Origin of the sequence: Vulcanococcus limneticus LL (assembly GCF_943369875.1) — a bacterium.
Taxonomy (GTDB): Bacteria; Cyanobacteriota; Cyanobacteriia; order PCC-6307; family Cyanobiaceae; genus Vulcanococcus; species Vulcanococcus limneticus_A.
In genome coordinates, this window is the sequence record NZ_CALROT020000014.1 from 1 (window position 1) to 55255 (window position 55255).

Here is a 55255-nt window from a genome sequence, read left to right on the forward strand (position 1 = left end):
CAGAACTCGCAGGAGCGAACCAGCTGGTTGCCCCGCTACCTGGCGATCTATAACCGCCTCAGGAAGCACTCAGCCCTGGGCTGGCGCTCGCCTCAGCAGCGGCTCTGTGAGCTGCTCTGCTGACGAACCTGGTGAGACACAACACCTAGACGGTGGGATGGCAGTCTCGTCGTCGCCTAGTTCAAGGGTCAGGGCATCGGGTGCCGCCGGGTGATGAGCGGCAATGGCCCCGCCGACGTCTCCAAGCCGTTGTTGGCCCAGGCTTGGCGCGCCATTGGGCCACGGCATATCAGTACCAGGTCTTACACGCCTAGAACCAACAGCAAAGCCGAGCGGTAGGGCTTCAGGCCGACTTCGTCTACATCCAGACCCTCTGCAGCGAGTGGGCCTACGCGATGGCGTTCCAGAACTCCGAGTCAAGGAACAGCTGGAAAGCCTCGCGATCTGGCGATCGATGACAGGCTGAGGAAGCACTTGGCTTTCGGCTGGCGCTCGCCTCAGCATCAGCTCGCAAAGCTGCTCCCCCGCCGGGCTTGGTGAGACATAGATTTAGCAACTGTGCCGGCAATTCGCTGGCTAGATCTGTGTTGGCTTTTTTGCGTGGGCATTCGTGTTTCTTATTGCCAGGGTGTTGGCGTTTGTGCCTGCAGTGGGTCCTCTGACTGGTTGTGAATTGGCTTGTAGGCAAGAAGTCGGAGACTTCGTCGCTGCGAGCGTTAAGGAATGCGGAGGGACGCTCCACGATTTCTCACTTGTTCAGGTTGGGGCTAAGAGGCTATCGGGCTTGGCCTTAGTCCTCGTAGATGGAGAAGAATACAAGAGCCCCCTTATCATTAAGCAGGAGCTCGGGACTCCATCATAAAATGGAAAGCGATATCTGCGCGATGCATTCTCTGAAAAAAAGGGGGGATGCGATTCGGGATATGTTCGAGTAGTCAAACTATAGTCTATCTATTCTTTTTGACATTTGGCCATTCAAACAGTCAAAATGGTGTCGATGAATTACCAGAGTGGCTCGTCCCTTAACGGTGCGCTCTCTGCCTGAGGAGCAGGTGTATACGCTGGCTTGGGCGTAGCTATCGGTGGTGCAGGGGCCGGTGCTTTGGGGGCAGGGGGTGGCGCCAATCCTTCTGATTGAGGCTGCGGGGCACGAGACGGTGGCGACAACGCTTCTGGTGGAGGTTGCGGGGCGTTAGGCCGTGGTTGATCAGAGGAGTCCGATTTGTTCTCAATGTCGCCTGATCGAAGCCCCTTAGAATCTTTTGCCCCTGAATCCTCCCTTTTTGTGCACAAGCCAAAAGGTTCACAAATAGCGGGCACTTTGAAAATCGCAACCCCCAAAATACCCATAAGGACTGCAAATAATAGAGGCTTCAGATTGGTATTCTTGACAAATCTGGGACTTGCCCCTGCATATCCTTCTTGAGGGGCATGGGTGTTAGAACCCTCTTTGCAGGCCTCGTCATCAGCGAAAATTGTTGATTCTTCGGACGCCGTTGATTCATATGAGTTCGTATCTTGCTGAAAAGCAGACGGGCCTGTTGACTGCTGAGGGCTTGAGGGGGGGGGGGATGATGCAGGCGAAGATGACTGACAACTGGCTATACCAAAATAACCTCGTACAAACGTTTCAGCCCGCTTCGCAAGGGATGGCGAAAGGCTACTTTGTGCGATCGACGTAAGTGAAGTGACCTGAGCAAGGTTGATGGGAGGGCGTTCGAGAAATAGCGATATATAGAGTGGGTCTCCGAACAAAAGCCGAAAAGCAGAAATGATCTCGTGGTCAGAACCGGCGAAATCGTTAAGAATCGCAAGTAGTTTTTGCTGGGTATCAGGACGAATCTTTTGGATGCATTCAGAAAAGTCTTGCCCTAGTCGATAATCTTTGTCCATGTCAATGGCATTTAGAGGATCCTAGCAAGTGGCCGCATTCCCTTGGCTGCCCCCCTCGGGGCACGGAAGTCCAGTGTCCAGGCCCCCTCGCGCCTGAGGCAGAAAGGATAACGCAACGGTGTGGTAAGATAGATCAAGATTGATAGTCTGTTGTGATCAAATACTCTTCGGTTCTCGGTGTCGCCGTAGTCCTTGCTTCACTCCCCGCCTCAGCCCAGAGTCCATACATAATCGTGGCAAAAGGCACGGAAGGGCTGATTAGGGCTTATGACCGGAGGGTGCGTGATGTGACATCTGTCATCCCATCATCTCCAGGAAGCTCAACAGCTTGTGGGAAGGTTGGCGATGGCAACCTGACGGCATTCTATTGTCCGGAGTCTCGAAGTATACACATTTCGGATAAAACACTACAAGCCGTGGGAAGTACTTATGGGCCAGAAGGTGTCGCCGTTATGGTTGCGCATGAATATGCACATGCCAGGCAGCACGCTGTCCAAGGTTTTACGCGAAACGTCATTTGGTCATCTGTTATTGATGAGGTCCAGGCGGACTGCGTAGCTGGGGTCTACATGAAAACCGCTACGCCAATGCCAATCTCAGATAAAATGGTCGAAACAGCTGCCAGTTTTCTTGAGAACATTGGTGACTATTTGCCTCTAGAGAAAGATTGGCATGGAACTCCTCAAATGAGAAAGACTGCATTTCTTCATGGATACAGAGAGGGTGCCCTCAGTTCTTGCGTGGCTTCTGATGATACCAATATCAATAAAGTAATACAAAAATCTTCAGACGCGCTTCAAAATCAATTTGATAATCCCCAAAGCGAGCTTAACAGACTTCTGAGATGGGGGAATAACGTGCTCAACAACTGAGCGTGATGCCATGACGATTACTATTAACGCTAGATTCGAAAGCGAGAAAGTTACGTTCACTATTGAGCCTGGCGAGTGGTCACTTGGACGCTCGCAGCAAGCGCATCTTCAAGTCCCATCACACTGGTCAATCGTCTCAGGCATTCAGCTACGTATCAGGCTCAATCATGACGGTAGCCTGCTAATCTGTGATGGCAATGGTAAAAAGGATAGCACAAATGGAACTCGCCTGAATAACCGCTATATCAGTTCATCACAATGGCAAGACTGGGAGCAGCAATCCGAACTGCAGATTGGCAGCAATCTTAGGTCAGCTATTAGGATTGAATGGCTCAGTGTTTTCAGAACTGAGCCGCCTTCACAGCTAGGCGGCGGAGAAATCACTATCGGCCGCTCTGAACAGTGTAGCGTTAGAATAGAAGGCCCTACTATTTCAAGAGTCCACTGCATCATCAAGAAGGTTAGCGGTCTTGATGTCATTGAAGATAAAAGCATCAATGGCATATATCTTAATGACAAGAGAGTCAAAAAGGCAGCCTCGTTGAGAGAAGGCGATCAAATCAAGGTCGGCACTTATGTCTTTGGCTGGATTGGGGGAAAGCTTCAGAAAGAGACTTCAGGTGCCAACTATAGAATTGATGTTCGAGACCTTTGGCTTCCTGGGCGGATTGCAGGGAGCAGTCTGTCGATTGAGCCTGGTCAGCTTGTGGCTTTTGTCGGAGGTAGTGGTGCGGGTAAATCCAGTTTGCTGACGACAATCGTTGGCCAGAACATGGACTATAGAGGAAATATCTACGTAAATGGCGGCGAACTTCGAGACTGCTACTCTTCCATAAAACAAGAAGTCGGCTTTGTCCCTCAAGATGATATTGTACACAAAGATCTTACGGTTGAGGAAGTACTGCGCTATTCCGCACGCCTTAAACTGCCCGATCCAGAGCAACGACGCAAGGGCGTCGAGCGTGTACTTAGCCAGCTGGAGATGACTCATCGTCGGTCTGCACGCGTCAAGGAACTCAGCGGTGGACAGCGCAAAAGAGTCAGTATTGGCGTTGAGCTTATTGCAGACCCTAGGATCCTATTTCTTGATGAGCCAACCTCTGGTTTAGATCCAGGTCTAGATAAAAGGATGATGCAGCTCCTGCGTCACCTCGCGGATAGTGGTAAGACGGTTGCTCTCGTTACGCATGCCACAAATAATGTGATGCTGTGTGACCAAGTTGTCTTTCTAGGGCGAGGGGGACATCTCTGTTATGCAGGTGCACCCGAAGAGTGTGCAAACTACTTTGGAGTCAAAGGAGACTTTGCTGATATCTATCAGTACCTTGAAAAGGATGACAGCGAGATTGCGGATCTTGCATCAAGATATCGGTCTTCATCTTCTAGTCGCCTGCCCAATCTGTGTACAAGTGGCAAGCCCAAAGTAGAGAGTACTTCTGTTGACTTTCAGGCAAGACTTCAGGCCTTTCCCTCGCAACTGAAGACACTAGTCTCCCGTGATATTAGGCTTCAGTCTAGGGACGTGACGTCTTTGGTCTTGAATGCTGTCACGGCGCCACTTGCTACAGTAATGATAGCTATCGCGGCCAATAATCGATCTATTTTCGCTGACTATGATGAGCTGACGGTTGGCATTTATCCTGATGCTTTGCGAATTCTCTTTGTGGTCGTCTGCTCGACTATATGGGTTGGGCTCTCGACCTCTCTCCAAACAATAGTAAAAGAGCGTTCAATATTCATCCGAGAACGGGCTTTTAACCTCCTTCCTGAGGCCTACCTGTTCTCCAAAACTCTTGTCATGCTTGGTCAGGCACTAGCACAAGCATTTTTAGTGGCAGCATCGGTTGTCTTCCTTTTTGATGCGCCTCAGTCTGTTGATAATTGGTTCCTAAGTCTTTGGCTTATCTTCTTTGCGACATTATTCTCCATAGGCTCTCAAGCCCTGCTTGTCTCAAGCCTCGTTCAGAATAGTCAGCAAGCAAGCAGTATTGCTCCCCTGCTCCTTATTCCTCAGCTCGTCTTCGGCGGCGTTCTCTTTATTCTTGGCGATGGTGCCAAGGATCTTTATTCTATTGTTACCAGCCGCTGGTCAATGCGTGCTCTTGGTGCTGTGACAGAGATCACGAACCTAATCCCTGGTGGCAGAGATGCTATTGATCACGTTTCTGGTGCTATCGACTACGAGCCCATTCGGAAGACAATCGTAGAATCTATGTCAGTTTTATCTGTTCAGGCTCTAATCCTAATCATTGCCACATTGCTGTCCCTCCTCTTTTACCCTCGCAATCGATGATGGATTTCAACCTCTATGTGTCTTTATGCATGCGAATCTCGTCATTCCGCGAAGCTATCGAGATTCAGCTTGAGCCCAATTATTCTCTATAGTTAACTCTGCTCTCTCTGAATCGATAGGGTTAACTACTAGGAGCTGCCCGTCAAGCAATAGTATACCGTAAGCGCTGTTGGCGCTGTCATCTTCATGGATTTTTTGCCTTGAGGGGGCACGTCGCTGTCGCTGGCTTTGTAGTGCCCTTCCTTTTAATATGATTGAGCGCAGAGTAGATGTTCTCAATCGCAATGCCAACTGAAACAGAATCCAGCTTTCTGCCTAGGCCTCCTTTCAACCTCCTGCCGTTGGAGTCGTGCCAGTCACCAGGCCATAGAGGATCACTATGCAGTGCATTGATTCCAATAAGTCGGTCATTATCAGAGAAGATTCCACCTCCACTCATTCCCTTTTCCACTTGGTTGCTGTAAGTTAGTGAATATCCTGATCCAAGTATCTTGCCTTTGAGAATGGGAACTGTAACGCCAGGTGTCTCTAAATAGGCATCTGTATCTGCCCTGTATCCAGTTGCTACTACGGGATTCACTGATGCGCTGTCTAGTTGATAATCCGGCACGGCATAAGGCTCGTCTTTTCTCAGCTGAGCAACGGAAATAAATGCGATGTCATCGTCAGTATATTCTGACTGGAATACACTGCCAGTTGCATCTCTTCCGTCTGAAAAGGCAATGCACACATCGCTAGACTCTCCAACTACATGCCGATTGGTTATTATCCACAGCCTCTTCTGCTTGTCCCTGATGATAATACCTGATCCTTTCTGGTCCCCGTTGATCACTTGTACTGTAATGGCGACACGAATGCTGCCGTTATATCTGCTGATCCTGCTCTTGTGCGAGTCTCCCCCTTTGCTGGCTATTGGTTGCTGGTCTGATGCGGTCTGAGGCCATCTATTGATGGCTACTGGCTCAGTCTGCTGGGTGGGCATAGCCAAAGCCAAAGAAGACAGTTGTGATGCCCCAGTGATAACTATGCTAGCGCCTGTGGTCAGTCTTTTGATGATGGAGCCATTGTAAAAGTGGCTTTGGCTACTGGTTTTGCTGGCGTGATGCATACAAGATAAACTCTTATTCTGCCGGATGACGAGATTGGTTGATGCTCAATGCTGAGAGCACCTCTCAACCGCTAGACGGACTTCGTCCACGAGTCTTCTCTCGCTATACTGAAGATAGCTGCTATTCCCTGTCTGCTCTAGTATCCTATTGTAGGCAAGGGACTTTTTGAAGTCGGCGGCTTTTCTGCTGACTAGGCTTCCTAATGCGTAATAAGCTGGATCGACTCCTTCTGTTCTCTTGGTAATGGTCTGACTTGAGGATGCTTTGGATAGGTCGGGAAGAGAGCTGAAAAAAGTGTAATAGTATGCCTTGGACATCTCAATGCAATATTTCTGAATTCCACCTTTCTCTGCTCGCTCTAGCTCTTCTAGTAGCTGATCGCTTAGAGATGAGTTAGTCATGATCTCATGAACTCTTTTGATTGAAGCACGGCCAGCTTCTGCTGCCAATGCTTTCTCATCGATTTGTTGACCCATCTGACTGGGTCTCGATACGGCAGCAAGAATTGCTGCGATTGGGATGCCTAATGCCTTGCCAGTTCTTATCGACTGTCCTGCCGAAGACATTATGCTATCAGATCTTCCGTGCATCCCGACAACCATTCCGAGTTCATCGAGAATGGGACCTCCTGAAAATCCTATCTGCGTTTGTGCTCCGTAGAGCAGGCTATATCCATCCTGAATCGATGTAGGACTGCCTAGATAAGTTCCGCTCCTTGAGTCAAGTCGACTCGCTGTATTACCACTGGATACCGGAAATCCCCATACTCTCAGTATTTGGTTTGGATTGGGTGAACTGCCCGAAATCTCAAGAGGGAGTACGCTTTCTGGGGTTCTCTGGATAATGATAACAGCAGAATCGATCCCGCTAAGTGGGACTTGCTGCTTTAATGGAATCTCTAGTTTGCCCCCATCCGGTAGGTTGAGGATGACTTGCTCGCCAGATGCGCCTAAAACATGTTTGGCTGTGACGAATAAGATCTTATCTCCTATCTTCAGGAAAAAGCCGCTTCCGGGTTCTGCCTGGTTTTGTATCTGAACAACGGATCTAGACGGTTCTTGCGCATGCAGTCCTGGCGACAGCAGAAATAGAATGCCTGCCGCTCTGATTGCGTGAGAACAAATCTGTGACAGTCTTCTGATCATGTTAGAGTAAGAGAAGGCTCTGATCACCAGTCGTTTAGCTTGTCCCCGGTTGTCATTGCAGGCATATTCTCGGTCTTGCCTACGCCCAGGTATTCGTTGATGTCGATATATGTTCTGTCGCCCGTTTCATTGAGTGGGCCAGTCGCTTTTCTTTGGATGCCAAAGAGCCTATTGAGTGTCTGTGTCGGATTCTGACCCGGCTTCAGCGTGTAAACAAGGCCTGAGCAGCGATCCCCTTTATTTAAGGCAACGCAGATCACGTGCATGCCATTCATTTTGCCAGTCGTTAGGTAGCGGAGCTGATTTCTATTGTTGTATTCAGTAAACCTGCTGGAAACTTCCTGGCATCGTCTTTCAGGTGTCCAGCCATCATCGGTGAAAACGCTGGATGTCCAGCGAATCATTGCCACTTCTTTGCCGCTGGACATGTTGGCTACAGTTGTAGGCACTCCTGAGGCACTTGTGCACGTGAAGTACTGAGCTTTGGCTTGTGCTTGCTGGGGTGCGAATACTTGGCTGCAAAAAGCTGCGCAGACAGCTAGGCCTGTACTGCCTAGTGTCAGGAGGGACGCATTCAGGGGTGTTCTCATTCGATCTGATTGCTGAGTCGTGGCTGTGTGGGTCTATGTCTATTCTGTTTGCCGACCTTAGAAGGAGTCAATTTGCTTGGCAGTAGAGCCCTTCGTTGAGTCTACTCTGAGAGAGGCTCCGTTGTCGGCAATTGCATAGGTGAGTGGCTTGGGGCTGCGAGAAAGGTAAGTGTTTCCTTCCGCCTTGTACTTTGCGGCGGACGCTCTGTCGATAAAATCACGGTAGGATTGAATCCGTCCCGGAATCTGTGGGTTGCTGGGGTCGGGCTCAGCCTTTGGATCGCGACTGATGACGTCCAAGTAGCGAATGCAACCTTTAGGATCACGCCCTGCTCGCGCGAGGTAAACAAAGGCATCCTCATCCGCTTCCTTCTCGATGCGTGCAGCTGTTTCCGCTATCCGCTTGTTCAGTTCCGCTTCTTTCTCGGCGATCATCTTGGCTGTCGCTCTGTCTGTATTTGTATTGACTGCGCTCTGGATTCCACCGGTGTTGACGCCCAATACTCCTCCAAGGATTCCAAGGCCCATGCCCCATCCCCTTTTGCTGTTTTCATTGGATTGGGCGGCAGCAGTGGCTTCCTCCTGGATCTGTTTTCTCATGGCTGCTTGCTCGCCAGGGCCAATGGCATTGTGCTTGCGCACATGATGAGAAATCTCTCGACCCACCATGCAAGCCAAGGCGTCGGCGTCTCCCGAGAGTTGGCTCATTGCAGGCCTGGGAACAACAATCAGATTGGCCTCGTCTGCAAAGCCATTGAGGGCATATTCTTCTGAAACCTTGACTCTCCAGCTTCCGCTAGCGATGTCATTCGCGCGCGCGAGTTTGTCGACAATGCGGTAGAGGATATAGTAGTCAGGGGTTAGGGCTTGTTTCGCTGCTTCGAAAAACTTATCTGTTGGTTTCTGCTGCGCAAGGGCGCGCTCGCCGTAAAGGCCGGCGCCCACTGTGGCGCTTACGGTCATGGCAAACGCTACCCATTTCTTCATGGAAATATTTAGAAAAAAGGAAATCTACACATGTGGCTTTTATTGTGTCAACTGTTATGCGAAAGTCGCATAAGACTGTGTCGTCCTTCTCTCTCCCCGCTCATCCCGGGGTGTCTGGGGCGTTGAATGGGCATCTAGTCCCTGGAGTTTGGCGATCTCATGCTCCTAGCGGTTTCGATGCGGTGTTGTGCCTCGCACGCGTCTGATCGTCTCGAGTGGATGTGGTTTGTAAGCCTGGGGGCCAGTTGCCACGATTCTCCCGCCGACCTGAACCACGTCGGCCTTGTGGTCGCCCGCTCGCCCCAGTTGGCCAACGTGGCGGCCGCAGGACGTGTATCTGGACCACAGCAGCTGGGCGGGGCTGCCCCACAAGTTCGAGGCGGGCACACCGGCCATCGGCGAGGTGATCGATGGCCTGCGGTTCCTCGGCCCCACGCCGGAGCAGCAGCCCGACCGCGGTGCCCTGGCCGCCTTCACGGTGGAGGGTCTGCATGCCAACGACATGGCGGAGCTGCTCGATGCGGCCGGCATCTGCATCCGCAGCGGCCACCACTGCACCCAGCCCCTGCACCGCCACTACGGCCTGAGTGCCAGCGCCCGCGCCAGCCTCAGCTTCACCACCAGCTTCGAGGAGATCGACCGCTTCGCCGAGGAGCTGAAGGGCACGATCGGGTTCCTGCGGGAGCACAGCTGAGCGCTCTGCCGTGAAGCTGTTTCTGGTGGTGCTCGGCGGTCGCACCAGCCTCAGTACCATTGAGCTGCACGATGTGCGCTTCGTAGTGGGTGACTCGATCGAAGCCACCTTCCCCGAGCTGCGCCGCCAGTGGTTCGGCGAGCTCCGGGGCCTGCACCTCGACAGCTACCTGGAGGTGCGTTGCATCGACGGCTTCCAGGTGGCCCTGCGCCCCGAGCCGTTCGAGGGCCCCGAGCGCCTCTGGTTCGTGAATCTGGGGGCCTATGACCCCGAGCAACTGGCAGAGCTGCACCGCTTCGGCCTGGTGGTGGCCGCGACTCCCCAGGCCGCGAAGGCCCGCGCCAAGCGGCGCTGGCTGGTGGGGGCGGAGCAGCAGCACAAGGATGATCTCTGCGCCGTGGACGACTGCCTGGCCCTGGAGGCGGTGCAGCCGTGGCACGTGCACCTGATCCCCGAACCCGATGGACGCAGCCAGCCGATGCGACCGGACTGGTATGGCTACCGTCGCATCGACCGGCCCACCCCGTCTCCGGGGCCCAGCGTGGGCTGACTCCCCCCATGACCCTCGCGGCTTCAGAGGCCTGCTGCCACCGCCTGGCCGGCGTGCTCTTCCCCTGGGATGTGACCCGCGCCCTGGAGCTGGCCCTGCTGAAGACCTTCTGCGTTCCCGCGATCTCGGGCCTGCTGGCGCACACCGGGGAATTCGAGCAGCGGCCCCGCAAGCGCTACGACGACACGGGCCTGATGGTGGCCGAGCTGCTGCGCCACGGGCTGGACAGCGGAGCCGGGGCGGCGGTGATCGCGCGCATGAACCGGATCCACGGCCACTACGCCATCGACAACGAGGACTTCCTCTACGTGCTCTCCAGCTTCGTGGCCGAGCCGATCCGCTGGCTGGAGCGCTACGGCTGGCGTCCGCTGACGGCCGAGGAGCGGGAGCACCTGTTCCGCTTCTGGCGGGCCGTAGGCGAGCGGATGGGGATCACGGCGATCCCGGCCAGCCTGGCGGAGCTGCTGGCCCTCAACGCGCGGGTGGAGCGGGAGGTCTTCCGCTACGCGGAGACCAACCACCGGATTGCGGAGGCGACGCTGGCGATGCTGCTGGACGACTGGCCGGCGCCGCTGCGGCCGCTGCTGCGCCGATCCCTGCACTCCCTGCTGGCTGGCGACGGGGCCGGCTGCCTCGGCTGGCCCGCGGCGCCGGGCCTGCTGCAGGGTCTGGTGCTGGTGGCGCTGCGCACCCGCAGCCGGTTCGCCGGCAGCTGGCTGCAGCTGCGGCGGGCCCTGGTGGGCGAACCCACGCCATGCTTCTACTCCCAGCGCCCCACGCCGAGCTACGGCCACTCCTTCCGTCTGGACCAGCTGGGCCCACCGCCGCTGCTGGCGCACCTGAACCGGCCGGAGTGAGCCCCGAGCACCCCTGACCCAGCCCAGTCCCTGAGTTCCTGCCGATGGTTTCCGTTGCGACCCCTGCGAGGCGTCTCGCCCGGCTGATGGCCCCGATCACGCTGCTGCTGCCCCTGGCGAGCGGCTGCGGGCCGAAGCCCGGCTGGCCGGTGCAGGAGCTGCCCGAGGCGGGGCTGCCCCGGCTCACGGAGGCCGAGCTGGCGGATTGCGAGACCCGGCTCCGGGCCGAGCTGGGCCTGACCAAGGAGTTGCCCCGGCCCGCCGATCCCACGAACTTCGGTGAGCGGCAGCCCGAGGATGGGTTCGGTCGGCCCGTGCCCCACCAGCCGGCGCTGATCGTGCTGCACGAAACGGTGGTCTCGGCGCCGGCCACGGTGCGGCTGTTCCAGACGCCCCACCCGAAGGACGACGACCAGGTGAGCTACCACCTGCTGATCGACCGTGCGGGCCAGCGGCTGCGGATCGTTCCGGATGACCAGCGGGCCTATGGAGCTGGAATGTCGGCCTTCGGCGACTGGACGGTGCGGATCCGGCCGACGTCGCTGGGGTCGATCAACAACGTGGCGCTGCACCTCAGCCTGGAAACCCCCGCCGATGGCCGCGGCGACCAGGACGCCCACTCCGGCTACACGCCGGCCCAGTACGGCGCGGCGGCGGCCCAGGTGCTGCTCTGGCAGGCGCGCCACGGCATCCCGCTGAGCCGGCTCACCACCCATGCCGCCACCGACCGCAGCCACTCCCGCTACGACCCACGCAGCTTCCGCTGGGAGCGCTTCCTGCCGGCCTACCGCCAGGCGGCGACCCTGTGCAATCTCCGGGCCTACGACACCGGGCGGGCAACCTATTGAGCGGCATTGCCACCACCTCCAGTCGCAGGGTTGCACCATCAATTCTCTTCACGGTTGCGATCAGCAGTGGCAGTCAGGCGCTGAGGGAGGCGATGGCCGATCTGGTGCTGGAGGATGTCGCTGCCTCATCCGACTTCAAGGAGCAGATCAGGCTGAAGCTCGGCCGAATGCTCGCCATCGCCGTTGATGGGCCCGGCCTGCCTCCCGCCGAGGCGAGTGGCGCCTCGGTGGACGCGCGGGGCATGGCGTCGTCTGCATCCCCGGTGAGGGGCGGCGTGGTCACCCTGACCAGAGCCGTGGATCTGTGGGACTCGGCCCCGAACGGCCAGCGGCCAGGCCGCATGACCGGCCGTGTGGCCAAAGGGTCCAGGGTCGTGATCGATGACATCAGGAGCATTCCCCTCCAGGGTGCTGCCGATGCCGTGTGGGCCAGGATCAAGGTTCGCGGTGAATCGCCGCTGGCCCGTCGGGCTGGCCAGCTCCGTGTTCCGTCCCGCTGGGGATGCCGATGAGGGCCAGCGATGATGGGGGATTGGTCCCATCGCGTCCCATGAACATCGACGGCCAGGCCTGGCGCACCATCTGGCTGGAGGAGGGCGGCCGCTCGATCGGCGTGATCGACCAGACCCAGCTGCCCCACCGCTTCACCACCCGCTCGATCGCCACGCTTGATCAGGCGGCCGAGGCGATCCGCCCGATGGTGGTGCGCGGTGCCCCGCTGATCGGCGTCACCGGGGCCTACGGCCTGATGCTGGCCCTGCAGGCCGATCCCGGCGATGCCGCCCTGGCGGCGGCGTTTGAGCAGCTCAACGCCACCCGGCCCACGGCGGTGAACCTGCGCTGGGCCCTGGAGCGGGTGCGCGACCGGGTGGCGTCCCTGCCCCCGGCGGAGCGGGCCGAGGCGGCCAAGGCCGAAGCGGCCGCCATCGCCGATGAGGACGTGGCCATGTGCGAGGCCATCGGCGCGCACGGGCTGGCGCTGTTCCAGCAGCTGGCGGCGGCCCGCCCGGCCGAGTGCCAGGGGCAGCCGTTCAACGTGCTCACCCACTGCAATGCCGGCTGGCTGGCCACCGTCGACTGGGGCACGGCCCTGGCGCCCATCTACAAGGCCCACCGCGCCGGCCTCCCCATCCACGTGTGGGTGGATGAGACCCGGCCCCGCAACCAGGGCGCCAGCCTCACCGCCTACGAGCTGGGCCGCGAGGGGGTGCCCCACACCGTGATCGTCGACAACGCCGGTGGCCACCTGATGCAGCACGGCCAGGTGGATGCGGTGATCGTGGGCACCGACCGCACCACCCGCACGGGCGATGTGTGCAACAAGATCGGCACCTACTTGAAGGCCCTGGCCGCCCACGACAACGGCGTCCCCTTCTATGTGGCCCTGCCCGCCTCCACCATCGACTGGTCGATCGCCGACGGCGTGGCCGAGATCCCGATCGAGGCCCGCAGCGCCGAGGAGGTGACCGACCTCCAGGGCCGCAGCCCCGACGGCGCCATCACCACGGTGCAGCTCACCCCCGATGGCAGTCCCGGCTTCAACCCCGCCTTCGATGTGACCCCGGCCCGGCTGGTGACGGCGCTGATCACCGAGCGGGGTGTGGCTTCGGCCAGCGAGGCGGGGCTCCAGGCGCTCTACGCCGGGTGAGGGGAAGGGGGCTGCTCAGAGGGTCGGGCTGAGCAGATTGAGGCGCTCGCCGGAGTTGTCGGGCTGGAGGGTCAGGGTCGAGTAGGTCCAGCGGCGGCCGGTCTGGCGGGCCTCCACAAACAGGGTGCCGCGGCCCCTGGACCCCTGCAGGGGAATGGCCAGCCTGGCCTGGCCCGTGCCACCGGAGCGGTTGAGGCTGGCGGACATCAGCCAGCCGGCGCTGATCGGCCGGCCCAGCCGGCTGATCACCACGGGATCCGCCTGGGCCCGGGCCAGGGCCTGCCGGTAGGGCGTGGCCGATTGGAGCAGTCCGAACACGGCGCCCACGATCAGGGCGATGAGGCCCACCACCCCGCCCACCGCCGTGAGGCAGACAGCCGGCACCACCCAGCGCCAGTTGCGGCCCCACCAGTCGGGAGGTGGCTTGCTGTCCATGGCGTCACTCTCGCAGCGGCGTGGATCTGCCTGGAACCCGGCGCCCTCCGGCGGCAGCCACTGCCGGCGTGCCGCCACCGAGAACAGGCGCTGCCGGCTGTAGACCCGCAGGGGGAAGCCCACGTCGGCCAGGGGGGAGGCCAGCAGGGCCGCGGCCGCGGCCGGCCGTTGGCTGGGAGCCAGCGCCTGCAGCACCCCGAAGCCGCTCAGCTCGGCCTGGATCGCCTCGAGATAGAAGCGCGTGAGGGTCTCGTGGTACCCGCTGTGGTCGGTGTTGGCCACGCCCACGGCCGTGTTGTAGCGGCGGATCCGCTGGCGCAGCAGCTGCAGGGCCTGGTCGGCCGGATACCGCTGCAGGTGCCAGAGCCCCACGAGCAGGTGGGCCCGGTGGCTCCAGCGCGCGCGGGGCAACGTGCCGCGGAGGAAGCCCTGCACCCGCTCCTCGATGGCCTCGGCCGTGGTGTCGGGCGCCTCGGCTCCCGGACCGTGCGCCAGCGGATCGGCCATGGCGGCAGCCCTCAGCGCATCCGGAAGCGCTCGCGGTGCACCAGCTGCCCAGCGGCGGAGATCTCCAGCCGAACGAGGCCTGGCACCCAGTCGCCCTTCGACCGGCGCAGCGTGACCACCACCACCGGCAGGGCACCCGGTGCGATCGCGGCGCTGGCGATCACCGGCTCGCCCTTGATCCTGTCCATGGTCTCGGCGATCCACACGCCCCGGTTGCGGCTGGCGTGCACCCCACCGTCATTCCCCCTGTCCCTCCCGTCGGATCTCCTGCCTGAGCTGCTCCAGCTCCCGCCGCAGCTCCTCCAGGCCCTGGCGGGAATCCTCTGCCTCCCGCTCCCTCAGGACCCGCTCCTCGCGCTGGTAGCCCCCCAGGGCCTTGAACATCAGGCCGCCGCCGCCCGCCACCATCACCACCAGGGCCAGCAGGCTCCAGAGGCTGGTGGGGCGGAAGCTGAACAGCAGGCTCTGCAGCACCGCCACCGCCAGCGCCGCCGCCGACGCCCACAGCAGAAACCAGCCCAGCCGCCGGTAGACGTCCGCCAGCAGCAGCGCCACGCCGATCCCGAAGGGAAGCATCAGCAGGCCGAAGCCCGGGCCGGCGCCCCTGGTGAAGACGCCCCCGAACCAGCCGCCCAGGCCCCGACCGAAACCGCCGCCGGCGTAGCCGCCCCCCATCCCGAAGCCGCCCAGACCCGTGCCCACCATCACCTGGTTGGTGAACAGGAAGACGCCGGCGGCGAACAGGGCCCCGCCGATCAGGAACAAGAGGAAATCCTGGGCCGGTTGGCGGCTCATCGGCACTCCACTCCTTTGCGGATGCTGGGCAGAGGCGCGGCCCCTGTCAATCGCGTGGCCCCCGCCACTCCCGCACCAGCACCCGGGCGGTGGCAAACAGCAGCAGAGCCAGGGCGATCAGCAGCACCCGCAGGCCCAGGTAGGTCTCGGGCCGGATCCGGCAGGGCACCGTCACGCTCAGCAGCGTCACCACCCGCACCACGGTCTGGACCGTGAGACAGACGCCGTCCTCGACGATCTCGCCCAGGTGCAGACCCGTGGCCACCAGCCCGGCGATCACACCCAGGGCGCCGAGGCTCAGCAGCCCCACCAGCAGCCGGCGGGCCTGCCGGGGCCCCATCAGATCCGTGGGCAACAGCAGCGCCAGCCCCACCAGGATCAGTCCCCCCAGCAGCAGCGTCTCCAGCGGCGGCCCGCGGCTGCGCCGAGTCTGGGCGGCCCAGGGCGGCACGGCAGCCCTCGGCCCGTAGCCTCGCCGAACCCCCACCGCCCCGGCGCCGCCCATGCCCGCCCTGAACCGCTGGTCGGAGGCCGATGCCGCCGCCGCCATCGCCCACTACGGCGCCCAGGGCATCGGCGCCGACCTGGCCCTGCGCACCTACTCGGCCCGCCTGCTGGGCGCCGACCCGGAGCTGGTGCTGCACGGCGGCGGCAACACCTCGGTGAAGACCACCGTGACGGGTCTGCTGGGCGAGACGATCCCGGTGCTGTGCGTGAAGGGTTCCGGCTGGGACCTGGCCACGATCGAACCCCCGGGCCACCCGGCCGTGCGGCTCGAACCGCTGCAGGCCCTGCGCGCCCTGCCGGCCCTCAGCGATGAGGCGATGGTGGCGGCCCAGCGCCAGAACCTGATCGATCCGGCGGCCCCCAACCCCTCGGTGGAGGCACTGCTGCACGCCTTCCTGCCCCACAAGTTCGTCGACCACACCCACTCGATCGCCCTGCTGGCCCTGGCGGACCAGCCCGATGCCGAGGCCCTCTGCCGCGCCGTGTACGGCGAGCGGGTGGCGCTGGTGCCCTACGTGATGCCCGGCTTCGACCTGGCCCTGGCCGCCGCCTGCGCCTATGAGGAGGCCGAGGCGCGCGCCCGCGCCGCCGGCGTGGAACTCGAGGGCATGGTGCTTCTGCAGCACGGCCTGTTCTCCTTCGGCGCCACGGCGAAGCAGAGCTACGAGCGGATGATCGCCCTGGTGCGGCAGGCCGAGGAGCGCATTGCCCAGGCGCGCAGCGCGCAACCCCCGGGCCAGCCGGCGGCGGTGCCGGAGCCCGTCGCTGGGGCGGCGGCTGTGCTGCCGATCCTGCGGGGGGCCCTGGGCCGGGCCGCCGAGGCCGAGGCGGCCCCGGCCCGCTGGCTGCTGGCGCTGCGCGGCACCCCCCTGGCGCTCTCGGTGGTGAACGATCCGCGCCTGCCCGACTGGGCCCGCCGCGGCGTCGCCACCCCCGACCACGTGATCCGCACCAAGGCCTTCCCGCTGGTGCTGCCGCCCCCGCCGGCCGCCGCCGCGCCCGAGGCCCTGGCCGGCTGGGCCGCCGCCGTGGAGCAGGCCCTGGCGGCCTACATCGCTGCCTATCAGGCCTACTTCGCCCGCCAGAACGCCCGCGTGGGCGGGATCAAGAAGCCGCTCGATCCGCTGCCGCGGCTGGTGGCGATCCCGGGGCTGGGGCTGGTGGGCCTCGGCAAGTCGGCGGCCGAGGCGGCCGTGGTGGCGGATGTGGCCGAGGCCTGGGCCCAGACCCTGCTGGCCGCCGAGGCCGTGGGCCGCTTCGCGCCGGTGAACGAGCCCGACACCTTCGACATGGAGTACTGGAGCCTGGAGCAGGCCAAGCTCGGTAAAGGCGCGGAGAAGCCCCTGGCCCGCCAGGTGGTGCTCGTCACCGGCGGCGCCGGCGCCATCGGCGCCGCCACGGCCCGGGCCTTCGCGGCCCAGGGCGCCGAGGTGGCCGTGCTCGATCGCGATGGCGAAGCGGCGGCCGCGGTGGCCGCCGGCTGCGGCAAGCACGCCCTGGGCCTCGCCGGCGACGTGACCGATCCGGCCGCCGTGGGGGCCGCCGTCGCGGCCGTGACGGCCCGCTTCGGCGGCCTCGACATCGTGGTGAGCAACGCCGGCGCCGCCTGGACCGGCCCCATCGCCGAGCTGCCCGACGCCGAGCTGCGGGCCAGCTTCGAACTCAACCTGTTCGCCCACCAGGCGGTGGCCCAGGCGGCCGTGGCCGTGTTCCGGGCCCAGGATTCCGGCAACCCCGCCGCCGCCGCGGACCGGCCGCTGCTGGGCGGCCAGCTGCTGTTCAACGTCAGCAAGCAGGCCCTCAACCCCGGCCCCAACTTCGGCGCCTACGGCATCGCCAAGGCGGCCCTGCTGGCCCTGATGCGCCAGTACGCCCTGGAAGGGGGCGCCGAGGCCATCCGCGCCAACGGCATCAACGCCGATCGCATCCGCTCCGGCCTGCTCGACGACGCCATGATCCGCGAGCGCTCCGCCGCCCGCGGCGTCAGCGAGGCGGTGTACATGGCCGGCAACCTGCTGGGCCGGGAGGTGCGCGCCGCCGATGTGGCCGACGCCTTCGTGGCCCTGGCGACGCTGGAGCGCAGCACCGGCGCCCTGCTCACCGTGGATGGCGGCAACGTCGCCGGCATGGTGCGCTGAGCAGAGCGTTCGGGTCGCCGCCCCCTTTGCTCAGCGACGGCCCAGCCACAGCCCCAGGCTGATCCACACCAGCACCAGGCCGAAGCAGAGGCCCGTCCAGGCCGGCAGCCCCCAGCCGTCCACCACCAGGGGCGCTACCACGGTGATCACCCCCCCGGCCAGCAGGGGTTGCAGCAGCAGCTGCTTGATCGAGAAGGCCGTCACCGCCTCGCTGCGGTCGTCGGGATCGGCCATGCGCAGCAGCAGCAGGCCGCTGGCCGCCACGCCCGTGGCCTGGCCGAATTCCAGGATCGCCCGCTCGAACCAGTCCGCGGGCAGGATCCGCGGCGCGAGCAGCAGCACCACCGCCAGGTTCCACAGCAGGCCCGCCAGGGCCAGCACCGTGAGGGGGAGCCAGTCGGCGGCCAGCAGCCCCAGATCCAGGCAGGCCGTGGCCGCCGTGATCAGCAGGTCGGCCGAGATCGTGCCGACCATCGCCTGGATCGGCGTGGACACCCAGCGGGTCTGGCCGCTCTTTTCCAGCACCAGGCGCACCAGCAGCGAGCCCACCAGCGCCAGGGGGAACACCGGCAGCGCATCGATCACCAGGGCGAAGCCCCCGCCGCTGCCTGCGGATGCCCAGCGCAGCGCCTCCAGCAGGCCGCAGCCGATCAGCACCGCCACCCCGACCAGGGCCAGGTTCACGGCCCAGTCGGCGGCCTGGCGCCACGCGGCCGGCACCTCCACCGTGCCCTCCTCCAGGGGCGGGCCGGTGGGGATCGCCTCCAGGGGCGGGGTGACCTCGGCCACCGTCTCCATGGCCTCCGGCAGCGGGATCGCTGCGCCGAAGCTGAGCCAGCCCCGCCCGCGGGCCAGCACCACCACCAGGCCCCCCACCACGGTGGAGGCCAGCAGCCCCACGGTGGCCATCGCCAGCCCGAGGGCCTGGCCGCCCTCGAGGCCCAGGCGCTCGTAGGTGGGGCCCATGGCCGCAGCCGAGCCATGGCCGCCCTCGTAGGCCACTTCGATCAGCACCGCCAGCACCGGGCTCATCCCCAGCCAGGGCTGCAGCACCAGCAGCACCACCAGGCCGCCCACCAGGAACTGGCCGAAGGCGAGGGTGAGGGCCAGCAGCACCTGGGCCGAGAGGGGCCGCCACAGTCCGCCGAGCTTCGGCAGCGGCTTGCCCAGCAGCAGGGAGCCGAACACCAGGGTCAGCAGCGGCAGGGGCAGCTGGTCCCAGACGGCCATCACCGGTTCAGCCAGCAGGGGCAGCGGGCCCGCCGGGGCCAGCAACAGGCCGAGGGAGCCGGCGAGCAGGGCCTCCGGAATCCCCCACTGCTTCAGGCCCAGCGCGCCGCCGAGGCGGCGGCCCACCAGCACCAGCAGGGTCAGGGCGGCCAGGGCCAGCAGCAGGGTGACGGCGGGGGCGGCCCAGGCGGGGAGGGCGGCAAGGAGGTGGGTCAAAGCTGGAAGTGCCGGCGGAAGAAGGCCTCGGTGGCCTCGAGCACCTGGATCTGGGTGGCGCTGCTGCGAAAGCCGTGGCCCTCCTCGGCAAACAGGTGCACCTCCACCGGCACGCCGTTGCGGCGCAGGGCCTCCGCCATGCGCTCGGTCTGCTCCGGCGGCACCACCGTGTCCTCGAGGCCCTGGAAGAAGATCACGGGCGCCTGAATCCGCTCCGCATGCTGCAGGGGTGAGCGCTCCGCATAGGTGGCCGCCGCTGCGGGCCAGGGGCCCACCAGGCCGTCAAGGTAGCGGGCCTCGAAGCGGTGCTCATCGTGCTGGGCCAGGGCCGCCAGGTCGGTCACGGCGTAGCGGCACCCCCCGGCCCGGAACACGTCGGTGAAGCAGAGCGCCGCCAGCACCGTGAAGCCGGCGGCGCTGCCCCCCTCGATCGCGATCCGCCCCGCTGCGGCCCGGCCGGCCTCCACCAGGGCCCGGGCCGCGGCGGCGCAGTCGGCCACGTCCACCACGCCCCACTGGCCGTCGAGCCGCTCGCGGTAGGCGCGGCCGAAGCCGGTGGAGCCGCCGTAGTTCACATCCACCACGCCCCAGCCCCGGCTAGTCCAGAACTGGATCGCCGGGTTCAGGCCCGTGCGGGCCATGGCGGTGGGGCCGCTGTGGCCCTTCACCAGCAGCGGCGCCTGGGGGTTGGCGCCGCCGGCGGGGGGGTAAAACCAGGCGTGGGTGGGCCGGTCGCCGTGGCCCGGGAACCAGAGCGGCTGTGGCTGGCTGATGGCCTCCGGGGCCAGCGGGGCGGCGGCCGCGGGGGTGTGGGTCCAGGCGCCCGTGGTCAGCTCCAGCTCCAGCAGGCCCGGCGGGCTGGTGGGACCGCTGGCCACGCAGGCCAGCCGGCCGTTCTCCGCCGTCAGGTAGGCCAGATCGTCGAAGGGGATCGGGATCGGCTGCCAGCGGGTAGGAGGCGTGTCGGGAGCGGCCTGGATCGTCGCGGGGCCCGGCTGCTCCCGCTCCGTTGACGGGTCCAGGGCGATGCGCCCCAGCTGCCAGCGGCCCTCCTGGCAGGCGATGGCGAGCAGCTGCCGGCCGTCCCAGGCGTGGGTGGCCATGCCGAACACCCACTGGGGCATGGCGAAGTCCGCCGGCATCGGCAGCATCGGCCGCCAGGCGGGCCCGGGGGAGGCGGCATCGGCGGAGGCCCCGCTGGCTCCTGGGGCCTCGCTGGCGTCGCCGCCTGTGGCGCCGCGGGCCTCAGCGCCCGCCAGGCACTCCAGATTCCACCAGCCGCTGCGGTCGTTGGCCACCACCAGCGCGGCGGCGCCGTCGGTTTCGATCCAGAGGGGCTGAAACACCGAGAGGGCCTCGCCCTGGGCGCTGCCGGCGCCGGCCACCAGCTCCGGGCGCTCCAGGGCGCCGCCGGCTCCGAGCCGCGCCAGCCACAGCTGGCTGCGCTGCCAGGGCATCCAGGGCTGCTGCCACTCCAGCCAGGCCAGGTGTGTGCCGGAGGGACTCAGCGCCGGGTAGCCGCAGAAGTCGGCCGCGGCGTGCAGGGGCTCGGGCTGGCCTCCGGCGAGGGGCACCGCCACCAGCTGGTCACGCCCCTCCAGCTCCAGCACGCCGATCCAGCGCCGCCGGGGCCCGTCGATCAGGCCGCCGCCGAAGGCTGCGTCGTCCGTGCGGGGTTCGGTGAGGCGCCGGGGGGCGCCCGCCGCCCCGTCCGGCGCCAGGTCCAGGGCCCAGAGGCAGCGGTCGCCGTCGTGCACGAACACGGCGATGGTGGCGTCTGTTCTTTCAGCGCCTGTCTCGGGCTCCGCCGCCAGCCGGCCCAGGGCGCAGGCCCCGCCGCCGTAGCCGTGCACCCGGCTGCGCAGGTTCCAGTCGCCGGGGGTGAGTTCCTCGGCCGCGGCGTCCACCGGAGCGCCGGCCCGGCGCCGCTGCAGGGTGGTGCGGCCCTTCTCCTGGGGCCGTTGCTCCTGCCAGTAGAGGAAGCCCCCCAGCAGCTGGGGTTCCTTCAGGCTTGGCGTGCGGCCCACCACCGCGGCGGCCGGCAGCGGCGCAACTGGATGGGGAGCGGCGGATGGGGACGTGGGATCCGGCATGGCGGTGGGCGGACTCCCGGGGGCTGGGCTCACCGACTCTCCTGGGGGGTGACTTCTAGAATCGCTTCACGCCTGAACGATGAGGGTCCGTGGCCAGCAGCTTCGCCAAGTTGGCGCGTTCCGCCGAGCTCTCGGGGCGCCTGCAGGTGTCCAAGGACCCCGTCGACAACCCTCCCTACGACATTCACCAGCTGGGGGATGCCGTGCTGCGCACCCCGGCCCGGCGCATCGGCAAGGTGGATGAGGCCGTGCGCAGCCTCGCCCGCGACATGCTCGTGAGCATGTACGCCGCCCGTGGCATCGGCCTGGCCGCCCCCCAGATCGGCGTGCACCAGCAGCTGCTGGTGATCGACCTGGAGCTGGAGGACGCCGCCAGCCCGCCGCTGGTGCTGATCAACCCCGAGATCACCGGCGTGGGCGGCACGATCTGCACCTACGAGGAGGGCTGCCTCAGCATTCCCGGCGTCTACCTCGACGTGGTGCGTCCCAGCGTGGTGGAGGTGTCGTTCCGCGATGAGATGGGCCGGCCCAAGCGCCTCAAGGCCGATGGCCTGATGGCCCGCTGCATCCAGCACGAGATGGATCACCTCAACGGCGTGCTGTTCGTCGATCGCGTCACCGATGACGCGAAGCTGCGCGAGGGTCTGAGCGAGAAGGGCTTCGACCGCGCCGACGTCCGCCCCATCGCCTGAGCCGGAGACTTCCATGCCGATGAAACCCCTGGCGGGCCTGTTCCTCGCCCTGGCCTGCGTTCTGGGCATCGCCGCCACCGGCTCGGTGTTCGAGCTGGCCTATGGCGATCCCGAGCTCGGCCTGGCCACCACCCGCCTGATCCTGGCGGCGGCCCTGCCTGGCACCGTGCTGAGCCTGCTGGTGGCGATCCGGATCAACAAGCCGGCCTGAGCGGCTGGCGTTCGTCCATCGCCCTGCATACGATCGCCCCACTCCCGCCGCCCCCTGCCCCGATGCTCCCGATTCCCCCCCTGGCGTCAGCCCGCGTCCTGACGGGCTCGGCCCTGGCTGCCGCCGCCCTGCTGGCTTCGGCCCAGCCCGTGGGCGCCGCCGCCCTGTTCAACGCCGTGGACGTGGACCAGAGCAAGTTCGTGCTGGTGGCGGCACCGATCGGCGATGGCAGCCGCGCCCAGCTCAACATCTACGAGCAGCGCCGCGACACCCGTCCCTGCTACGCCGTGCAGCCGGGCTCCCCCGCCGTGGTGGATCCGCTGCTCGCCACCTTCGACTTCACCGGCATCTGCAACCGCTTCATCGACACCAACGGCTATTCGCTGCGGGTCGGTGGCACCGATCTGGCCACCGTGTATCGCCTCTCGGTGCTGCGCAGTGGCAACGACACCATCCTGCTGGCTGTGCCTGGCAAGGCCGGTGGTGGCCCCGAGATGGTGGTGGCCCGCACCGGCGGGACCACGGCCGGCTTCCTGCAGCTGGTGCCTGAGCCCGGCTGGCGGCTGATGCGCCGCCACTTCGGCAACCGGGCCCTGGGCCACGTGTACATCTACCGCGACGACTGGCCCGCCGGTACCCCGACCGCCACCGCCTCGCCGGCCCCCCAACCCGCAGCCTCGTCCGCTCCCATGCCAGCTGCAGCGTCAGGTCCGGCCCCAACGGCGCCCCCCGCCGCGGCGCTCCCCCCCCTGCCGGCGGCCAGTCCGGCGCCGGCGGATGCCGCCAAGCCCGGCCAGGCGACGACCCTGTAGGGCTGCGGAGCCCGGATCGGGCCCTTGCTACCATCCACTATCTGCAAAACCCATCAGCGGTCCATGACCCAGGTCACCGTCGGCGAGAACGAAGGAATCGAATCGGCCCTGCGCCGCTTCAAGCGTCAAGTGTCCAAGGCAGGGATCTTCGCCGACCTCAAGCGCCTGCGTCACCACGAGACCCCCACCGAGAAGTACAAGCGCAAGGCCCAGCAGCGCCGCCGCCGCCGCTGAAGCCCTCCGCGGCTTCAAGCTGAGAAGGGTCTGAGCCGCCACGGCTTGTCGCGAACCAGCTGCGCAGGTCTCGGATCTGCACCACGAGGGAATCGGTGTTTTCACCGGTTCCCTTTGTCGTGTCGGAGGCCAAGGATGGAACTGTCCCCCTGTGGCAGGTTCCCATGGCTTCGATGATGGCCTCCTTCGGGCGCTGGTTCGCGATCGGCGTGGGCCACGCCTTCGGCAATCCCCGTGAGGAGAAGCAGTTGCAGCCCCCCAGCGTGGGGGTGCAGCCCTACCGGGATCGGCCCTACCGCCCCTGAGGCCCGGCGGCGGGGCGGGTGTGGGGCCCACGGCGCCGCTCCGCCTCGGGTCGGCTCCAGAGAGCTGGCGCCCGCGTTCCCTTCGCTCCGCCAGCGGTTCGCGCCGCCCGTTCGTTCCGCCTCACGCCTTCGCCGCTTCGCTGTCGAAGCTGCGGTAGCTCAGGGCTTCGGCCACGGCGCCCGCGTCCACCTGCCCCTGGCCGGCCAGGTCGGCGATGGTGCGGGCCACCCGCAGCACCCGCTCCGCGGCCCGGGCGCTGAGGCCGCGCCGGTCCATCGCCAGCCGCCACAGCTCCAGGGCGTCGGGGGCTGCCTGCAGGTGCTGCCGGAGGGCCCGGCCCGAGAGCTGGCCGTTGCCGCAGCCCGCGGGATTGCGGGCGGCCATGCGCCGGCGGGCCGCCGTCACCCGCGTGGCCACCACCGCGCTCGATTCCGGCCGGGAGCTGGGGCCCCCGCTGCCGCCACGGCCATCCAGTTCGCCCGCCTCCAGCTCGCTCGCCTCAAGTCGCCGCACCACCACCTGCAGGTCGAGGCGATCCAGCAGGGGACCCGCCAGGCGTCCCCAGTACTGGCTCCGCAGCCGCTCGCCGCAGCGGCAGGCCCGCACGGGGTCGCCGAACCAGCCGCACGGGCAGGGGTTGGTGGCGGCCACCAGGGAGACCGTGCACGGAAAGCGGACCCGCTGGCGGGCGCGGCTGATCCACACCTCCCCCTCCTCCAGGGGTTGGCGCAGCTGGTTGAGCACATCGCGGCGGAACTCGGCGAGTTCATCGAGGAAGAGGACCCCCCGGTGGGCCAGGGCCAGTTCCCCCGGCCGCGGGATGCTGCCGCCCCCCACCAGGGCCGCGCTGGAGCAGCTGTGGTGGGGGGCCCGGAAGGGGCGGCGCCGCAGCGGTTCGCCGCCGGTCCCCAGCAGGCCCGCCACCGAGTAGAGGCAGCTGAGCTCCAGCACCTCGGCGTCCTCCAGGGGCGGCAGCAGGGCCGGCAGGCGCCGGGCCAGCATCGTCTTGCCGCTGCCGGGGGGACCCACCAGCAGCAGGTGGTGGCCGCCGGCCGCCGCGATCTCCAGGGCGCGGCGGCCATGCAGCTGGCCCTGCACGTCCGCCAGGTCCAGGTCGCTGGCGGCGGGGCCGGGGGCCGTGGCGGCAGCCGAGGGGGACCGGGACGCCGGATGGGCCCGTGCGGCTGGCTGGGCCTTGGGCCCCCGCGGGCCCGAATCCGGCCCCGCCTGGCACTGGCCGCCCTGTCGCTCGTGCCCCTGCCCGGCATCCGGTTCGGCCAGGAGGTGGAGCACCTCCAGCAGGCTGCCGGCCGGCACCAGGGACAGGCCCGCCACCAGGGCGGCCTCGGCCCCATTGGCCGCCGGCAGCACCAGGGCCCGGGCGCCGGCCTGGCGGGCGGCCATCGCCACGGCCATCGCCCCCCGCACCGGCCGCAGGCTGCCGTCCAGGCCCAGTTCGCCGGCGCACCAGATGCCCGCCAGCCGCTGCGGCTCCAGCTGACCGCTGGCCGCCAGCACCGCCAGGGCGATCGGCAGATCAAAGGCCGGCCCCTCCTTGCGCAGGTCCGCCGGCGCCAGGCTCACGATCACCCGGGTGAGCGGCATGCGCAGTCCGCTGTTGCGCAGCGCCGCCCGCACCCGCTCCCGCGACTCCTGCACCGCCGCATCGGCCAGGCCCACCATCAACAGCCCCGGCAGGCCCGGGGCGATATCCACTTCGACGGCCACCTCCACGGCCTCCAGACCCACGAGGGCCGCACCGCTGCAGCGTGCCAACATCGGGCCCATCCAGGGGGAACGGCTCACCAGTGCCACCCCCGTTCCAGCTCCCGTCCCTCCGCCCCCTGCCCGGCGACCATGGCCGATTCCGCTGCTCCCGGCTCCGCTCCCGATCCCGCGGAGGCGAATTCCACGATCTTCGGGCGCATCCTGCGGGGGGAGATCCCCTGCGATCAGGTGTACGCCGATGAGCACTGCCTCGCCTTCCGCGACGTGCACCCCCAGGCGCCGGTGCACATCCTGGTGATCCCCCGCGAGCACGTGGTGAACCTGGCCGAGGCGGGCTCCGACCACGCGGCGCTGCTGGGGCACCTGCTGCTGGTGGCGGCCCAGGTGGCGCGCCAGGAGGGGCTGGAGGGGTTCCGCACCGTGATCAACAGCGGCGCCGAGGCCGGCCAGACCGTGTTCCACCTGCATGTGCACGTGCTCGGCGGCCGCCCCCTGGCCTGGCCGCCGGGCTGAGCCGCGCGCCAAGGGCCGGGACTCAGGGGCCGGGGCCTGAGATCAGGGGCCAGAGGCCCAGGGCCGGGGATCAGCGCCGATCCCCGCAGGACCCACCTCGTCCGGTGAGAATGGCGCGATCCGCCCGCTCCCATGAGCCCCCTTTCGGCCTTTCGCAGCCAGCTCGGCAAGCTGCAGCGCCTGGCCCAGCCCTACTTCCTGCCGATCGAGGAGACCAGCGCCTGGCAGTTCCTGCTGCTGATCGGCGCCCTGCTGGCCGTGGTGGTGGGCTTCACGCTGCTGCTGCTCACCGGCACCGTGGCGCTGACCGGCGCCCTGATCCCCGAGCTGCAGGGCCGTTTCCTGCCCGGGGTGCCCCAGCAGGTATCCGCCATCTGGAACAGCCCGATCGGGGCGGTCGTGATGGTGCTGTTCATCGCGGGACTGGCCGGTTTTACGGCCCTGGCGCAGCAAGCTGCGCCAGGGGCGCTGGCTGCCCTGGCTGCTGATGGGCGTGATCACGCTGCTGATCCTGGTGATCAACGGCATCAACGTGGGCATCAGCTACATCGCCCGCAACGTTGACAACACGCTGGTGGCCTACAAGGCCGACGAGTTCTGGCAGGTGGTGGCGATCTACGCCTTCTGCCTGGTGCTGGCCCTGCCGATCCGCGCCCTGCAGAGCTACCTGATCCCCAAGCTGGGCCTGCTCTGGCGGGAGTGGCTGAGCGGCCGGCTGCTGGGGCGTTACCTCACCAATCGGGCCTACTACGTTCTCAACCCCAACGACGAATCCGCCGAGGAGATCGACAACCCCGACCAGCGGATCTCCCAGGACACGGCCAGCTTCACCACCACCAGCCTGAGCGTCACGGTGGAGATCGTGGCGGCCCTGCTCACCTTCGTGAGCTTCATTGTGGTGCTGTGGTCGATCAGCTCCAAGCTGGCCCTGTGGCTGCTGGCCTATGCGGTGTTCGGCACCGCCCTGATCGTGTTTGCCAGCCGCAAGCTGGTGCAGCTCAACTACCTGCAGCTCAAGCTCGAGGCCGATTTCCGCTACGGCCTGGTGCACATCCGTGATAACGCCGAATCGATCGCCTTCTACGGGGGTGAACAGCAGGAATCGCGCGAGGCCGAGCGGCGCCTGGGCGGGGCGATCCGCAACTACGACCGCCTGATCGTGTGGCAGGCGCTGATCAGCGTGATCCAGCGCTCCTACGACTACTTCTCCCGCTTCCTGCCCTGGTTGGTGATCGCGCCGATCTACTTCGCCAAGGAGGTGGATTTCGGCGTGTTCGGCCAGGCCAGCATCGCCTTCAGCCAGGTGCTGTTCTCGGTCAGCTACATCGTCAACAACATCGACCAGCTGGCCGCCTTCTCCGCTTCGATCAGCCGTCTGGAGGGCTTCCAGGGCAAGGTGGACAGCATCAGCCAGCAGGTGCAGGGCCGTGAGCTCAGCGCCGCTGCCCTCGTGCCCGCCGCCGACCGGGTTCTTGAGCGCAGCGGCGGCGCGATCCTGGTGCGCCATGTGGATCTGGTGCCCCCCGGCAGCGACCGCCGCCTGATCCACGACCTCAGCCTGGAGGTGGGCCCCAGCCAGCGGGTGCTGGTGGTGGGGCCGAGCGGCTGCGGCAAGACCTCCTTCCTGCGGCTGGTGAGCGGCCTGTGGGCGCCGGCCGCCGGTGCGGTGGAGCGCCCGCCGATCGCCGAGCTGCTGTTCATCCCCCAGAAGCCCTACATGATCCTGGGCAGCCTGCGGGAGCAGCTCTGCTACCCCCTGGATCCGGCCCGTTTCAGCGACGATCACCTGCGCAACGTGCTGGAGGAGGTGCGCCTGCCGGAGCTGGTGCACCGCTATCCCGATCTGGACATCAAGCAGGACTGGCCGCGGCTGCTCTCGCTCGGGGAGCAGCAGCGCCTGGCCTTCGCGCGGCTGCTGCTCAATTCGCCCCGCTTCGTGGTGCTCGACGAGGCCACCAGCGCCCTGGATGTGGCCACCGAGCGGCACCTCTACGCGCTGCTGACCCAGCGGGAGATGGCCTTCGTGAGCGTCGGGCACCGTCCCACGCTCAAGGCCTTCCACGACACCGTGCTGCAGCTCGATGGCCTGGGCGGCTGGAAGCTGATCCCCGCCGCCAGCTATGACTTCAACTCCGGAGCCTGACCTGCCGATGTCTTCCAGCCCGAATCAGCCCCCGGCCAGCAGCGCCCCCGGCGCCAGCACCACGCCCACCACGAGTGCCACCACCAACGACGTGCCCGACTTCGGCTGGAGCGCCTACGCCGAACGGGTCAACGGCCGCTTCGCCATGGTGGGTTTCGCCGCCGTGCTGGTGATCGAGGCCCTCAGCGGCGACAGCTTCCTGCACTGGGCGGGCCTGGTGCCCTGAATTTCAGGGCAGCTCCAGCAGGTCCACCTGCCAGCGGCCGTCGCGGCTCAGCTCCACCGCCAGCACGCGGCCATCGGCGCTGAGCTGCACCTGGCGGGGCACCCCGGCCGGCTGCATCGCGATCGGCTGCAGCGCCTGCAGCGAACGCCGGTAGAGCACCAGCTCGGTGCGCCCCTCCAGCTGGCGCACCACGGCCAGGTGCTCGCCGCGCTGATCCACGGCCACGCTCAGGGGCTGGGCGTCGGGTCGATTCAGGCCGGGCAGCGGCACGGGGGCGTTGCGATCCAGGGCGATCAGCTCCACCCGGCCCCGTCCCTCGCGGCTGCGGATCAGCGCCAGCCAGGGGCCGGCCAGGGAGGGCCCACGCACCTCGCCGCCGCGGGCCAGCTGCAGGTTCAGTCCGATCAGGGGGCGCAGTCCGCCGTCGCAGCCGGCCAGGGCCAGCGCTCCCGCGAGCCCGCTGGCGACGCCGACGCGCCGCAGGAGCCCCAGGGCTGCCGGCCGCTTCATCGCCACCCACCCAGGTGGCGCATTGCCGCACCACCCAGCATCACCCCGGCCGGCGCCGGACCGCTGAGGGGCTGGCCGGGGGGCAGATCCGGCTCCAGCAGCCCCCTCAGGTCGTAGAGCTCCACCCGGGTCTGGCCGCCCTCCACCAGCTGCAGCGCCAGCTGGCGGGCATCGGGGGCCAGGCTCAGCCGCTCCGGTTCCCGCCCTCCAGGCAGCGGCAGCGGGTGGAGCTGACCCGTGGCCCGGTCCTCCACCACCGCCAGGCGCTGACGGCCCTGCTGCACCAGCAGGGCGAGATAACGGCCGTTCCAGCTCAGGGAGGGGGAGCTGTGGGGCTGGCGGCCGCGCAGGTGCCGCAGGGGCAGCACGGCGCCGCTGCGGCGCTCCTGCAACAGCACGGTGCTGCGGCCCCCACGCTCCACCACCGAGGCCAGCAGGCGGCCATCGCCGCTCAGGGCCGGATCCTGGCGGCTCTCCTGGCCCAGGCCCAGGGGGGGAATGGGCTGGCGCCGCAGGCCCCATGGGGCCACGCAGCCTGCGAGCCCCAGCAGGAAGGGAAGCGCCCCCAGCAGGCGGAGGGGGCTGCGGCGCTGCACCCGCGGGCTCAGTCGTCGAAGCGGGAGCTGTTATCCCGCGGGCCCCCCGGGGCCTGGCCTCCGGCGGCGGGCCGGCCGCTGGCACTGGCCGCTCCACCGGCTGGGCTGCCCGCTGGACCGGTGCCGGGGCCGCCGGGTCGGATCGGACTGAAGTCGGCATCGCTCACCCCCGGCTGGCTGGGCCGGCCACCCGCGGCGGCACTGCGCTCGCCGCTGGGGCGGGCGCTGTAGGGCGCGCCCTGGGGAATCCCGGCCTGGCGGCCTGCCACGGCGGCGCCAGGGGACGCATCGGCTCCAGGGCCTGCGGGACCGCTGGCGGCGGGTCGGCGGCTGGAGCGGGGCAGGTCGTCGCTGGCGGCGGTGGGCCGGCTGCCGCGGCGCTGCTCCTCGCGGCCCTGGCGGCGGGCGCCGAAGTCACTGGCGGGGGCGCCTGCCGCGCCGCGGGGCCCGCCACCGGCGGTGTAGCGGCCGGCTCCCCGGGGGCTGAAGTCGTCGGGTTGGGATCCACGGGGCTCAGTGCCGCGGGGCTCGGAAGGGCCTCCGGGCTCCCGGTCGCTGCGATCCCAGAGATCGGAGGCGGGGCCGCGGCCGGTACGGGAGGCGGCCCGCTCGGGAATCGCCGCCCGGGCCGGTCGCCGGAGGCGATAGAAGTCGTCCTCCTCGGGGGCGTCGTAGCCGGCCTCATCGCGGGAGCGGATGCGACGGCGCAGCGGCTGCGGCTCGTCGAAGCGGTCCACGTCGTCGCCCCAGTCACGGCCGCCACCCATGCGGGGCCGGGCCGGGGGCTCGTCATCGTCGAAGTAGGAGGAGCGGCGCGCCTGCTCGGTGGTCACCCCCCGCAGCCGCACGCTCTCGTAGGCGAAGAACACCGTGGTGCCCGCCAGCAGGAACTGGCCGAACTGCAGGATCGGGTCCAGGCGCCAGCCCTGGAAAAACAGAATGCCGCCGCAGAGCAGGCCCACGGCGGCGAAGAAGACGTCGTAATCCCGGGCCAGGGCGGGCTTGAAGCTCCTCATGAAGTAAAGGAGAGCCCCACCCACCGCCAGCACGATGCCGACGATGCTGGCCCAGTTCAGACTGGCATTGACCACGGTTCAGGTGCCCGGTGGGGCCACAGTGTCGACGCCCCTGTGACGGCACTCTAGGGATTGCCGTGGACAAACCTCAGAGGCGGCGGTCCAGCTGGTCGTTCTGGCTGATCAGCACCAGGGCGATGCTGATGGGGATCACCACGATCACGGCGCCCCACACGAGGCTGCTCAGGAAGTTGGAGAGAGAAGCGGTCATGGCGGCTGCAGATCCGGCGGCGATCCTAGGCAGTGATGGCGGCTTCCTACGATCGGATGCCAGCCGCTTAGAGCTTTGTGACGGGACCCGCCGCCCTGCTGCCGATCGCCCACCTGGTGCTGGGGCTGCTGCTGGCCGCCTGGACCCTGCTGTTTCTGTTCCGGATCGTGCTCACCTGGTATCCCCAGGTGGACCTGAGCCAGGGGGTGATGCGGCTGCTGGCCCTGCCCACCGAGCCCTTCCTGGCGGCCACCCGCCGGCTGATCCAGCCCATCGGCGGCGTGGACGTGACCCCGGTGATCTGGGTGGGCCTGGTGAGCCTGCTGCGGGAGCTGGTGGTGGGCCAGCAGGGCCTGCTGACCCAGGTGATGCTCCAGGCCAGCGTGCGGCCCGCCTGAGCGGGTCGGCTCCGCTCAGAGCAGCCTCCGCCTGATCCGGGCCCCTACTTGCCGGTCTGGGGCAGCATCTCCTGCTCCACGAACTTGGTGTGCACGTCGCCCCGCTGGAACTCGGGCCGATCCAGCAGCTGCAGGTGGAACTCGATCGTGGTGGGGATGCCGGTCACGGCGCACTCCGAGAGGGCGCGGCGCAGGCGGCGCAGGGCGTGGTCCCGGTCGGTGCCCCACACGATCAGCTTGCCGATCAGCGAGTCGTAGAAGGGGGGGATCTCGTAGCCCGTGTACACGTGGCTGTCGAAGCGCACGCCCGGGCCCCCGGGGGGCAGCCAGCCGGTGATCTTGCCGGGGGCGGGGCGGAAGTTCTGGCGGGGATCCTCGGCGTTGATGCGCACCTCGATGGCGTGGCCGGTGAGCTTCACGTCCTCCTGGCGGAAGGAGATCGGCTCGCCACCGGCGATGCGCAGCTGCTCGGCGATCAGGTCCACCCCGGTGACCATCTCGGTGACGGGATGCTCCACCTGGATGCGGGTGTTCATCTCCATGAAATAGAAATGCCCGGCCCGGTCCACCAGGAACTCCACCGTGCCGGCGCCTTCGTAGCCGATCGTGCGGGCGGCGGCCACGGCCGCGTCGCCCATCTGGCGGCGCAGGTCGGCGTTGATGGCCACGCTGGGGGCCTCCTCCAGCAGCTTCTGGTGGCGGCGCTGGATCGAGCAGTCGCGCTCGCCCAGGTGCACCACGTTGCCGTGGCGATCGGCCAGCACCTGCACCTCCACGTGCCGGGGCCGGTCGATGAACTTCTCCATGTAAAGGCCGGGGTTGCCGAAGGCGGCCTCCGCCTCGCCCTGGGCGGCCTTGAACAGGCTCTCGAGCTGGTCGGGGCCGGGCACCAGGCGCATGCCGCGACCGCCGCCGCCGGCGGTGGCCTTGATCATCACCGGATAGCCCATGCCGTCGGCCAGGGTCCGGGCCTCCGCGACGCTCTCCAGCAGCCCCTCACTGCCGGGGATGGTGGGCACCCCCACCTGCTGCATGGTGGCCTTGGCCGTGGACTTGTCGCCCATCGAGCGGATCGCCTCGGGCGACGGACCCACGAAGGTCAGGCCGTGGGCGGCGCAGATCTCGGCGAACTTGTCGTTCTCGGCCAGGAAGCCGTAGCCGGGGTGGATGGCGTCCGCCCCCCGCGAGGTGGCGGCCGCCAGGATGTTGGGAATGTTGAGGTAGCTCTTGCTGCTGGGGGCGTCGCCCACGCACACGGCCTCATCGGCCAGCTGCACGTGCAGGGCGTTGCGGTCCACCGTGCTGTACACGGCGACGGTGGGAATCCCCAGTTCCCGGCAGCTGCGCAGGATTCGAAGAGCGATTTCGCCACGGTTGGCGATCAGCAGTTTGCCGATGGGCATCCGCGGGAGTCCGTCAGCGCAGGCCGCTGGGGACTGTATCAGCGCTCACCGGCAGGCCCCGGCGGCAGACCCCCTCGCCGCCGGGCGGGGCGCTGGCCGGGCGGGCGATGGGTATATTGCTCGGGCGGGTCGCCCCTGGCGGTTCCGCTCCCTCACCTGGATCAGCGATCACCCGCGGCTTCTGCCCAGGGTTCAGTCCAACGGCTTTCCCCCACGGGTTTGTCTGAGGCTGTGCTGTTCAGGACCACCCCAGATCCGACCTCCGGTCCGATCACTCAAACCACGCGGATGTGGTGGAATTGGTAGACACGCACGTTTGAGGGGCGTGTGACTTCGGTCTTGCGAGTTCAAGTCTCGCCATCCGCACTCTGAATACCGGGCCATCTGCGCTGGGGCCCTTCGCCTCCACGCCGTGCCCCATCAGCCTGTGAACCAGCCGGCTCCGCCGCAGGCCGCCATCGTGCTGGTGTGCAACGGGCCCGGGGAGCTGGCCACCTGGGTGCGCCCCCTGGCCCAGCGGCTGCACCGCGAGCTGGCCCTGCGGCCCCTGGACCCGACGGCGCCCCTCCGCCTGGAGCTGGTGCTGGTGCCCTGCCCCAATGCCACCGGCAGCGAGCACCGGGTGGCGGAGGCCATGGGGCTGTTCGCGCGGGTGCTGCCGGCCCGGCGTTTCTGGGGGATGCTGCTGCGCCCCCGCCGTTACGGCCCCTGGCCGCGCCAGGGGGTGGTGGTGTTCCTGGGGGGTGACCAGTTCTGGACGGTGCTGCTCTCGGCCCGGCTCGGCTACCGCCACCTCACCTACGCCGAGTGGGTGGCCCGCTGGCCCCGCTGGAACGACCGCATCGCCGCCATGGGCCCGGCGGCCGCGGATCGGCTCGCCCCCCGCTGGCGGCGGCGCTGCACGGTGGTGGGCGACCTGATGGCGGATCTCTCGGACGCGGCCCGCGGTGAGGCGCCCCTGCCGCCGGGTGAGTGGATCGCCCTGATGCCCGGCTCCAAGCGGGCCAAGCTGCAGGTGGGCGTGCCGCTTCTGCTCGACACCGCCGACCGGCTGGCGGCGCTGCGGCCCGGCTGCCGCTTCCTGCTGCCGGTGGCGCCCACCACCACGGTGGCCGAGCTGCTCGCCCATGCGGGGGCGGGCAATCCGATCGCCGCCCAGTACGGCTCCGGCCAGCCGCGCCTGCTGCAGGCCGAGCACCGTCAGGAGCTGGAGACGCCCGCCGGCACGCGCATCCGCCTGGTGCTGGAGCAGCCGGCCCACGGGCCCCTGAGCCAGTGCCGCCTGGCCCTCACCACGGTGGGCGCCAACACCGCCGAACTGGGGGCCCTGGGGGTGCCGATGATCGTGCTGGTGCCCACCCAGCACCTGCACGTGATGCAGGCCTGGGATGGCTGGCTGGGCCTGGTGGCCCGCCTGCCGCTGCTGCGCTGGCTGCTGGGGGTGGCGCTCACGGCCTGGCGCATGCGCCAGCGGGGCTTTCTGGCCTGGCCCAACATCTCCGCCGGCCGGGCCGTGGTGCCCGAGCGGGTGGGGGCGATCACCCCGGCGCAGATCGCCGCCGAGGCCGCCGACTGGCTGGCCCACCCCGAGCGCCTCGCTGGCCTGCAGGACGACCTGCGCAGCCTGCGGGGCCGGCCCGGGGCCGTGGCCGCCCTGGCGGGACTGGTGCGGGAGCTGCTGCCGCCCGCTGCTGGATCGGCCTAATCGAGCCGGATGTAGGTGATCGTTTCGCCCACCTGGAACCGCGGCACTGTGCTGTTGATCACGGTGTCGGTGGTCTGGCGACCATCGGGGCTCTCGCTGGTCTTCACCACCACCACGCCGGCCTCGGGCTTGGAATAGGTGTAGATGTTCGTGCCGGTGCTGGGTTCATAGCGGCCCTTGCCCACGGTGTGCACCACCTGGAAGGCCTTGTGGCCCTCATACCAGTTCTCCGTGAAGCTGAACTCGTTGGGGCCGGTGCTCACCTGGCGGACGTTGCTGTAGGTGCCATCTGAGGAGGTGCCCCGCCAGAGGGAGGTGCTGGCGTTGGCCGGTGTGTTCCGGGGATCGGACGGCAGCCTGTTGGGCAACTCATCGCAGCCGGACGATCCCATCAGCAGGGGAGCCAGCAGCAGGGGCAACAGGCGGGAAACCTTCGTCATCGTCGTGGCGGCAGGCCCTCAAGGGCGCCTGAGGGCCTGGGCTTGTGGCCCCTCTGTAGCGCCCCCGGCGGGTCCTGGCAGCGGCCTAGCGTGACCCGAATCGCAGGCCCCGGGGCCCATGTCCGAAACCGGCACCGACAAGCTCAGCTCCTCGGCGGAGGAGTGGCGCGGCAAGCTCACCCCCGAGCAGTTCCAGGTGGCCCGCCTCGGGGGCACCGAGCGCGCCTTCACCGGCGTCTACTGGGACCACAAGGCCCAGGGGATGTACCGCTGCGTGTGCTGCGGCAGCGAGCTGTTCAGCTCCGACACGAAGTTCGAGTCGGGCACCGGTTGGCCCAGCTTCTGGGATGGGGCCAAGCCCGGCGCTATCACCACCCACGAGGATCGCACCCACGGCATGGTGCGCACCGAGATCAAGTGCGCCAACTGCGATGCCCACCTGGGGCACGTGTTCCCGGATGGACCGACCCCCACGGGCCTGCGCTACTGCGTGAATTCGGCCTCGCTGAACTTTGAGCCCAAGGGCGACGCGGCCCAGGGCTGAGGGATCCAAGCGTCGGGGCTCCAGGACTGGCCTGGGGCCCCAGGTTCACCAGGGGTCGCCGAGGTCGCGGCGCTCGGGGTTGGATGGCGCGCTGAGATCCATGGGTTCCACATCCAGGGGGCCGTCGTCCCGGAGGCTGCGGCGGATTGGGGTGCGCGGACTATCGGCGGCCCGGGGAGCTGGTTCTGTCTGGCGCGACCACTCGTCGCGGTAGTCGGCGCTGCGATCGTCAGGCTCACGGCGCTCGGGTTCCCGGTAGGCCGGCTCGCGCGGCTCGGGTGCGCGGTAGGCCGGTTCGCGGCCGTAGGCCTCGGGCCAGTCGTTGCGTTCGCGTTCGCGTCCGTAGGGTCGCTCGTCATCCCGCAGGCGCTCGCTGCCCCGCTCCTCCTCCTCGTCGAGGTAGCGGCGCTGGCGCAGGGGTTCGCGCTGGCGCCGCTCCTCCAGCTCCACGTACTCGTAGTCGGGCTGGACCTCGACGCGGCGGCTGGCGGCCGGCTGGATGCGGCGCTGCTGCTGGGGCTCGACGGCGGGCTGGCCGGCCGCCAGCTGGTTCTCCACCGGCACCATGTTGAGGCGGTAGCGCTCGCGCTCCTCCTGCTCCCAGGAGGAGCCGCCGATCCCGAGCTTCTCCAACAGGCCGGTGCCCAGCTGCTTGAGCTTCTCCTCGGCGCCCTCGTACACGATGATCCGATCCGGACCGCTGCTGACGATCTCCTCCACCGCCAGCTCCCAGGTGCTCAGCACCCCCTCGCCCAGCAGCGGAATCCCCAGGGCGCCGAGCACCAGGGTGGTGAGTTCGCCGGTCTCGATGTCGAAGCTGAAGCCCAGCACCTTGCCCAGGGTCTCGCCCGCCTCGGTGACCACCTGGCAGTTGATCACCTTGCTGTAGCGCTCGGGGTTGAACCCCTCCGCCAGGGAGTCGGCCGAGTCGACGAGGATCACATCGCCCACCTGGCGGATGCTCTCCAGCGGCATCCAGCGGGGCAGGCCCGGCAGGAAGCGGGTCAGGGGGTTGTCCCGCAGCCCCAGGGCCACCACCTCGCGCCGGTCGATGTCCACCACCACCTCGCCCACCACGCCCAGGCGCCGGCCCGTGTCGCGGGTGATCACCTGGGTGCCCATCAGCTCCGAGCGCAGCCAGAGGCGATCGCTGGGGGTGCCGGCCGGTGTGGCGGTCGGGTCGCTGCCGGGAGTCGTTGTCATGGAGGGCATTGTGGCCGAGCGGGCGGGTCTATGCCGCCGGTGGTAACCCCACCACCTGGGTGTGGGCACCGCGGGCCTGGGTCACGCCGATGGTGCGGGTCGCCGCCGCGATCATCGGGCGGCGGTGGCTCACCACCATGAACTGGGCCTCCTCCGCCTGGCGGGCGATCAGGGCGGCGAGCCGCTCCACGTTCACGCCATCGAGGAAGCTGTCCACCTCATCGAGGGCGTAGAAGGGCGAGGGGCGGAAGCGCTGCAGGGCAAACAGGAAGCTCAGGGCCGTGAGCGACTTCTCGCCGCCGCTCATCGAGGCCAGCCGCCGCACCGCCTTGCCCTTGGGGTGGGCCACCAGGCTCAGGCCGCCATCGAGGGGCGACTCCGGGTTCTCCAGCTGCAGGTAGCCCTCGCCGTCGGAGAGGCCGGCGAAGATCGTGCGGAAGTGGCCATCCACGGCGGTGAAGGCCTCCATGAAGGCCTCCTGGCGCAGGGTGGCCACGGTCTCGATGCGCAGCAGCAGCTCCTCGCGCTCCTTGCACAGCACGTCGAGCCGGTCCTCCAGCTCCGCCAGCCGGGCCTCCAGCTGTTCCAGCTCCTCCAGGGCCAGCATGTTGACCGGCTCCAGGGCCTCCATGCGCTGCTGCAGGCTGCGCAGCTCCGCCTGCAGGGCCTCGAGGCCGTTCTCGCGCACCTCCTCGGGAACCTCCGGCAGCGGATCGGGCAGCTGCTGCTCCAGCTGCTGCAGCCGCAGCCCGGCGCTGCGCTCCTGCTCGGCCAGGGCCAGCAGCTCCTCGCCCAGGCGCTGCAGTTCCCACTCCTGCTGCTGCAGGGCCTGGCGCCGGTTGGAGAGCTGCAGTTCCGCCTCGTCGCGGGCGCGGCGGCGCTCGCCGAACTGGGCCTGCAGCTGCTGCTGGCGCTCCTCCAGGGCCGTGCGCTGCTCCCGGTCGGCCTGCTGCTGCTCCTTCCAGCGGCTGCGTTCGGCCACCAGCGCCTGCACCGCCTGAACCAGGCGCTGCTCCTCGCCGGCCAGGGCCTGCAGTTGGCTGGCCAGCCGCTCGGCGGCCAGGCCCCGCTCGCGGCGGGCCGCCAGCAGGCCGTCGCGGCGGGCGCGGGCTTCGGCCAGGCCCCGGTCGGCGGCCTCCAACTCCTGCTGCAGCCCCTGCCAGCGGCCGCTGTCGCCCGAGGCCTGGGCCCCGGCCTCGGCGGTCTCCAGGGCGGCCAGCTGCTCCAGCAGCGGGGCCAGCTCCGCCACCAGGGCCTCCAGGCGCTGCTGGTCGGCGGTCAGGGCGGTGTCGGTCTGGGCGAGGCGGGCCTGGAGCTGCTGCTGGCGTTCGAGCAGCGGGGCGTGGGCCCGCTGGGCGGCCTTGCGCTCGGCCTCCAGCGCCGCCTTGCGCTGCTCCTGGCGGGCCAGCAGCGGCCGCAGCTCCTCCAGCTGGCGGCCCAGCTCCGCCTCCTTGCGGCGGCTGGCCGCCAGGGTCTCGCCCAGCTCCAGCAGCCGGCGGCGCAGCGGTTCGGCCTCGTCGCTGTCGCTGGCGGCGCCGAAGCTGAGCTGGTTGCCCCGCTGCTGGAAGCTGCCGCCGGTCATGGCGCCGCTCTTCTCCAGCAGCTCGCCATCGAGGGTCACGGCGCGGCTGCGGCCCAGCTCGCGGCGGGCGCTGGCCAGGTCGCGGAACACCAGGGTGTCGCCGAAGACGTAGCGGAACACCTCGGCGTAGACCGCCTCGTGGCGCACCAGCTCCACGGCCCGGCCCACCAGCCCCTCGCCGCCGGTGCCCCGCCCGCCGCCCCGCTCGAAGGCGGCGCCCGATCCGCCGCCGCTGCCGCCGCGGATCTTGTTGAGGGGCAGGAAGGTGAGCCGGCCGGCGCGGCGGCTCTTGAGCAGCTCGATCGCCCGGGCGGCGATGCGGTCGTCGTCCACCACCACCTGGCCGAGGCGGGCGCCGGCGGCCACCTCCAGGGCCAGGCGGTGCCGCTCCTCCACCTCCCCCAGCTGGGCCACGGGGCCGTGGATGCCCTCCAGGCCCGCCTCCAGCAGCAGCCGCAGGGCGCCGGTGCCGCGGCTCTCCTGCAGGGTCTCCCGGCGCGATTCCAGCCGGGCGATCTCCCGCTCCAGCGTGGTCTGCTCCTGCTCCAGCCGGCTGCGGGTGCGCTGCTGCAGGGCGAGGGCCTCCACCAGCTGCTGGGCCCGGGCCTGCTCGCCGGCCAGGTCGGCCAGCAGCCGGTCCCACTCGGCCTCCAGGGCGGTGAGGCCGGTCTGCACCCCCTGGCTGCTGGCGGCCTCCTGCTCCAGCTGCTGCCGCAGCTCCACCAGCCGCTCCTGCTCCTGGCGCAGCCGTTCCCCCAGCTGCTGCTGCTCGGCCTGCAGCGGCCCGATCCGGCCCTGCAGCTCCTGGCGCCGGCGGCTGCGCTGCTGCTGTTCCTCCAGCCAGCTGCCACTGCGGCCGGCCACCTCCCCCAGGCGGCGGCGCGAGAGCTCCACGGCGGCCTCGGCGGCGCGGCAGTCGGCCTCGCTGCGCTCCAGCTCCGCCCCGTCGTCGCCGCTGGCCAGGCGGCCCTGCTCCTGGCGCAGCTCGCCCTGCTGGCGGGCCAGCTCCTGGCGCTGGCGCTGCAGGTCCTCGGCGCTCTGCTGGTGCTTCTCCGCCTGGCGGGTCAGTTCACGGCCGCTGGCCTCCAGCCCCGCCAGCTGGGCCTGCACCGCCAGCAGCTGGTCTTCGCCGAGGGCCTTCACCTCGGCCTGCAGGCTTTCCAGGGCCCTGGCGGCCTGGTCCACGGCGGCGCGACCCTCCGCCACCGCCTCGCGGCCCTGCTCCTGCTGGCGACCCAGCGCCTGCTGGCGCTGCTGCAGCTGGCGCAGCTCCTGGCCGGCCGCTTCGAATACCAGCACCTGCTCCTGCAGGCGGCCGGCGTGCTGGCGATCGCGAAGCCCCTGGTAGGTGCGGGCCTTGGCGCAGTCGCGCTCCAGCTTCTGGCGGCCCAGCAGCAGCTCCTGCTGCACGATCGCGCAGCGCTCCTCGCGCTCCTGCACCTCCTCGAGCTTGCTGCGGGTCTGCTCGATGCGGGAGTCGAACAGGGCCACCCCCGCCAGCTCGTCGATGAGCCCGCGGCGGTCCCGCGGGCTCATCGAGACGATGCGGGTCACATCGCCCTGCATCACCACGTTGCTGCCGTCGGGGTCGATGCGCAGGCGCCGCAGCTGGGTCTGCAGCTGCTGCAGGTTGCAGGCCACGCCGTCGGCGCTGTAGCTGCTGCTGTAGGTGCCGCCCGGCGCCACCCGCAGGCGCCGGGTCACGCTCCAGCGGGTCTGGCCCGGCTGGATCCAGGGGCCCTCGGCCGGGGCCTCCAGGCCTGCCTCCGCCTCGTCGGGCTGCCAGTCGCCCAGGTCGAAGTGCACCGTGACGATGGTCTCGGCGGCGCGGCCGCTCTTGAGCATCGCGCTGTTGACCAGATCCGGCAGCCGCTCGGCCCGCATGCCGCGGCTGTTGGCCAGGCCCAGGCAGAACAGCACCCCATCGAGGATGTTGCTCTTGCCGGAGCCGTTGGGGCCCGTGACCACGGTGAAACCCGGCTCGAGCGGGATCGCCATCGAGCCGCCGAACGACTTGAAGTGGGTGAGCTCGACCTGATTGATGTGAACCAACAGGCCCGATGCGCCGAGCCCACGCAAGGTAGCGGAGCTGCTGACGGCTTCAAGGGCTCCCCCTAGCGTTGGCGCACGTGCGGCCCCAGCGGCGGACCGCCCCACCTGCGGACCCATGGATCTGGACGCCCCCAGCGATCCCCTCGGCAACGGCACCGGGGCGGACCCGGGCCCGTCGCGCCGGTCGCCGGTGGAGGCGGCCGCTGACGGCGATCGCACCCTCGACGCCGGGCCCGAGCGTCCGTTGACGCCGGCGCTGCTGCTGGATCGCTTCGAGGCGCTGCTGCCGGCGATCCAGCGGGAGTGGCCGGAGGTGGCGCGCCACACCCTCGAGGCCAGCCGCGGCAGTGTCGATCGGCTGGTGGAGGTGATCGCCCGCCAGACCGGCCGCACCAGCGAGGGGATCAAGGCCCAGCTGAGTGAGCTGATCCAGGCCACGGGCGACTCGGCCCATCAGGTGTCGGACTCGCTGCGGCCCCTGGAGCAGCAGCTCGAGCACCTGCTCGATGAACTGCACACCACCCTGCGGCCCAAGATCGAGAAGCCGGTGCGGGAGCGGCCCCTGCTGGCCCTGGCGGTGGCCGCCGGGGTGGGCCTGCTCACGGGCCTGCTGCTCTCCTCGGCCCGGCGCCGCCCATGACCCGCAGCGACGACAGCCGCGCCGACAGCCGCGACGAGGGCGGCCGGCGTTCCCGGGGCCTGCCGCTGCAGGCGGCGTCGCGGATCACGGGCCTGGTGGGCTCGGTGATGGATCTGCACGTGCGCATCGCCCTGCAGGAGGCCGACCGCGAGAAGCGCCGCCTGATCGGTGGGGCCGTGCTGCTGGCCATCGGCCTCACCACCTTGATGCTGGCCCTGGTCAGCGCCCAGGTGGCCCTGGGCCTCTGGTTCCACCTGCGGCTCGGCTGGGGCTGGCTGGAGGCGGCCCTGGCCCTCAGCGGCCTCAACCTGCTGCTGGCGGGCGTGCTGATCCGGATCGGCGGTCGCCTCACCCGAGGCCCCTACCTGCCCGAAACCATGGCGGGCCTCAGCAAGACGACCCGGGCGGTGCTGGGGCGCTGAGGGTCTGCAGGGAGACGAAGCGGTAGCCCCGCCGCTGCAGCTCCGGCAGCACCGCCGCCAGGGTGGCGAGGGTCTGGCGGCTGAGCTCCGGCGTGTCGTGCAGCACCAGGATCCCGCCGGGGTGGGCGTTGGCGAGGATGAACCAGCGCTGGAACCAGGCCGGCGGGCGCAGCGTGTCCCAGGGAAAGATCGATCCCAGCACCAGGCGTTGCCGGCGGCTGGCGGCCCAGCGGACCAGCCCCGGATGCACCAGGCCGCGGCCCGGGCGCAGCCAGCGGAGCCGGGGGATTTGGGGTGCCGCGCAGCGGCGGATGCGGCGCTCGGTGGCGTCCAGCTGGCGCAGGAACTCCCGCTGCGGCAGCAGGGCCGAGCAGCTGTCCACCCACAGGTGGTTGCCCAGCTGGTGCCCCTTAACCAGCGCCCGCTGCGGGAAGCCGGGATGGCGGCGCAGGTGCGAGCCGATCAGAAAGAAGGTGGCGGGCACCTGCAGCTCCCGCAGCAGATCCAGCAGGGCGTCGGAGCCCTCGCCGCTGGGCCCGTCATCGATCGTGAGCGCCAGCCAGCGCCGCTGGCTGGGACCGCAGAACAGCACGCCGGGACACAGGCGGGCGATGCCATGGCGGATCAGCAGGGCGGGACGCAGGGCGACCAGGGTGGCGAGCCCCAGCAGCAGCAGCAGCGCCGTCCCGGCCGCGATCGCGGGGCTCACCGCAGCTCGTACTGCAGCCAGCGGCAGTCGATGCCGCCGTTGCTCACCGGCACCCGGCGGCTGGCCTTCATCCGCAGCGCGCCGGTGAGCTCGGGATTGCCGCTCAGCAGCCACAGGGTCCAGCCGCTGCAGCGCTGTTTGAGCGTGGCGCCCAGGTCGGCGTAGAGCGCCTCCAGGGCGTCGCGCTCGCCGATGCGCTCGCCGTAGGGCGGATTGCACACGAGGATGCCGGGCCCCTCGGGGGGGATGAAGTCGCGGCAGTCGCCGCCGTGCAGCTCCAGCCAGGGGCCCACGCCGGCCGCCGCGGCGTTGGCGCGAGCCTGCTCCAGCACGGCGGGATCGGCCTCGTTGCCCACGACCTTGGCCAGGGGCCGGCCATCGGCCAGGGCGGTGCGGGCCTCAGCGGTGGCCGCCGCCACTTCCCGCTGCCACAGGGCGGCATCGAAATCGGGCCAGCGCTCGAAGGCGAAGGGGCGCGGCCGGGGCACGCCGCCGGCATCGCGCCACAGGCCCGGCGCCCGGCCCAGGGCGGCGCAGGCCGCCTCGATCAGCAGGGTGCCGGAGCCGCAGAGGGGATCGGCGAGGGGCACGCTGCCGTCCCAGCCGGTGAGGGCGATCAGGCCGGCCGCCAGGTTCTCCTTGAGCGGCGCCAGGCCCTGGCGGGCCCGGTAGCCACGGCGGTGCAGGCTCTCGCCGCCGCCATCGAGGCTCAGGGTGGCGGTCGGGCCGCTGCCGCCCGGCCCCGGCCGACCCGGGCTCAGGTGCAGGTGCAGGGCCAGATCCGGATCCTCCAGGTTCACCGAGGAGCGGGTGCCCCAGGCCTGGCGCTGCCCGTCCACCAGGGCGTTCTTCACCTGCAGGGCGCTGTAGTGGCTGTGGTTCAGCCCCGGCACACTGCCGCTGGCATCGACGCGGAAGCTGCGCTCGGGCGGCAGCCAGCGGCGCCAGTCGGCGGCCTCCTGCACGCCCCAGTAGAGGTCGTCGCGGCCGTGGCACGGGAAGACGGCCAGCTGGCGCAGCAGCCGGAACGGCAGCCGGGCCCGCAGGTGCAGGCGGTAGAAGGTGGCCAGATCGCAGCGGAAACGCGCGGCCCGGCGCAACGGTGCGGCTTCGCTGGCCCCGAGGGCCGTGAGCTCAGCGGCGCCGGCCTCCTCCAGCCCCGGCGGCAGCACGGCGATGCAGGGGAAGCTGCCCGTCCGGCCCTGTTCGGTCATGCCCACCCCCGCTCGCCTCCGCTGCTGCTGCCACAATGAACGAGTCCGGTTTCGGCCGGACTAGGTGGCTCACACCGGTGTTTCGGACAGCGGTTCGATTCCGCTCAGCTCCATGCCTGGGTCCTGGCGTCATGCCAGGCCGCCCCGCCCCTGCCTCCGGCAGATCCGGCGGGCCTCCCGGGGCTGCCATGGTTTCGACGGGGCATGAGGAGAGTGACTGAAGCCTGCTCGGTAAGAGCAAACCCGTAACAGCGAACAACATCGTTCGTTTCTCCCGTCAAGCCGCCCCTGTGGCTGCCTGACCCTGTAAGGGAGATGGGGTGAGATCAGCCTTATCACCCAAATGATCCGTGGGGGCTGGAAGGCCCCTTCCAAGAACGCATCACTCGCAGCGAAACGGCATGGGACCGGCCACTGCCCTCGCCTGGGCGCTGCTGGTGCTGGCCGCCGCGGCAGCCCTCGGGCTCCTGATCCTGATCGGCGGCCTGGCCCGGATGTTCGCGCGGGCGCCGCGGCTGGCCGAGTGCTCTGAGGCAGCGGCCCCCCTGGCGGCCCCATCGCTCACGGTGGTGGTGCCCGCCTACAACGAGGCCGCCAACATCGCCGCCTGCCTCACCAGCCTGCTCCGCAGCGAGGAGCCCGGCGGCGACTGGCGGGTGCTGCTGGTGGACGACGGCTCCACGGACGCCACGCGGGCGATTGCGCAGGAGGCGGCCCTGGCCTGCGGTGCCACGGAGCCCCGCTTCACGGTGCTCAAGGCCGGGCCCCGGCCGGCGGGTGAGCGCTGGGTGGGCAAGAACTGGGCCTGCAGCCGCGCCATGGAGCAGGTGGACAGCGACTGGGTGCTGTTCGTGGATGCCGATGTGCGCCTGCAGCCCGCCACGCTGCGGCGTGCCCTGGCCCAGGCGGGCGCCGATGGGGCGGATCTGCTCAGCCTGGCACCGCGGCTGAGCTGCGGCTGCCTGGCGGAGTGGATGGTGCAGCCGATCATGGCCAGCCTGCTGGGGCTGGGGTTCCCGATCGAGGCCGCCAACGACCCCGCCAGTCCGGTGGCCTTCGCCGCCGGGCCGTTCATGCTGTTTCGCCGCGAGACCTACGCGGCCATCGGTGGCCACAGGGCCCTGGCGGCGGAGGTGGTGGAAGACCTCGCCCTGGCCCGGCGGATCAAGGCCGGCGGCCATCGCCTCCGCTACCTGCTGGGGCTCGATGCGCTCGAGCTGCGCATGTATGCCGATTTCTCCGCGCTGTGGGAGGGCTGGACCAAGAACTGGCTGCTGGGCCTCGATGGCAGCGTGGCCAAGGCCCTGGGGGCGGCCGGGGTGGTGCTGCTGCTGTTCAGCGGCCCCTGGCTGCTGACGCCGGCGGCGGCACTCGCGGCCGCGCTGCTGCCCGCCCAGCGCCCGTTGCTGCTGGCTGCCCTGGCGCTGGCCCTGGTGGGCATCGGCCTGCAGCTGGTGCTGCGGCTGTGGACCCGCCGCCAGTTCCAGGTGCCGCTCACCCTCTGGTGGCTGATGGGGGCCGGCGGTCTGGTGGTGGCGGCGATCGGCCCCGTGTCGGTGTGGCGCACCCTCAGCGGCCGCGGCTGGACCTGGAAGGGACGGTCGCTGGCGTGAGCCGTTGGTCTTGAGCCGCTGGCGTGAGCGGGCCTGGCGCCGCCGCCTTGGGCGGATGGGGGCCCGGCTCCCTACCGGCTGGCCTGGGGCTTCTGGCCGGAGGGCTGGCCTGCCGGGCCGCCCGGAAAGCCCGACCACACCTTCAGCTCCTCCAGGCTGAGCACGCCCTCGCGCCGCTGGCCGTTCAGGTCCCAGCTGGGATAGGCGCGGATGCCGGCGCTCTGGCAGCGCTGGCGGCCGGCGTCGTCCTTGTCGCACTCCACGTAGGGGAGCCGGCGGCCGGCTTCGGTGCCGAACAGGTTCTTCTGGGTGAAGCAGTGGGGGCACCACCAGGCGCCGTAGAAGATCGCCCCCTTGCTCAGCAGATGCTCCACCAGGGCCAGCTGGTCCGGCGTGGAGGGGCTCACGGCCTCGCCGATCTGACCGGCCACCAGCCTCTCCCCAGGGGGTTGGCCGGCGGCATGGCCAGGCGTGCCGGCGGCCGCGAGCAGCCCCAGCAGCAGGGCGGTGCCCCCAGCCAGCCAGATCGGTCGCCCCAGGCGGGTCCGGCGACGCACGGGGGAGAGGGCCATGGCAGGGGCGGGCGCTGGGATCCGACGCTACGGCCATTCGCCGGCGGTGGGTCCGTTCGGCCTTCCGCCCTGTCGACCCCTCGCGGGAGTCCGGTCCCAGCTGGGACACTGGAGCTGCCGTTGATCCTTCACACCAGCACTGCGATGGGGGCCAACGGGTATCGCGACTACTTCAAGGTGCTGGACCTCGATCGCGGCGCCGATGCCGACGCGGTCAAGCGCTCCTTCCGCAAGCTCGCCCGCCAGTACCACCCGGATGTGAACCCCGGCGACAAGGCCGCCGAGGCGAAGTTCAAGGAGATCAGCGAGGCCTATGAGGTGCTCTCCGATCCCGACAAGCGCCGCCGCTACGAGCAGTTCGGCCAGTACTGGAACCAGGCCGGCGGCGCCGGCGGCGGCGTGGATGTGGACTTTGGCCGCTACGGCAACTTCGACGACTTCATCAACGACCTGCTGGGCCGCTTCGGCGGGCCTGGCGGGGGTGGCGGGTTCGGTGGCTTCGGCTCCGGCTTCCCGGGGGGCTTCCCCGGTGCGGCCGGCTTCGGCGGACCGGCGGCCGGCGGCCGCGGGGCGGCGCCCCTGAACCTCGATGCCGAGGCCACGATCAGCCTCAGCTTTTCGGAGGCCTTCCACGGCTGCGAGCGCACCCTGGCCGTGAACGACGAGCGGGTGCAGGTGCGCGTGCCCGCCGGCGTCAGGAGCGGCAGCCGCCTGCGGCTCAAGGGCAAGGGCAACCTCCAGCCCGGCACCGGCCGCCGCGGCGACCTCTACCTCAACCTGCAGCTGCAGGACCACCCGATCTGGAGCCTGGAGGGCGATCAGCTCAAGGCGGAGCTGCCCCTCAGCCTCGATGAACTGGCCCTGGGCGGTGAGGTGCGGGTGGCCACCCCCGATGGCGAGGCCACGGTGCAGGTGCCCCCCGGCATGGCCGTGGGCCGCAGTCTGCGGCTCAAGGGCAAGGGCTGGCCCGGCCAGGCCGGCCGCGGCGATCTGCTGCTCAGCCTCAGCCTCCGGCAGCCCGGCAGCTACAGCGACCAGGAGCGCCAGCTGCTGGAGCAGCTGCGGGCCGTGCGCAGCTTCGATCCCCGCCAGGACTGGATCGGCGCCGCCCGCCTCTGACCGCTGCGTCCCGCAAGGCACCTCGTCCGGCCCTGAATCAGCCGCTCCGTAAGATCCGGCCAGCATTGCGGCCCCCATGGAGCTCACCTACCGCCCGCGCCGGCTGCGCCGTACGCCTGCCCTGCGGGCCCTGGTGCGGGAGAACCACCTGAGCCCCGCCGACTTCATCTACCCCCTGTTCGTGCACGAGGGCGTCACGAACGAGCCGATCGGCGCCATGCCGGGCTGCCAGCGCTGGAGCCTGGAGGGGCTGGTGCAGGAGGTGGGCCGGGCCTGGAATCTGGGCATCCGCTGCGTGGTGCTGTTCCCCAAGGTGGCCGATGGCCTCAAGACCGAGGACGGCGCCGAGTGCTTCAACGAGGGCGGCCTGATCCCCCGGGCGATCCGGCGCCTCAAGGAGGTGCACCCCGGCATGGCGATCATGACCGACGTGGCCCTCGATCCCTATTCCTGCGACGGCCACGACGGCATCGTCAGTGACCAGGGGGTGGTGCTCAACGACGAGACCGTGGCGATCCTGTGCAAGCAGGCCGTGGCCCAGGCCCGCGCCGGCGCCGACCTGATCGGCCCCAGCGACATGATGGACGGCCGCGTCGGCGCGATCCGGGAGGCCCTCGACGAGGAGGGCTTCGAGCACGTGGGGATCATCAGCTACACGGCGAAGTACGCCTCCGCCTACTACGGCCCGTTCCGCGAGGCCCTGGATTCGGCCCCCCGCGCCGCCGGCGGCAAGCCGATCCCGAAGGACAAGAGCACTTATCAGATGGATGCGGCCAACAGCCGCGAGGCCATCACCGAGGCCCAGCTCGACGAGCAGGAGGGCGCCGACATCCTGATGGTGAAGCCCGGCCTGGCCTACCTGGACATCATTCACCGCCTGCGCGCCGAGAGCGAACTGCCGATCGCGGCCTACAACGTCAGCGGCGAGTACGCGATGGTCAAGGCTGCCGCCGAGCGGGGCTGGATCGACGAGCGGGCCGTGGTGCTGGAGACCCTGCTCTGCTTCAAGCGGGCCGGTGCCGACCTGATCCTCACGTACCACGCCTGCGACGCCGCCGAGTGGCTGCGCCAGGCCTGAGCTGACCCGCCGCCACTGACCCTCCGCGGCCGCGGCCACCAGTCGGCCACCACCGCAGCCGCCCCGCCGCCCGTCCCGGGTGGCCGCTTGAATGGGGGCAGCGTTGTTCAGCGAGGCCATGGCTCTCCACCGCCTGGGGCACGTCGCCCTGCGGGTCCAGGACATGGGCCGGGCCAAGGCCTTCTACCAGGCCCTGGGCCTGCGCCTCACCTGGGATGCCGACGACTGGGCCTACCTGCAGTCGCCCGTGACCGGGGACGGAATCGCCCTGCTGAGCCCGGCGTACACCGCCGCCGGCCCCCACTTCGCCCTGCACACGGCTGACCGGGCCGAGGTGGATCGGGTGCGCGAGCAGCTGGTGGCCGCCGGCCACAGCTGCGGCCCTGTGCATGACCACCGCGACGGCACGGCCTCCTTCTATCTGCAGGATCCCGAGGGCAACTGGCTGGAGATGCTCTACGAGCCGGCCGAGGGCCTGCCCTCCAACGTCGGCGCGGCGCCGATCCCGGTGCGGGCCCCGCAGGTTTGAGGGAGTCAATCCTGGCTGCTGCGATTCCTTCTGAAGCCATCCAGCCTGAGGCGATCCAGCCTGAGGTGATCCCGTCCGCGGCGATCCAGGCCGAGGCCCTGGAGCTGCTGGAGTGGCCGCGGCTGGGGGAGCAGGTGGCGGGCTTTGCCGGCACCGCGGCCGGCCGGGCCCTGGCCGCCGGCCTCCCCCTGGCCCCGGATCGGCCGGCCAGCCAGCGCCTGCTGGCGGAAACCACCGAACTGCTGGCCCTCGATGGCCTCACGGAGGGCGGCCTCAGCTTCCAGGGGGTGGCCGACCTGAGCCGCACCCTGCCGCTCTGCGCCAAGGGCGGCATTGCCCCCGCCGATGACCTGCTGGCGGTGGCCACCACCCTGGCGGCGGCGCGGCGGCTGCGGCGCCAGATCGATGACCCCCAGCTGCGGCCCGTGACCACCGCCCTGGTGGAGCAGCTGCGCACTCTGCCGGAGCTGGAGCAGCGCCTGCGCTTCTGCATCGAGGAGGGTGGCCGCGTGGCCGACCGGGCCAGCCCCGCCCTGGCGGAGCTACGCCGCCAGCTGGCGGCCGCCCGCGCCGACCGCCGCGAGCGGCTCAACGGGCTGCTGCGCCGCTATGGGTCCCTGCTGCAGGACGCGGTGATCGCCGAGCGCAACGGCCGGCCGGTGCTGGCGGTGAAGGCCGGTGCCGCCAGTCAGGTGCCGGGCCTGGTGCACGACAGCTCCGCCTCCGGCAGCACGGTGTTCATCGAGCCCCAGGCGGTGCTCCCCCTGGGTAACCGCATCCGCCAGCTGGAGGGCGAGGAGCGCGAGGCCGAACTGGCGGTGCTGCAGGAGCTCAGCGGTCTGGTGGGCGAGGAGGCCGACACCCTCGAGCAGCTGCAGCGGATCCTCACCGCCCTCGACTACGGCGTGGCCCGGGCCCGCTACGGCGCCTGGCTCGGCGCGGTGCGCCCCGAGCTGGAGGCCGACCCCTGCGCGCCACTGCTGCTGGAGGAGCTGCGCCATCCGCTGCTGCTCTGGCAGCACCGGCACCAGGGCGGCCAGCCGGTGGTGCCCGTGAGCGTGAGGGTGGGGCCGGAGCTGCGGGTGGTGGCGATCACCGGCCCCAACACCGGCGGCAAGACGGTGACCCTCAAGAGCGTGGGGCTGGCGGCGCTGATGGCCCGCGCCGGACTGTTCCTGCCCTGCAGCGGCACGCCGCGGCTGCCCTGGTGCGCCCAGGTGCTCGCCGACATCGGCGATGAGCAGTCGCTGCAGCAGAACCTCTCCACCTTCAGCGGCCACATCCGGCGGATCGCGCGGATCCTGGCGGCTCTGCCCCCGGGCGGTGTCGATCCCCGCGGCGCGTCCCTGGTGCTGCTGGACGAGGTGGGGGCCGGCACCGACCCCACCGAGGGCACGGCCCTGGCCATCGCCCTGCTGCGCCAGCTGGCCGAGCGGGCCCGCCTCACCATCGCCACCACCCACTTCGGCGAGCTCAAGGCCCTCAAGTACGGCGATCCGCGCTTCGAGAACGCCTCGGTGGCCTTCGATGTGGACACGCTCTCGCCTACCTACCACCTGCAGTGGGGCATCCCGGGCCGCAGCAACGCCCTGGCCATCGCCGCGCGGCTGGGGCTGGAGCCGGCTGTGCTGGACCGGGCCCAGGAGCTCCTGGCCCCCCGCGGCGAGGGCGAGGTGAACCAGGTGATCGCCGGCCTGGAGAACCAGCGCCAGCGCCAGCAGGAGGCCGCCGAGGAGGCCGCCGCCCTGCTGGCCCGCACCGAGCTGCTGCACGAGGAGCTGCTGCAGCGCTGGCAGCAGCAGAAGGAGCAGAGCGCCGAGCTGCAGGAGCAGCGCCGTGAGCAGCTGGAGCGCTCGATCCGCGACGGCCAGCAGGAGGTGCGCCGCATCATCCGCCGCCTGCGCCAGGGCCGCAGTGCCGATCCATCGGCCCTGGGCGAGACGGCCCGCCGCGCCGGCCAGCGCCTCAAGACCCTGGAGCAGGAGCACCGGCCCACACCGGAGCGGCGCGAGCACCGCGGCTGGCGCCCCGCCGTGGGCGATCGGGTGCGGGTGCTCTCCCTCGGCAAGGCCGGCGAGGTGCTGGCCCTCAGCCCCGACGGCCGCGAACTCAGCGTGCGCTGCGGCGTGCTGCGGCTCAACCTGGAGCTCGCCGCCATCGAGGGGCTCAACGGCGAGAAGCCCGCACCGCCGGAGCCCGCCAAGGCCCAGGTGCAGATCCGCAGCCGCCGCAACCCCGCCAGCCGTGGCCCCCAGGTGCGCACCGAGCGCAACACGGTGGACGTGCGCGGCATGCGCGTGCACGAGGCCGAGGCCGCGGTGGAGGAACAGCTGCGTGCCGCCAACGGGCCGCTGTGGGTGATCCACGGCATCGGCACCGGCAAGCTCAAGCGCGGCCTGCGGGAGTGGCTGGCCACGGTGCCCTATGTGGAGCGGGTCAGCGACGCCGAGCAGGGTGACGGCGGCCCGGGCTGCAGCGTGATCTGGCCGAAGTGATCCTGGCCCCCTGGGGTGCCGTCGGGGTGGTTCTCGCCCCAGCCTGAGGTGCGCGGCGCTGGGTCCGCGCGCGTCTGCGCTCAGGCGGCCGGCAGATCCGGCAGCACCGGCTCCGGGCCGCTGGCGCCGACGGGCTCCGCGGGCCGGGGCAGGGCCTCGCCGGCCCCATCGAACAGCCGCCAGGCCGCTGGATCCACCTCCAGATGCACGGTCTGGCCCACGGCGACAGGCTGATCCGGCGCGGCCCGCAGCTGCACCAGGTGATCGCCCTCCAGCAGCCGGCAGGTGAGCAGCTGCTCGTTGCCTAGGGCCTCGCGGTGGCTCACCTCGGCGGGCAGGTTGCGGTTGGTGGCCGGGGCCAGCTTCAGGTGCTCGGCCCGCAGGCCGCCGCTGAGCGACTCGCTGCCGCCGCGGCTCTGCCACTGCAGCAGGGCGTCGGCGGTGGGGCCCTCCGGCAGGAAGCGCTTGCTGCCCAGCTGCAGCTGGCCGCCGCCCACGCTCAGCACCGGCAGCAGGTTCATCGGCGGGCTGCCGATGAACTGGGCCACGAAGAGGTTCGCGGGCCACTGGTAGAGCTCGATCGGGGTGCCGAGCTGCTGCAGCCGGCCCCGGTTGAGCACGGCGATGCGGTGGCCCATGGTCATCGCCTCCACCTGGTCGTGGGTCACGTAGACCGTGGTGGTGCCCAGGCGCCGCTGCAGTTCCACGATCTGGGCGCGGGTGCCGGTGCGCAGCTTGGCGTCGAGGTTGCTGAGCGGCTCATCCATCAGGAACACCGCCGGCTGGCGGGCGATGGCCCGGCCCAGGGCCACCCGCTGCTTCTGGCCGCCGGAGAGCTCCTTGGGCAGGCGATCCAGCAGGGCGCCCAGCTCCAGGGTGTCCGCCACCGCGCGGACGCGCTGCTCGATCCGCTCCTCCCGCGACGAGGGGAATCGCAGGGGCCCGGGCAGGCGCCGGGTCGCCCGGTGCAGCCCGTCGCCCAGTTGCTGCAGCGGCGTGCGGGCCCGCTGGCGCCGCAGCCCGAAGCCGATGTTGTCGGCCACGCTCAGGTGCGGGTAGAGCGCATAGCTCTGGAACACCATCGCCACGTCCCGCTCGGCCGGCCGCAGCCCCGTGACGCAGCGATCGCCCACGAACACCTCGCCGGAGCTGGGGCTCTCCAGGCCCGCCAGCAGCCGCAGCAGCGTGCTCTTGCCGCAGCCCGAGGGGCCCACCAGTACCAGGAACTCGCCGTCGGCGATGTGGAGATCCAGCTGGCGCAGCACCTCCACCGGTGCGCTTCCCCGCCGCGGCGGATAGGTCTTGCTCACCTGCTGGAAGCGAACCTCTGCCAAGACGGGCCCTCTGGAGGGGCCGATCCTAGGGTTGCTGCATCAGTGGAACCGTCCCGCGGAACCGCAGGCAGGCTTTTGTCAGCTCCGCTGGCGGGGCCCGGCTGCGCGGGGCGGAGGCCGTTCAGCCTTTTGGGAGTCAGGGTCTTTTGCAGTTCATCGATCAAGCCCGCATCGCCGTGTGCGCAGGCCGTGGCGGCGACGGCATCGTGGCCTTCCGCCGTGAGAAGTACGTGCCGGCGGGCGGTCCCTCCGGCGGCGATGGCGGCCGCGGCGGCGACGTGTGGCTGGAGGCCGACCCCAACCTCCAGACCCTGCTCGACTTCAAGTACAAGCGCCTGTTCGAGGCCCAGGAGGGCAAGCGCGGCGGGCCCAACCGCAGCAGCGGGGCCAGCGGCAACCACCTCACGATCAAGGTGCCCTGCGGCACCGAGGTGCGCGACCGCCGCACCAACATCCTGCTGGGGGACCTCACCGAGAAGGGCCAGCGGCTGCTGGTGGCGGCGGGCGGCCGCGGCGGCCTCGGCAACGCCCACTACCTGAGCAACCGCAACCGGGCCCCGGAGAAGTTCACCGAGGGCCGTGAGGGCGAAGAGTGGCACCTGCAGCTGGAGCTCAAGCTGCTGGCTGAGGTGGGCATCATCGGCCTGCCCAACGCCGGCAAGAGCACCCTGATCTCGGTGCTCTCAGCGGCGCGGCCCAAGATCGCCGACTACCCCTTCACCACCCTGGTGCCCAACCTGGGGGTGGTGCGCCGTCCCACCGGCGATGGCACCGTGTTCGCCGACATCCCCGGCCTGATCGCCGGGGCCGCCCAGGGGGCGGGCCTGGGCCACGACTTCCTGCGCCACATCCAGCGCACGTGCCTGCTGATCCACCTGGTGGATGCCAGCTCCGACGACGTGGTGCGCGACCTGGCGGTGGTGGAGCAGGAGCTCGCCGCCTACGGCAACGGCCTCGATGAGCGGCCCCGGATCGTGGCGCTCAACAAGATTGAGCTGCTGCTGGAGGAGGAGCTGGAGGAGAAGCTGAAGCTGGCCAGCGACCACTGCGGCCGGCCGGTGCTGGCGATCTCTGCCGCCACGTCGAAGGGATTGGATCAGCTCCTGGCCGGAACCTGGAAGGAGCTGGGGATCTGAGCCGGACCCCAGCGGCGATGCCGCTGGGGTTTGACCGGGGTGTGGAGCCCGCGCTGCTCAGTCGTCGTAGACGCGGCACTCGGGGGCTTCGGGGTTGAGGTCGCAGTAGACCTCAAGGGAGTTGGGATCCCGCTGCTCGTCGGGGTGGTGGGCCTTGTACTCCTCGAGGCTCTTGAGCTCCTCTTCGAGGTGACGGACCTTGGCCTCATCGCCAGCCGCCTTGGCTGCGGCGATCTCCGACTGGTCCTTGGCGATGTGCTCGTCGATGCTGTTCATGAATCAGACCTGAGCTGCCAGGCCGTTCGACATCGCCCACACCATACGGGTCGTGGGTGTCGCCTGGCGCCGATTGTGGCCGGCTTCTGATCCCGCCCCAGGCAGGCCCAGGCCCGTTCCACGGAGGCCTCAGCCCGCCAGCTCGCTCAGTTCCAGCCAGCGCTCCTCGCCCCGCTCGATCCGCACCAGCAGCTCCGAGAGCTCGTGGGTGAGGGCTTCGAGGGCCGCGTAGTCGCTGCCGCCGCTGCCCAGCTGCGCCTCCAGCGCGCTCCGCCGCTCCTCCCAGGCCGGCAGGTTGGCCTCCAGCTCCGCCAGCTCGCGGTTTTCCTTGAAGCTCCGCCGCCGCACCTTGGCGGGGGCGGAGCGCTCGTCGTCGGTGCCGGCGGCCCCGGCCCCGCTGGCGGGGGATGGGGCGCCGCTGCTGGGGCCTGGGGTGCCCGTGGCGGTGCCCGCCGCGCTGCCGGCTGCCCCGGAGGCCTGGGCTGCCTGGCGCTCCAGGTAGGCGCTGTAGTTGCCCTCGAAGCGGTGCAGCTCGCCGTTCTCGAAGCTGAACAGCCGGTCCACGGTGCGATCGAGGAAGTAGCGGTCGTGGGACACCACCACCACGCAGCCGCGGAAGTCCTCGAGGAAGTCCTCCAGCACCGTGAGGGTCTGCACGTCGAGGTCGTTGGTGGGCTCATCGAGCAGCAGCACGTTGGGCGCCTCGATCAGCAGCCGGCAGAGGTGCAGCCGCCGCCGCTCGCCCCCCGAGAGCTTGCTCACGGGCTGGTGCTGCTGGGCCGGTGGGAACAGGAAGCGCTCCAGCAGCTGGCTGGCGCTCAGCTGGCTGCCGTCCAGCTCCACGCTGCTGGCGGCCTCCTTCACCACGTCGATCACCTTCTTCTCGAGGGCCTTGCCGCTGCCCAGCACCGCCTCGGAGTGCTGGTCGAAGTAGGCCAGCTTCACGGTGGCGCCCAGCTCCAGCCGGCCGCCGTGGGGCTGGCGCCGCCCGGCGATCAGATCCAGCAGGGTGGATTTGCCCGAGCCGTTGGGGCCGATGATCCCCACCCGGTCCTCGGGGCTGAAGTCGTAGCTGAAGTGGCGCAGCAGCGGCGGGGCGCCGGCGGCCCTGGCCTCGTCGGTGGCCCACACCTCCAGCTCCTCGGCCTCGATCGCCCGCTTGCCCAGGCGCCGCTGGTTGCTGGCCAGGCTGATCTGGCCCTTCAGCTGGCGCCGGGGGGCTTCCTGCATCGCCTCGATCCGCTGGATGCGGGCCTTCTGCTTGGTGCTGCGGGCCTTGGGGCCCCGCTTGAGCCACTCCAGCTCCCGGCGCAGGGCCCCCTTGAACTTGGCCTCCGTGGCGGCGGCGGCGGCCTCCTCCTCGGCCTTGCGGGCCAGGTAGTAGGCGTAGTTGCCGCTGTAGCTGCGGGCCTCGCCCCGGTCCACCTCCACGATGCGGCGGGTCACCTGGTCGAGCACGTAGCGGTCGTGGGTGATCAGCACCAGGGCGCCGCTGAAGCGCTCCAGGTAGCCCTGCAGCCACTGGATGCAGTCGGCATCGAGGTGGTTGGTGGGCTCATCCAGCAGCAGCACATCGGGGTCGGCCACCAGGGCGGCCGCCAGGGCCAGGCGCTTGCGGTAGCCGCCGGAGAGATCCCCCACCCGGCGCTGGGTGTCGGCGATGCCGAGCCGATCGAGCACCTCGCGGATCTGCTGCTCCAGGCCCCAGGCCTGGCTCTGGTCCATGCGGGCGTTGAGGCTGCCCAGCTCCGCCAGCAGGGCCGTGTCGTCAGCCCCCTCGGCATGGGCGTGGGCCAGGGCGTCGCTCACCGCGGTGTAGCGGCGCAGCAGCTCCATCTTCTCGCCGCTCTCGGCGAACACCTGCTCCAGCACGGTGCGCTCGGGGTCGAGCTCCGGCTCCTGGCTCACCAGCACGATGCGGGCCTGGGGCAGCACCCGCCGCGCCCCGGCCCCGGGGGGCTCCAGCCCCGCCAGCACCCTCATCAGGGTGGATTTGCCGGCCCCGTTGGGACCGATCAGCCCCAGCCGCTCCTTCTCGCCCACGTGCAGGGTGAGGTCCTCGAACAGGGTGCGGATGCCGAAGTCCTTGCGGACCCCCACCAGGCTGATCAGGCTCACGCGTTGGA

At 69.1% G+C, this 55255-nt stretch carries 52 protein-coding genes, 1 tRNA gene and 2 pseudogenes (1 of these 55 cut by a window edge); 29 read left to right on the forward strand and 26 right to left on the reverse strand.

Features of this window, described 5'->3' with window-relative positions; translation table 11 throughout:
- Positions 1-2126 precede the first annotated feature (2126 nt).
- Complete coding sequence (locus ACLV7J_RS13525; RefSeq protein ID WP_411869602.1) at positions 2127-2765, forward strand: neutral zinc metallopeptidase; 639 nt, start codon at positions 2127-2129, stop codon at positions 2763-2765.
- 10 nt (positions 2766-2775) lie between these two features.
- Positions 2776-5058 (forward strand): ATP-binding cassette domain-containing protein, encoded by a 2283-nt coding sequence (locus ACLV7J_RS13530; RefSeq protein WP_411869603.1) that lies wholly within the window; start codon positions 2776-2778, stop codon positions 5056-5058.
- Between the two features lie 184 nt (positions 5059-5242).
- Here the strand turns inward: ACLV7J_RS13530 and ACLV7J_RS13535 are convergent, their stop codons facing one another.
- The 4 genes from ACLV7J_RS13535 to ACLV7J_RS13550 form a co-directional block, all read right to left on the reverse strand.
- Positions 5243-6040, reverse strand: coding sequence for a serine protease (locus ACLV7J_RS13535; protein ID WP_411869604.1), 798 nt, complete (start codon positions 6038-6040; stop codon positions 5243-5245).
- A 171-nt stretch (positions 6041-6211) separates the two neighbouring features.
- Positions 6212-7339, reverse strand: coding sequence for a serine protease (locus tag ACLV7J_RS13540; RefSeq protein WP_411869605.1), 1128 nt, complete (start codon positions 7337-7339; stop codon positions 6212-6214).
- Entirely contained in the window at positions 7336-7902 is a 567-nt protein-coding gene (locus tag ACLV7J_RS13545) for a COP23 domain-containing protein (RefSeq protein WP_411869606.1), read from the reverse strand. The genes ACLV7J_RS13540 and ACLV7J_RS13545 overlap by 4 nt, the downstream gene beginning before the upstream one ends.
- Before the next feature lie 57 nt (positions 7903-7959).
- Positions 7960-8865 carry a M48 family metalloprotease gene (locus tag ACLV7J_RS13550; RefSeq protein ID WP_411869607.1) on the reverse strand — a complete coding sequence of 302 codons (906 nt, stop codon included), beginning with the start codon at positions 8863-8865 and terminating at the stop codon, positions 7960-7962.
- Between the two features lie 349 nt (positions 8866-9214).
- Here ACLV7J_RS13550 and ACLV7J_RS13555 point away from each other — a divergent pair.
- From ACLV7J_RS13555 to mtnA, 6 genes and pseudogenes are all read left to right on the forward strand, one after another.
- A pseudogene (locus ACLV7J_RS13555) lies at positions 9215-9583 on the forward strand (aminotransferase class V-fold PLP-dependent enzyme); the annotation flags it as partial.
- 10 nt (positions 9584-9593) lie between these two features.
- Positions 9594-10133 carry a DUF1543 domain-containing protein gene (locus ACLV7J_RS13560; protein ID WP_411869608.1) on the forward strand — a complete coding sequence of 180 codons (540 nt, stop codon included), beginning with the start codon at positions 9594-9596 and terminating at the stop codon, positions 10131-10133.
- Between the two features lie 8 nt (positions 10134-10141).
- Positions 10142-10990 carry an oxygenase MpaB family protein gene (locus ACLV7J_RS13565; RefSeq protein ID WP_411869609.1) on the forward strand — a complete coding sequence of 283 codons (849 nt, stop codon included), beginning with the start codon at positions 10142-10144 and terminating at the stop codon, positions 10988-10990.
- Between the two features lie 86 nt (positions 10991-11076).
- The gene (locus ACLV7J_RS13570; protein WP_411869610.1) at positions 11077-11838 is read left to right on the forward strand and encodes a peptidoglycan recognition family protein; all 762 of its coding nucleotides are present in this window, start codon (positions 11077-11079) and stop codon (positions 11836-11838) included.
- Between the two features lie 92 nt (positions 11839-11930).
- Entirely contained in the window at positions 11931-12350 is a 420-nt protein-coding gene (locus ACLV7J_RS13575; RefSeq protein ID WP_411869611.1) for a hypothetical protein, read from the forward strand.
- A 38-nt stretch (positions 12351-12388) separates the two neighbouring features.
- Positions 12389-13486 carry an S-methyl-5-thioribose-1-phosphate isomerase gene (gene mtnA / locus ACLV7J_RS13580; RefSeq protein WP_411869612.1) on the forward strand — a complete coding sequence of 366 codons (1098 nt, stop codon included), beginning with the start codon at positions 12389-12391 and terminating at the stop codon, positions 13484-13486.
- A gap of 15 nt (positions 13487-13501) precedes the next feature.
- On the opposite strand, the gene ACLV7J_RS13585 is transcribed toward mtnA, so the two are convergent.
- Genes ACLV7J_RS13585 through ACLV7J_RS13600 form a run of 4 tightly spaced genes read right to left on the reverse strand, consistent with a single transcriptional unit; the run spans position 13502 to position 15674 of the window.
- Positions 13502-14428: a cytochrome c oxidase assembly factor Coa1 family protein gene (locus ACLV7J_RS13585; protein WP_411869613.1), complete on the reverse strand. Its 927-nt coding sequence runs from the start codon at positions 14426-14428 to the stop codon at positions 13502-13504.
- A gap of 11 nt (positions 14429-14439) precedes the next feature.
- Positions 14440-14658, reverse strand: coding sequence for a hypothetical protein (locus tag ACLV7J_RS13590; RefSeq protein WP_411869614.1), 219 nt, complete (start codon positions 14656-14658; stop codon positions 14440-14442).
- Between the two features lie 7 nt (positions 14659-14665).
- Entirely contained in the window at positions 14666-15223 is a 558-nt protein-coding gene (locus ACLV7J_RS13595; RefSeq protein WP_411869615.1) for a hypothetical protein, read from the reverse strand.
- 46 nt (positions 15224-15269) lie between these two features.
- On the reverse strand, positions 15270-15674 hold the full coding sequence (locus ACLV7J_RS13600; RefSeq protein ID WP_411869616.1) for a hypothetical protein: 405 nt from the start codon (positions 15672-15674) through the stop codon (positions 15270-15272).
- Between the two features lie 52 nt (positions 15675-15726).
- Between ACLV7J_RS13600 and ACLV7J_RS13605 the strand changes: the two genes are divergently transcribed.
- Positions 15727-17868, forward strand: a complete 2142-nt coding sequence (locus tag ACLV7J_RS13605) for a bifunctional aldolase/short-chain dehydrogenase (protein WP_411869617.1) — start codon at positions 15727-15729, stop codon at positions 17866-17868.
- Positions 17869-17898: 30 nt separating this feature from the next.
- Here ACLV7J_RS13605 and ACLV7J_RS13610 read toward each other — a convergent pair whose 3' ends face one another.
- Both ACLV7J_RS13610 and ACLV7J_RS13615 read right to left on the reverse strand, forming a co-directional pair.
- A complete protein-coding gene (locus ACLV7J_RS13610) occupies positions 17899-19314 on the reverse strand; it encodes a sodium/glutamate symporter (protein WP_411869618.1) in 1416 nt (471 codons plus the stop codon).
- The gene (locus ACLV7J_RS13615) at positions 19311-21407 is read right to left on the reverse strand and encodes a prolyl oligopeptidase family serine peptidase (RefSeq protein WP_411869619.1); all 2097 of its coding nucleotides are present in this window, start codon (positions 21405-21407) and stop codon (positions 19311-19313) included. Before ACLV7J_RS13615 ends, ACLV7J_RS13610 begins: the two co-directional genes overlap by 4 nt.
- 89 nt (positions 21408-21496) lie before the next feature.
- On the opposite strand from ACLV7J_RS13615, the gene def reads away from it, so the two are divergent.
- The 5 genes from def (at position 21497) to ACLV7J_RS13640 (ending at position 23661) form a co-directional block, all read left to right on the forward strand.
- Positions 21497-22099 (forward strand): peptide deformylase, encoded by a 603-nt coding sequence (def, locus tag ACLV7J_RS13620; protein WP_411869620.1) that lies wholly within the window; start codon positions 21497-21499, stop codon positions 22097-22099.
- 13 nt (positions 22100-22112) lie between these two features.
- Complete coding sequence (locus ACLV7J_RS13625; protein ID WP_255128538.1) at positions 22113-22310, forward strand: hypothetical protein; 198 nt, start codon at positions 22113-22115, stop codon at positions 22308-22310.
- 62 nt (positions 22311-22372) lie between these two features.
- Positions 22373-23122 carry a DUF3747 domain-containing protein gene (locus ACLV7J_RS13630; protein WP_411869621.1) on the forward strand — a complete coding sequence of 250 codons (750 nt, stop codon included), beginning with the start codon at positions 22373-22375 and terminating at the stop codon, positions 23120-23122.
- 63 nt (positions 23123-23185) lie between these two features.
- The gene (gene rpsU, locus ACLV7J_RS13635) at positions 23186-23356 is read left to right on the forward strand and encodes a 30S ribosomal protein S21 (protein WP_006172073.1); all 171 of its coding nucleotides are present in this window, start codon (positions 23186-23188) and stop codon (positions 23354-23356) included.
- A 164-nt stretch (positions 23357-23520) separates the two neighbouring features.
- On the forward strand, positions 23521-23661 hold the full coding sequence (locus ACLV7J_RS13640; RefSeq protein WP_411869622.1) for a hypothetical protein: 141 nt from the start codon (positions 23521-23523) through the stop codon (positions 23659-23661).
- Between the two features lie 121 nt (positions 23662-23782).
- On the opposite strand, the gene ACLV7J_RS13645 is transcribed toward ACLV7J_RS13640, so the two are convergent.
- A complete protein-coding gene (locus ACLV7J_RS13645) occupies positions 23783-25441 on the reverse strand; it encodes a YifB family Mg chelatase-like AAA ATPase (RefSeq protein ID WP_411869651.1) in 1659 nt (552 codons plus the stop codon).
- Positions 25442-25519: 78 nt separating this feature from the next.
- Here ACLV7J_RS13645 and ACLV7J_RS13650 point away from each other — a divergent pair, with 78 nt between their 5' ends.
- From ACLV7J_RS13650 to ACLV7J_RS13660, 3 genes and pseudogenes are all read left to right on the forward strand, one after another.
- Positions 25520-25903, forward strand: coding sequence for a histidine triad nucleotide-binding protein (locus ACLV7J_RS13650; RefSeq protein WP_411869623.1), 384 nt, complete (start codon positions 25520-25522; stop codon positions 25901-25903).
- A gap of 132 nt (positions 25904-26035) precedes the next feature.
- Positions 26036-28046 (forward strand): annotated as a pseudogene (locus tag ACLV7J_RS13655) (ABC transporter ATP-binding protein/permease).
- Positions 28047-28053: 7 nt separating this feature from the next.
- On the forward strand, positions 28054-28272 hold the full coding sequence (locus ACLV7J_RS13660; RefSeq protein ID WP_411869624.1) for a chlorophyll a/b-binding protein: 219 nt from the start codon (positions 28054-28056) through the stop codon (positions 28270-28272).
- 3 nt (positions 28273-28275) lie between these two features.
- Here the strand turns inward: ACLV7J_RS13660 and ACLV7J_RS13665 are convergent, their stop codons facing one another.
- From ACLV7J_RS13665 to psbX, 4 genes are all read right to left on the reverse strand, one after another.
- Complete coding sequence (locus ACLV7J_RS13665; RefSeq protein WP_411869625.1) at positions 28276-28782, reverse strand: hypothetical protein; 507 nt, start codon at positions 28780-28782, stop codon at positions 28276-28278.
- Positions 28779-29378: a TolB family protein gene (locus ACLV7J_RS13670; RefSeq protein WP_411869626.1), complete on the reverse strand. Its 600-nt coding sequence runs from the start codon at positions 29376-29378 to the stop codon at positions 28779-28781. Before ACLV7J_RS13670 ends, ACLV7J_RS13665 begins: the two co-directional genes overlap by 4 nt.
- Positions 29379-29386: 8 nt before the next feature.
- Positions 29387-30469, reverse strand: a complete 1083-nt coding sequence (locus ACLV7J_RS13675; RefSeq protein ID WP_411869627.1) for a Ycf66 family protein — start codon at positions 30467-30469, stop codon at positions 29387-29389.
- 73 nt (positions 30470-30542) lie between these two features.
- Positions 30543-30665, reverse strand: a complete 123-nt coding sequence (gene psbX / locus ACLV7J_RS13680) for a photosystem II reaction center protein PsbX (protein ID WP_255128327.1) — start codon at positions 30663-30665, stop codon at positions 30543-30545.
- Positions 30666-30742: 77 nt separating this feature from the next.
- Here psbX and ACLV7J_RS13685 point away from each other — a divergent pair, with 77 nt between their 5' ends.
- Complete coding sequence (locus ACLV7J_RS13685; protein ID WP_255128328.1) at positions 30743-31063, forward strand: YggT family protein; 321 nt, start codon at positions 30743-30745, stop codon at positions 31061-31063.
- 44 nt (positions 31064-31107) lie between these two features.
- Here ACLV7J_RS13685 and accC read toward each other — a convergent pair whose 3' ends face one another.
- Entirely contained in the window at positions 31108-32466 is a 1359-nt protein-coding gene (gene accC, locus ACLV7J_RS13690; RefSeq protein WP_411869628.1) for an acetyl-CoA carboxylase biotin carboxylase subunit, read from the reverse strand.
- A 284-nt stretch (positions 32467-32750) separates the two neighbouring features.
- Here accC and ACLV7J_RS13695 point away from each other — a divergent pair.
- Together ACLV7J_RS13695 and ACLV7J_RS13700 are read left to right on the forward strand one after the other, a co-directional pair.
- Positions 32751-32832: transfer RNA gene (locus ACLV7J_RS13695), tRNA-Leu, on the forward strand.
- A 46-nt stretch (positions 32833-32878) separates the two neighbouring features.
- Positions 32879-34171, forward strand: coding sequence for a glycosyl transferase (locus tag ACLV7J_RS13700; protein WP_411869629.1), 1293 nt, complete (start codon positions 32879-32881; stop codon positions 34169-34171).
- Here ACLV7J_RS13700 and ACLV7J_RS13705 read toward each other — a convergent pair.
- Positions 34168-34611: a hypothetical protein gene (locus ACLV7J_RS13705; protein WP_411869630.1), complete on the reverse strand. Its 444-nt coding sequence runs from the start codon at positions 34609-34611 to the stop codon at positions 34168-34170. The two genes, ACLV7J_RS13700 and ACLV7J_RS13705, sit on opposite strands and share 4 nt — an antisense overlap.
- 118 nt (positions 34612-34729) lie before the next feature.
- On the opposite strand from ACLV7J_RS13705, the gene msrB reads away from it, so the two are divergent.
- A complete protein-coding gene (msrB, locus tag ACLV7J_RS13710; protein WP_411869631.1) occupies positions 34730-35155 on the forward strand; it encodes a peptide-methionine (R)-S-oxide reductase MsrB in 426 nt (141 codons plus the stop codon).
- Between the two features lie 45 nt (positions 35156-35200).
- On the opposite strand, the gene ACLV7J_RS13715 is transcribed toward msrB, so the two are convergent.
- Positions 35201-36358: a PRC-barrel domain-containing protein gene (locus ACLV7J_RS13715; protein WP_411869632.1), complete on the reverse strand. Its 1158-nt coding sequence runs from the start codon at positions 36356-36358 to the stop codon at positions 35201-35203.
- 28 nt (positions 36359-36386) lie between these two features.
- A complete protein-coding gene (gene smc, locus ACLV7J_RS13720) occupies positions 36387-39992 on the reverse strand; it encodes a chromosome segregation protein SMC (protein WP_411869633.1) in 3606 nt (1201 codons plus the stop codon).
- A 115-nt stretch (positions 39993-40107) separates the two neighbouring features.
- On the opposite strand from smc, the gene ACLV7J_RS13725 reads away from it, so the two are divergent.
- Both ACLV7J_RS13725 and ACLV7J_RS13730 read left to right on the forward strand, forming a co-directional pair.
- The gene (locus ACLV7J_RS13725) at positions 40108-40632 is read left to right on the forward strand and encodes a glycine zipper domain-containing protein (protein ID WP_411869634.1); all 525 of its coding nucleotides are present in this window, start codon (positions 40108-40110) and stop codon (positions 40630-40632) included.
- Positions 40629-41054 (forward strand): phage holin family protein, encoded by a 426-nt coding sequence (locus ACLV7J_RS13730; protein WP_411869635.1) that lies wholly within the window; start codon positions 40629-40631, stop codon positions 41052-41054. Before ACLV7J_RS13725 ends, ACLV7J_RS13730 begins: the two co-directional genes overlap by 4 nt.
- On the opposite strand, the gene ACLV7J_RS13735 is transcribed toward ACLV7J_RS13730, so the two are convergent.
- On the reverse strand, positions 41020-41763 hold the full coding sequence (locus ACLV7J_RS13735) for a polysaccharide deacetylase family protein (RefSeq protein WP_411869636.1): 744 nt from the start codon (positions 41761-41763) through the stop codon (positions 41020-41022). The two genes, ACLV7J_RS13730 and ACLV7J_RS13735, sit on opposite strands and share 35 nt — an antisense overlap.
- On the reverse strand, positions 41760-42977 hold the full coding sequence (locus ACLV7J_RS13740; RefSeq protein ID WP_411869637.1) for a THUMP domain-containing class I SAM-dependent RNA methyltransferase: 1218 nt from the start codon (positions 42975-42977) through the stop codon (positions 41760-41762). The genes ACLV7J_RS13735 and ACLV7J_RS13740 overlap by 4 nt, the downstream gene beginning before the upstream one ends.
- 401 nt (positions 42978-43378) lie before the next feature.
- On the opposite strand from ACLV7J_RS13740, the gene ACLV7J_RS13745 reads away from it, so the two are divergent.
- The gene (locus ACLV7J_RS13745; RefSeq protein WP_411869638.1) at positions 43379-44590 is read left to right on the forward strand and encodes a glycosyltransferase; all 1212 of its coding nucleotides are present in this window, start codon (positions 43379-43381) and stop codon (positions 44588-44590) included.
- A gap of 71 nt (positions 44591-44661) precedes the next feature.
- On the opposite strand, the gene ACLV7J_RS13750 is transcribed toward ACLV7J_RS13745, so the two are convergent.
- A complete protein-coding gene (locus ACLV7J_RS13750) occupies positions 44662-45162 on the reverse strand; it encodes a hypothetical protein (RefSeq protein WP_411869639.1) in 501 nt (166 codons plus the stop codon).
- A 144-nt stretch (positions 45163-45306) separates the two neighbouring features.
- On the opposite strand from ACLV7J_RS13750, the gene ACLV7J_RS13755 reads away from it, so the two are divergent.
- From ACLV7J_RS13755 to ACLV7J_RS13770, 4 genes are all read left to right on the forward strand, one after another.
- Positions 45307-46281, forward strand: coding sequence for a DnaJ C-terminal domain-containing protein (locus ACLV7J_RS13755; protein ID WP_411869640.1), 975 nt, complete (start codon positions 45307-45309; stop codon positions 46279-46281).
- A gap of 76 nt (positions 46282-46357) precedes the next feature.
- The gene (hemB, locus tag ACLV7J_RS13760; protein ID WP_411869641.1) at positions 46358-47359 is read left to right on the forward strand and encodes a porphobilinogen synthase; all 1002 of its coding nucleotides are present in this window, start codon (positions 46358-46360) and stop codon (positions 47357-47359) included.
- Between the two features lie 118 nt (positions 47360-47477).
- Entirely contained in the window at positions 47478-47888 is a 411-nt protein-coding gene (locus tag ACLV7J_RS13765) for a VOC family protein (protein ID WP_411869642.1), read from the forward strand.
- A 65-nt stretch (positions 47889-47953) separates the two neighbouring features.
- On the forward strand, positions 47954-50383 hold the full coding sequence (locus ACLV7J_RS13770; protein WP_411869643.1) for an endonuclease MutS2: 2430 nt from the start codon (positions 47954-47956) through the stop codon (positions 50381-50383).
- Positions 50384-50463: 80 nt separating this feature from the next.
- Here ACLV7J_RS13770 and ACLV7J_RS13775 read toward each other — a convergent pair whose 3' ends face one another.
- The gene (locus ACLV7J_RS13775; protein ID WP_411869644.1) at positions 50464-51717 is read right to left on the reverse strand and encodes an ABC transporter ATP-binding protein; all 1254 of its coding nucleotides are present in this window, start codon (positions 51715-51717) and stop codon (positions 50464-50466) included.
- Positions 51718-51863: 146 nt separating this feature from the next.
- On the opposite strand from ACLV7J_RS13775, the gene cgtA reads away from it, so the two are divergent.
- On the forward strand, positions 51864-52853 hold the full coding sequence (cgtA, locus tag ACLV7J_RS13780) for an Obg family GTPase CgtA (protein ID WP_411869645.1): 990 nt from the start codon (positions 51864-51866) through the stop codon (positions 52851-52853).
- Between the two features lie 57 nt (positions 52854-52910).
- Here the strand turns inward: cgtA and ACLV7J_RS13785 are convergent, their stop codons facing one another.
- The 3 genes from ACLV7J_RS13785 to ACLV7J_RS13795 all read right to left on the reverse strand — a co-directional run.
- The gene (locus ACLV7J_RS13785; protein ID WP_411869646.1) at positions 52911-53129 is read right to left on the reverse strand and encodes a CP12 domain-containing protein; all 219 of its coding nucleotides are present in this window, start codon (positions 53127-53129) and stop codon (positions 52911-52913) included.
- Positions 53130-53258: 129 nt separating this feature from the next.
- Entirely contained in the window at positions 53259-55247 is a 1989-nt protein-coding gene (locus ACLV7J_RS13790) for an ABC-F family ATP-binding cassette domain-containing protein (RefSeq protein WP_411869647.1), read from the reverse strand.
- Positions 55244-55255, reverse strand: the final stretch of a protein-coding gene (locus ACLV7J_RS13795; protein ID WP_411869648.1) for a DUF2301 domain-containing membrane protein. It continues 663 nt past the right edge of the window; only the last 12 of its 675 coding nucleotides appear in the window; its start codon lies beyond the right edge, outside the window; it ends in the stop codon at positions 55244-55246. The genes ACLV7J_RS13790 and ACLV7J_RS13795 overlap by 4 nt, the downstream gene beginning before the upstream one ends.

What these genes read in the sequence shown, in the direction of transcription:
- hemB (WP_411869641.1), top strand. Translation starts at nt 46,358, where the DNA reads ATGGAGCTCACCTACCGCCCGCGCCGGCTGCGCCGTACGCCTGCCCTG.
- mtnA (WP_411869612.1), top strand. Translation starts at nt 12,389, where the DNA reads ATGAACATCGACGGCCAGGCCTGGCGCACCATCTGGCTGGAGGAGGGC.
- ACLV7J_RS13545 (WP_411869606.1), bottom strand. Translation starts at nt 7,902, where the DNA reads ATGAGAACACCCCTGAATGCGTCCCTCCTGACACTAGGCAGTACAGGC.
- ACLV7J_RS13745 (WP_411869638.1), top strand. Translation starts at nt 43,379, where the DNA reads ATGGGACCGGCCACTGCCCTCGCCTGGGCGCTGCTGGTGCTGGCCGCC.
- ACLV7J_RS13535 (WP_411869604.1), bottom strand. Translation starts at nt 6,040, where the DNA reads ATGCCCACCCAGCAGACTGAGCCAGTAGCCATCAATAGATGGCCTCAG.
- ACLV7J_RS13755 (WP_411869640.1), top strand. Translation starts at nt 45,307, where the DNA reads ATGGGGGCCAACGGGTATCGCGACTACTTCAAGGTGCTGGACCTCGAT.
- ACLV7J_RS13575 (WP_411869611.1), top strand. Translation starts at nt 11,931, where the DNA reads ATGGCCGATCTGGTGCTGGAGGATGTCGCTGCCTCATCCGACTTCAAG.
- ACLV7J_RS13785 (WP_411869646.1), bottom strand. Translation starts at nt 53,129, where the DNA reads ATGAACAGCATCGACGAGCACATCGCCAAGGACCAGTCGGAGATCGCC.
- ACLV7J_RS13565 (WP_411869609.1), top strand. Translation starts at nt 10,142, where the DNA reads ATGACCCTCGCGGCTTCAGAGGCCTGCTGCCACCGCCTGGCCGGCGTG.
- ACLV7J_RS13705 (WP_411869630.1), bottom strand. Translation starts at nt 34,611, where the DNA reads ATGACGAAGGTTTCCCGCCTGTTGCCCCTGCTGCTGGCTCCCCTGCTG.
- ACLV7J_RS13595 (WP_411869615.1), bottom strand. Translation starts at nt 15,223, where the DNA reads ATGAGCCGCCAACCGGCCCAGGATTTCCTCTTGTTCCTGATCGGCGGG.
- ACLV7J_RS13750 (WP_411869639.1), bottom strand. Translation starts at nt 45,162, where the DNA reads ATGGCCCTCTCCCCCGTGCGTCGCCGGACCCGCCTGGGGCGACCGATC.
- ACLV7J_RS13530 (WP_411869603.1), top strand. Translation starts at nt 2,776, where the DNA reads ATGACGATTACTATTAACGCTAGATTCGAAAGCGAGAAAGTTACGTTC.
- ACLV7J_RS13660 (WP_411869624.1), top strand. Translation starts at nt 28,054, where the DNA reads ATGTCTTCCAGCCCGAATCAGCCCCCGGCCAGCAGCGCCCCCGGCGCC.
- ACLV7J_RS13715 (WP_411869632.1), bottom strand. Translation starts at nt 36,358, where the DNA reads ATGACAACGACTCCCGGCAGCGACCCGACCGCCACACCGGCCGGCACC.
- ACLV7J_RS13615 (WP_411869619.1), bottom strand. Translation starts at nt 21,407, where the DNA reads ATGCCGGATCCCACGTCCCCATCCGCCGCTCCCCATCCAGTTGCGCCG.
- ACLV7J_RS13585 (WP_411869613.1), bottom strand. Translation starts at nt 14,428, where the DNA reads ATGGCCGATCCGCTGGCGCACGGTCCGGGAGCCGAGGCGCCCGACACC.
- ACLV7J_RS13625 (WP_255128538.1), top strand. Translation starts at nt 22,113, where the DNA reads ATGCCGATGAAACCCCTGGCGGGCCTGTTCCTCGCCCTGGCCTGCGTT.
- ACLV7J_RS13630 (WP_411869621.1), top strand. Translation starts at nt 22,373, where the DNA reads ATGCTCCCGATTCCCCCCCTGGCGTCAGCCCGCGTCCTGACGGGCTCG.
- ACLV7J_RS13605 (WP_411869617.1), top strand. Translation starts at nt 15,727, where the DNA reads ATGCCCGCCCTGAACCGCTGGTCGGAGGCCGATGCCGCCGCCGCCATC.
- ACLV7J_RS13645 (WP_411869651.1), bottom strand. Translation starts at nt 25,441, where the DNA reads ATGTTGGCACGCTGCAGCGGTGCGGCCCTCGTGGGTCTGGAGGCCGTG.
- ACLV7J_RS13550 (WP_411869607.1), bottom strand. Translation starts at nt 8,865, where the DNA reads ATGACCGTAAGCGCCACAGTGGGCGCCGGCCTTTACGGCGAGCGCGCC.
- psbX (WP_255128327.1), bottom strand. Translation starts at nt 30,665, where the DNA reads ATGACCGCTTCTCTCTCCAACTTCCTGAGCAGCCTCGTGTGGGGCGCC.
- ACLV7J_RS13650 (WP_411869623.1), top strand. Translation starts at nt 25,520, where the DNA reads ATGGCCGATTCCGCTGCTCCCGGCTCCGCTCCCGATCCCGCGGAGGCG.
- rpsU (WP_006172073.1), top strand. Translation starts at nt 23,186, where the DNA reads ATGACCCAGGTCACCGTCGGCGAGAACGAAGGAATCGAATCGGCCCTG.
- ACLV7J_RS13740 (WP_411869637.1), bottom strand. Translation starts at nt 42,977, where the DNA reads ATGACCGAACAGGGCCGGACGGGCAGCTTCCCCTGCATCGCCGTGCTG.
- ACLV7J_RS13640 (WP_411869622.1), top strand. Translation starts at nt 23,521, where the DNA reads ATGGCTTCGATGATGGCCTCCTTCGGGCGCTGGTTCGCGATCGGCGTG.
- ACLV7J_RS13570 (WP_411869610.1), top strand. Translation starts at nt 11,077, where the DNA reads ATGGCCCCGATCACGCTGCTGCTGCCCCTGGCGAGCGGCTGCGGGCCG.
- ACLV7J_RS13765 (WP_411869642.1), top strand. Translation starts at nt 47,478, where the DNA reads ATGGCTCTCCACCGCCTGGGGCACGTCGCCCTGCGGGTCCAGGACATG.
- accC (WP_411869628.1), bottom strand. Translation starts at nt 32,466, where the DNA reads ATGCCCATCGGCAAACTGCTGATCGCCAACCGTGGCGAAATCGCTCTT.
- msrB (WP_411869631.1), top strand. Translation starts at nt 34,730, where the DNA reads ATGTCCGAAACCGGCACCGACAAGCTCAGCTCCTCGGCGGAGGAGTGG.
- ACLV7J_RS13665 (WP_411869625.1), bottom strand. Translation starts at nt 28,782, where the DNA reads ATGAAGCGGCCGGCAGCCCTGGGGCTCCTGCGGCGCGTCGGCGTCGCC.
- ACLV7J_RS13730 (WP_411869635.1), top strand. Translation starts at nt 40,629, where the DNA reads ATGACCCGCAGCGACGACAGCCGCGCCGACAGCCGCGACGAGGGCGGC.
- ACLV7J_RS13725 (WP_411869634.1), top strand. Translation starts at nt 40,108, where the DNA reads ATGGATCTGGACGCCCCCAGCGATCCCCTCGGCAACGGCACCGGGGCG.